This is a genomic window from Mesorhizobium sp. B2-3-6 (assembly GCF_006442305.1).
Taxonomy (GTDB): Bacteria; Pseudomonadota; Alphaproteobacteria; order Rhizobiales; family Rhizobiaceae; genus Mesorhizobium.
The window spans coordinates 54,944-110,096 of record NZ_VFVW01000003.1; the positions used below are offsets into that span (position 1 = coordinate 54,944).

The 55,153-nt window shown below is 63.9% G+C and carries 57 protein-coding genes and 1 pseudogene (1 of these 58 only partly in view); 28 read left to right on the plus strand and 30 right to left on the minus strand.

Going from position 1 to position 55,153, the window contains the following annotated elements; translation table 11 throughout:
* Positions 1-252 precede the first annotated feature (252 nt).
* The 7 genes from FJ953_RS09425 to FJ953_RS09455 all read right to left on the minus strand — a co-directional run bounded on the left by FJ953_RS09425 (position 253) and on the right by FJ953_RS09455 (position 6,381).
* Positions 253-804 (minus strand): DUF4142 domain-containing protein, encoded by a 552-nt coding sequence (locus FJ953_RS09425; protein WP_140495937.1) that lies wholly within the window; start codon positions 802-804, stop codon positions 253-255.
* Positions 805-883: 79 nt separating this feature from the next.
* A complete protein-coding gene (locus FJ953_RS09430) occupies positions 884-1,627 on the minus strand; it encodes a DUF899 family protein (protein WP_140524862.1) in 744 nt (247 codons plus the stop codon).
* Between the two features lie 93 nt (positions 1,628-1,720).
* Complete coding sequence (locus FJ953_RS09435) at positions 1,721-2,545, minus strand: carbohydrate ABC transporter permease (protein ID WP_140524863.1); 825 nt, start codon at positions 2,543-2,545, stop codon at positions 1,721-1,723.
* A gap of 1 nt (position 2,546) precedes the next feature.
* Positions 2,547-3,461 (minus strand): sugar ABC transporter permease, encoded by a 915-nt coding sequence (locus FJ953_RS09440; RefSeq protein ID WP_140524954.1) that lies wholly within the window; start codon positions 3,459-3,461, stop codon positions 2,547-2,549.
* Positions 3,462-3,559: 98 nt separating this feature from the next.
* Positions 3,560-4,828 (minus strand): ABC transporter substrate-binding protein, encoded by a 1,269-nt coding sequence (locus FJ953_RS09445; RefSeq protein WP_140624081.1) that lies wholly within the window; start codon positions 4,826-4,828, stop codon positions 3,560-3,562.
* A 147-nt stretch (positions 4,829-4,975) separates the two neighbouring features.
* Positions 4,976-5,464 (minus strand): GNAT family N-acetyltransferase, encoded by a 489-nt coding sequence (locus tag FJ953_RS09450; protein ID WP_140516793.1) that lies wholly within the window; start codon positions 5,462-5,464, stop codon positions 4,976-4,978.
* A 5-nt stretch (positions 5,465-5,469) separates the two neighbouring features.
* Positions 5,470-6,381 carry a lytic transglycosylase domain-containing protein gene (locus tag FJ953_RS09455; RefSeq protein ID WP_140624083.1) on the minus strand — a complete coding sequence of 304 codons (912 nt, stop codon included), beginning with the start codon at positions 6,379-6,381 and terminating at the stop codon, positions 5,470-5,472.
* Between the two features lie 180 nt (positions 6,382-6,561).
* Between FJ953_RS09455 and FJ953_RS09460 the strand changes: the two genes are divergently transcribed.
* Positions 6,562-7,131, plus strand: a complete 570-nt coding sequence (locus FJ953_RS09460) for a methylated-DNA--[protein]-cysteine S-methyltransferase (protein WP_140624085.1) — start codon at positions 6,562-6,564, stop codon at positions 7,129-7,131.
* A 28-nt stretch (positions 7,132-7,159) separates the two neighbouring features.
* Here FJ953_RS09460 and FJ953_RS09465 read toward each other — a convergent pair whose 3' ends face one another.
* A complete protein-coding gene (locus FJ953_RS09465; RefSeq protein WP_140566991.1) occupies positions 7,160-7,489 on the minus strand; it encodes a hypothetical protein in 330 nt (109 codons plus the stop codon).
* Positions 7,490-7,764: 275 nt separating this feature from the next.
* Between FJ953_RS09465 and FJ953_RS09470 the strand changes: the two genes are divergently transcribed.
* From FJ953_RS09470 to FJ953_RS30830, 3 genes and pseudogenes are all read left to right on the plus strand, one after another.
* Positions 7,765-7,977 (plus strand): cold-shock protein, encoded by a 213-nt coding sequence (locus tag FJ953_RS09470; RefSeq protein WP_010910991.1) that lies wholly within the window; start codon positions 7,765-7,767, stop codon positions 7,975-7,977.
* 267 nt (positions 7,978-8,244) lie between these two features.
* A complete protein-coding gene (locus FJ953_RS09475; RefSeq protein ID WP_140556015.1) occupies positions 8,245-8,445 on the plus strand; it encodes an iron-containing alcohol dehydrogenase in 201 nt (66 codons plus the stop codon).
* Positions 8,442-8,695, plus strand: a pseudogene (locus tag FJ953_RS30830) (hypothetical protein). The gene FJ953_RS09475 and the pseudogene FJ953_RS30830 overlap by 4 nt, the downstream one beginning before the upstream one ends.
* Before the next feature lie 101 nt (positions 8,696-8,796).
* Here the strand turns inward: FJ953_RS30830 and FJ953_RS09485 are convergent.
* From FJ953_RS09485 to FJ953_RS09495, 3 genes are all read right to left on the minus strand, one after another.
* Complete coding sequence (locus FJ953_RS09485) at positions 8,797-9,405, minus strand: glutathione S-transferase family protein (protein WP_140624087.1); 609 nt, start codon at positions 9,403-9,405, stop codon at positions 8,797-8,799.
* Between the two features lie 113 nt (positions 9,406-9,518).
* Positions 9,519-10,367, minus strand: coding sequence for an EAL domain-containing protein (locus FJ953_RS09490; protein ID WP_140624089.1), 849 nt, complete (start codon positions 10,365-10,367; stop codon positions 9,519-9,521).
* Positions 10,364-11,254: an EAL domain-containing protein gene (locus FJ953_RS09495; protein WP_140624090.1), complete on the minus strand. Its 891-nt coding sequence runs from the start codon at positions 11,252-11,254 to the stop codon at positions 10,364-10,366. Before FJ953_RS09495 ends, FJ953_RS09490 begins: the two co-directional genes overlap by 4 nt.
* 215 nt (positions 11,255-11,469) lie before the next feature.
* Between FJ953_RS09495 and FJ953_RS09500 the strand changes: the two genes are divergently transcribed.
* Positions 11,470-12,672 (plus strand): pyridoxal phosphate-dependent aminotransferase, encoded by a 1,203-nt coding sequence (locus tag FJ953_RS09500; RefSeq protein WP_140624092.1) that lies wholly within the window; start codon positions 11,470-11,472, stop codon positions 12,670-12,672.
* A gap of 56 nt (positions 12,673-12,728) precedes the next feature.
* Here the strand turns inward: FJ953_RS09500 and FJ953_RS09505 are convergent, their stop codons facing one another.
* On the minus strand, positions 12,729-13,124 hold the full coding sequence (locus tag FJ953_RS09505; RefSeq protein WP_140495951.1) for a cupin domain-containing protein: 396 nt from the start codon (positions 13,122-13,124) through the stop codon (positions 12,729-12,731).
* Between the two features lie 325 nt (positions 13,125-13,449).
* Between FJ953_RS09505 and FJ953_RS09510 the strand changes: the two genes are divergently transcribed.
* On the plus strand, positions 13,450-15,501 hold the full coding sequence (locus FJ953_RS09510; protein ID WP_140624094.1) for an elongation factor G: 2,052 nt from the start codon (positions 13,450-13,452) through the stop codon (positions 15,499-15,501).
* Between the two features lie 874 nt (positions 15,502-16,375).
* Positions 16,376-16,873, plus strand: a complete 498-nt coding sequence (locus tag FJ953_RS09515) for an isoprenylcysteine carboxylmethyltransferase family protein (RefSeq protein WP_140560643.1) — start codon at positions 16,376-16,378, stop codon at positions 16,871-16,873.
* A 19-nt stretch (positions 16,874-16,892) separates the two neighbouring features.
* On the opposite strand, the gene FJ953_RS09520 is transcribed toward FJ953_RS09515, so the two are convergent.
* Together FJ953_RS09520 and trxB are read right to left on the minus strand one after the other, a co-directional pair.
* Complete coding sequence (locus FJ953_RS09520; RefSeq protein WP_140495954.1) at positions 16,893-17,789, minus strand: LysR family transcriptional regulator; 897 nt, start codon at positions 17,787-17,789, stop codon at positions 16,893-16,895.
* An 89-nt stretch (positions 17,790-17,878) separates the two neighbouring features.
* Positions 17,879-18,853, minus strand: a complete 975-nt coding sequence (trxB, locus tag FJ953_RS09525) for a thioredoxin-disulfide reductase (protein WP_140516807.1) — start codon at positions 18,851-18,853, stop codon at positions 17,879-17,881.
* A gap of 248 nt (positions 18,854-19,101) precedes the next feature.
* Here trxB and FJ953_RS09530 point away from each other — a divergent pair, with 248 nt between their 5' ends.
* Together FJ953_RS09530 and FJ953_RS09535 are read left to right on the plus strand one after the other, a co-directional pair.
* Positions 19,102-19,581 carry an Lrp/AsnC family transcriptional regulator gene (locus FJ953_RS09530; RefSeq protein WP_140495956.1) on the plus strand — a complete coding sequence of 160 codons (480 nt, stop codon included), beginning with the start codon at positions 19,102-19,104 and terminating at the stop codon, positions 19,579-19,581.
* 173 nt (positions 19,582-19,754) lie between these two features.
* Positions 19,755-20,549 (plus strand): glycosyltransferase family 2 protein, encoded by a 795-nt coding sequence (locus FJ953_RS09535; RefSeq protein ID WP_140624096.1) that lies wholly within the window; start codon positions 19,755-19,757, stop codon positions 20,547-20,549.
* A 15-nt stretch (positions 20,550-20,564) separates the two neighbouring features.
* Here the strand turns inward: FJ953_RS09535 and gmhB are convergent, their stop codons facing one another.
* From gmhB to FJ953_RS09555, 4 genes are all read right to left on the minus strand, one after another.
* Complete coding sequence (gene gmhB / locus FJ953_RS09540) at positions 20,565-21,215, minus strand: D-glycero-beta-D-manno-heptose 1,7-bisphosphate 7-phosphatase (protein WP_140624098.1); 651 nt, start codon at positions 21,213-21,215, stop codon at positions 20,565-20,567.
* Positions 21,208-21,780 (minus strand): SIS domain-containing protein, encoded by a 573-nt coding sequence (locus FJ953_RS09545; protein ID WP_140556028.1) that lies wholly within the window; start codon positions 21,778-21,780, stop codon positions 21,208-21,210. Before FJ953_RS09545 ends, gmhB begins: the two co-directional genes overlap by 8 nt.
* 7 nt (positions 21,781-21,787) lie before the next feature.
* Positions 21,788-23,281, minus strand: a complete 1,494-nt coding sequence (gene rfaE1 / locus FJ953_RS09550) for a D-glycero-beta-D-manno-heptose-7-phosphate kinase (protein WP_140624099.1) — start codon at positions 23,279-23,281, stop codon at positions 21,788-21,790.
* A 122-nt stretch (positions 23,282-23,403) separates the two neighbouring features.
* Positions 23,404-24,036: a LysE family translocator gene (locus tag FJ953_RS09555; protein ID WP_140524876.1), complete on the minus strand. Its 633-nt coding sequence runs from the start codon at positions 24,034-24,036 to the stop codon at positions 23,404-23,406.
* Positions 24,037-24,252: 216 nt separating this feature from the next.
* Between FJ953_RS09555 and rfaD the strand changes: the two genes are divergently transcribed.
* The 3 genes from rfaD to waaC are packed head-to-tail and all read left to right on the plus strand — an operon-like array spanning position 24,253 to position 27,169.
* Positions 24,253-25,203 (plus strand): ADP-glyceromanno-heptose 6-epimerase, encoded by a 951-nt coding sequence (gene rfaD / locus FJ953_RS09560; protein WP_140624101.1) that lies wholly within the window; start codon positions 24,253-24,255, stop codon positions 25,201-25,203.
* Entirely contained in the window at positions 25,176-26,183 is a 1,008-nt protein-coding gene (gene waaF / locus FJ953_RS09565; protein WP_140624103.1) for a lipopolysaccharide heptosyltransferase II, read from the plus strand. The genes rfaD and waaF overlap by 28 nt, the downstream gene beginning before the upstream one ends.
* On the plus strand, positions 26,180-27,169 hold the full coding sequence (gene waaC / locus FJ953_RS09570; RefSeq protein WP_140624105.1) for a lipopolysaccharide heptosyltransferase I: 990 nt from the start codon (positions 26,180-26,182) through the stop codon (positions 27,167-27,169). The genes waaF and waaC overlap by 4 nt, the downstream gene beginning before the upstream one ends.
* Positions 27,170-27,390: 221 nt before the next feature.
* Here the strand turns inward: waaC and greA are convergent, their stop codons facing one another.
* Positions 27,391-27,864 (minus strand): transcription elongation factor GreA, encoded by a 474-nt coding sequence (greA, locus tag FJ953_RS09575; protein ID WP_008877613.1) that lies wholly within the window; start codon positions 27,862-27,864, stop codon positions 27,391-27,393.
* A gap of 268 nt (positions 27,865-28,132) precedes the next feature.
* Complete coding sequence (locus FJ953_RS09580; RefSeq protein WP_140495965.1) at positions 28,133-28,666, minus strand: tetratricopeptide repeat protein; 534 nt, start codon at positions 28,664-28,666, stop codon at positions 28,133-28,135.
* 150 nt (positions 28,667-28,816) lie between these two features.
* Here FJ953_RS09580 and FJ953_RS09585 point away from each other — a divergent pair, with 150 nt between their 5' ends.
* From FJ953_RS09585 to FJ953_RS09600, 4 genes are all read left to right on the plus strand, one after another.
* Positions 28,817-29,242, plus strand: coding sequence for a DUF3775 domain-containing protein (locus FJ953_RS09585; RefSeq protein WP_140524880.1), 426 nt, complete (start codon positions 28,817-28,819; stop codon positions 29,240-29,242).
* Positions 29,243-29,441: 199 nt separating this feature from the next.
* Positions 29,442-30,422, plus strand: a complete 981-nt coding sequence (locus FJ953_RS09590) for an extensin family protein (RefSeq protein ID WP_224646967.1) — start codon at positions 29,442-29,444, stop codon at positions 30,420-30,422.
* A 109-nt stretch (positions 30,423-30,531) separates the two neighbouring features.
* Positions 30,532-31,347 carry an extensin family protein gene (locus FJ953_RS09595; RefSeq protein ID WP_140524881.1) on the plus strand — a complete coding sequence of 272 codons (816 nt, stop codon included), beginning with the start codon at positions 30,532-30,534 and terminating at the stop codon, positions 31,345-31,347.
* Positions 31,348-31,408: 61 nt separating this feature from the next.
* Positions 31,409-32,116 carry an LssY C-terminal domain-containing protein gene (locus FJ953_RS09600; protein ID WP_140524882.1) on the plus strand — a complete coding sequence of 236 codons (708 nt, stop codon included), beginning with the start codon at positions 31,409-31,411 and terminating at the stop codon, positions 32,114-32,116.
* 9 nt (positions 32,117-32,125) lie between these two features.
* On the opposite strand, the gene FJ953_RS09605 is transcribed toward FJ953_RS09600, so the two are convergent.
* On the minus strand, positions 32,126-33,148 hold the full coding sequence (locus FJ953_RS09605; RefSeq protein WP_140524883.1) for an NAD(P)-dependent alcohol dehydrogenase: 1,023 nt from the start codon (positions 33,146-33,148) through the stop codon (positions 32,126-32,128).
* Between the two features lie 124 nt (positions 33,149-33,272).
* On the opposite strand from FJ953_RS09605, the gene FJ953_RS09610 reads away from it, so the two are divergent.
* Complete coding sequence (locus FJ953_RS09610; protein ID WP_140524884.1) at positions 33,273-34,187, plus strand: LysR family transcriptional regulator; 915 nt, start codon at positions 33,273-33,275, stop codon at positions 34,185-34,187.
* An 81-nt stretch (positions 34,188-34,268) separates the two neighbouring features.
* Positions 34,269-35,579: a hemolysin family protein gene (locus tag FJ953_RS09615; RefSeq protein ID WP_140495971.1), complete on the plus strand. Its 1,311-nt coding sequence runs from the start codon at positions 34,269-34,271 to the stop codon at positions 35,577-35,579.
* A 50-nt stretch (positions 35,580-35,629) separates the two neighbouring features.
* Here the strand turns inward: FJ953_RS09615 and FJ953_RS09620 are convergent, their stop codons facing one another.
* From FJ953_RS09620 to FJ953_RS09635, 4 genes are all read right to left on the minus strand, one after another.
* Positions 35,630-36,946, minus strand: a complete 1,317-nt coding sequence (locus tag FJ953_RS09620; protein WP_140624107.1) for an HlyD family type I secretion periplasmic adaptor subunit — start codon at positions 36,944-36,946, stop codon at positions 35,630-35,632.
* Positions 36,947-36,949: 3 nt separating this feature from the next.
* Positions 36,950-38,692 carry a type I secretion system permease/ATPase gene (locus FJ953_RS09625; RefSeq protein ID WP_140624109.1) on the minus strand — a complete coding sequence of 581 codons (1,743 nt, stop codon included), beginning with the start codon at positions 38,690-38,692 and terminating at the stop codon, positions 36,950-36,952.
* 45 nt (positions 38,693-38,737) lie between these two features.
* Complete coding sequence (locus FJ953_RS09630) at positions 38,738-40,162, minus strand: family 16 glycosylhydrolase (RefSeq protein ID WP_140624111.1); 1,425 nt, start codon at positions 40,160-40,162, stop codon at positions 38,738-38,740.
* Between the two features lie 407 nt (positions 40,163-40,569).
* Positions 40,570-41,448, minus strand: a complete 879-nt coding sequence (locus tag FJ953_RS09635) for a DMT family transporter (protein WP_140516990.1) — start codon at positions 41,446-41,448, stop codon at positions 40,570-40,572.
* 294 nt (positions 41,449-41,742) lie between these two features.
* Here FJ953_RS09635 and FJ953_RS09640 point away from each other — a divergent pair, with 294 nt between their 5' ends.
* Positions 41,743-42,135 (plus strand): gamma-glutamylcyclotransferase family protein, encoded by a 393-nt coding sequence (locus FJ953_RS09640; RefSeq protein WP_246674770.1) that lies wholly within the window; start codon positions 41,743-41,745, stop codon positions 42,133-42,135.
* A 155-nt stretch (positions 42,136-42,290) separates the two neighbouring features.
* Positions 42,291-42,812 (plus strand): hypothetical protein, encoded by a 522-nt coding sequence (locus FJ953_RS09645; protein WP_181167700.1) that lies wholly within the window; start codon positions 42,291-42,293, stop codon positions 42,810-42,812.
* Between the two features lie 61 nt (positions 42,813-42,873).
* Here FJ953_RS09645 and FJ953_RS09650 read toward each other — a convergent pair whose 3' ends face one another.
* Positions 42,874-43,851 carry a zinc-binding dehydrogenase gene (locus tag FJ953_RS09650; protein WP_140624113.1) on the minus strand — a complete coding sequence of 326 codons (978 nt, stop codon included), beginning with the start codon at positions 43,849-43,851 and terminating at the stop codon, positions 42,874-42,876.
* Between the two features lie 97 nt (positions 43,852-43,948).
* Between FJ953_RS09650 and FJ953_RS09655 the strand changes: the two genes are divergently transcribed.
* Positions 43,949-44,350 (plus strand): helix-turn-helix domain-containing protein, encoded by a 402-nt coding sequence (locus tag FJ953_RS09655; protein ID WP_140624115.1) that lies wholly within the window; start codon positions 43,949-43,951, stop codon positions 44,348-44,350.
* Positions 44,351-44,403: 53 nt separating this feature from the next.
* On the opposite strand, the gene FJ953_RS09660 is transcribed toward FJ953_RS09655, so the two are convergent.
* The gene (locus FJ953_RS09660; protein ID WP_140495977.1) at positions 44,404-45,009 is read right to left on the minus strand and encodes an NADPH-dependent FMN reductase; all 606 of its coding nucleotides are present in this window, start codon (positions 45,007-45,009) and stop codon (positions 44,404-44,406) included.
* A gap of 104 nt (positions 45,010-45,113) precedes the next feature.
* On the opposite strand from FJ953_RS09660, the gene FJ953_RS09665 reads away from it, so the two are divergent.
* Complete coding sequence (locus FJ953_RS09665) at positions 45,114-45,482, plus strand: helix-turn-helix domain-containing protein (RefSeq protein WP_181165214.1); 369 nt, start codon at positions 45,114-45,116, stop codon at positions 45,480-45,482.
* A 94-nt stretch (positions 45,483-45,576) separates the two neighbouring features.
* Here FJ953_RS09665 and FJ953_RS09670 read toward each other — a convergent pair whose 3' ends face one another.
* Both FJ953_RS09670 and FJ953_RS09675 read right to left on the minus strand, forming a co-directional pair.
* On the minus strand, positions 45,577-45,972 hold the full coding sequence (locus FJ953_RS09670) for an acyl-CoA thioesterase (protein WP_091579483.1): 396 nt from the start codon (positions 45,970-45,972) through the stop codon (positions 45,577-45,579).
* Between the two features lie 127 nt (positions 45,973-46,099).
* Positions 46,100-47,041: a phosphoribosylaminoimidazolesuccinocarboxamide synthase gene (locus FJ953_RS09675; RefSeq protein WP_140624117.1), complete on the minus strand. Its 942-nt coding sequence runs from the start codon at positions 47,039-47,041 to the stop codon at positions 46,100-46,102.
* Positions 47,042-47,247: 206 nt separating this feature from the next.
* Between FJ953_RS09675 and FJ953_RS09680 the strand changes: the two genes are divergently transcribed.
* The 3 genes from FJ953_RS09680 to FJ953_RS09690 are packed head-to-tail and all read left to right on the plus strand — an operon-like array spanning position 47,248 to position 50,989.
* Complete coding sequence (locus FJ953_RS09680) at positions 47,248-48,864, plus strand: GMC family oxidoreductase N-terminal domain-containing protein (protein WP_140624119.1); 1,617 nt, start codon at positions 47,248-47,250, stop codon at positions 48,862-48,864.
* Positions 48,861-50,075, plus strand: a complete 1,215-nt coding sequence (locus FJ953_RS09685) for a mandelate racemase/muconate lactonizing enzyme family protein (RefSeq protein WP_140495981.1) — start codon at positions 48,861-48,863, stop codon at positions 50,073-50,075. Before FJ953_RS09680 ends, FJ953_RS09685 begins: the two co-directional genes overlap by 4 nt.
* Complete coding sequence (locus FJ953_RS09690) at positions 50,072-50,989, plus strand: NAD(P)-dependent oxidoreductase (RefSeq protein WP_140624121.1); 918 nt, start codon at positions 50,072-50,074, stop codon at positions 50,987-50,989. Before FJ953_RS09685 ends, FJ953_RS09690 begins: the two co-directional genes overlap by 4 nt.
* A 90-nt stretch (positions 50,990-51,079) precedes the next feature.
* Here the strand turns inward: FJ953_RS09690 and FJ953_RS09695 are convergent, their stop codons facing one another.
* The gene (locus FJ953_RS09695; protein ID WP_140560627.1) at positions 51,080-52,018 is read right to left on the minus strand and encodes a diacylglycerol kinase family protein; all 939 of its coding nucleotides are present in this window, start codon (positions 52,016-52,018) and stop codon (positions 51,080-51,082) included.
* A gap of 796 nt (positions 52,019-52,814) precedes the next feature.
* On the opposite strand from FJ953_RS09695, the gene FJ953_RS09700 reads away from it, so the two are divergent.
* From FJ953_RS09700 to FJ953_RS09710, 3 genes are all read left to right on the plus strand, one after another.
* Positions 52,815-53,945: a hypothetical protein gene (locus tag FJ953_RS09700; RefSeq protein WP_140582113.1), complete on the plus strand. Its 1,131-nt coding sequence runs from the start codon at positions 52,815-52,817 to the stop codon at positions 53,943-53,945.
* Positions 53,946-54,153: 208 nt separating this feature from the next.
* The gene (locus FJ953_RS09705; protein ID WP_140624123.1) at positions 54,154-54,669 is read left to right on the plus strand and encodes a hypothetical protein; all 516 of its coding nucleotides are present in this window, start codon (positions 54,154-54,156) and stop codon (positions 54,667-54,669) included.
* A gap of 152 nt (positions 54,670-54,821) precedes the next feature.
* Positions 54,822-55,153 carry the 5' portion of a DUF2314 domain-containing protein gene (locus FJ953_RS09710; RefSeq protein WP_140624125.1) on the plus strand. 163 nt of this gene lie beyond the right edge of the window, so 332 of the gene's 495 nt are visible here — the first part of the coding sequence; it begins with the start codon at positions 54,822-54,824; its stop codon lies off the right edge, out of view.

Genomic DNA, 55,153 nt, shown 5'->3' on the forward strand with positions numbered 1-55,153 from the left:
CCCACGCAGGCCTGGGAAGAACCCTGGCCGTCGCGCCGCCCTACGGCGCCCCCCCTCTGTCCTGCCGGACATCTCCCCCTCAAGGGGGGAGATTGGCTGTCGCGAATGCTTTCGGCAAATTTTCGGCGTGGGCAGAAAGAGCCCCGACGCCCAAGCTGCCGATCTCCCCACCTGTGGGGGAGATGTCCGGCAGGACAGAGGGGGGCGCCGTAGAGTGCTGTCGTCTGCGGTTCAGCTCCCTCTCGACCGCCCTCACCCCTGATGCGCCGCGCCCAGTTCCTTCACGTGCTTCTCGTGCATCTTCAGCGTCGGCAGCGTCTTCTTGGCGAATTCCTTCATCGCCGGGTCGTCGCCCGATTGGGCGTAGGTGCTGAAGAGCGCGACGGCGTCCTTGTGGGCGGCTGTCTGCATCATGATGTATTTGGTGTCGAAGTCCTTGCCGCTGGCGGCCTTGAGCTCGTCGAGCTGGCCCTGTTCTTTCGGCTGCAGCGCGGGGCCGGCCGGCTTGGTCGAGGCGGTGGTCTGGCCCTGCGCGAGCGCCGCCTTGAAGTCCTCGCCGGCCTTCGTGTGGTCCTTGATCATCTGTTTGGCGAAGGCCTTGACGTCGGCCGACGCCGATTTCTGCTCGGCGAGCTTGCTCGACTGGATCTCGAACTCGTTGGCGCCGGGCACCGTCTTGATGAAGGTCTGCGTGTCGACCTTGCTGTCGGCCGCCAGCGGCGTCGTTTGGGCGGTGGATTGGGCAAGCGCGGCGGGCGCGGCGGCGAGCAAGGCCGCGGCGGTCATGGTCAGAAGCGTTTTCATCTGCAATCTCCGGTCGGAATGGTTCCCTCGGGATTCCAACGCCGCAGATGAGCGGAAGTTGCGCCGGGGCACCTTGCCGTCAATGGCAGCATGCCTCGCCATATTGCAGCTGCTCGTGCCAGTTCGGCCGGCCCTCCGGGGTGAAATCCATCAGGTTCCACAGGATCTCGCAGGTGCCGATGGCGCGCGGGTCCTGGCCGGGCTCGGGCGGGGCGAAGCCCAGCTCTGACGACCAGAAATGCCTGATGCCGTCAGCGTCGCGGTTGAACACCGACAAAAGCGGGATCTGCGCGCGGTCTGCATCCTCGGCATTGTAGTCGCGCTTGAAGCTGTTGTTGGCCGACGACACCAGCCGCATGTTCTTCCAGCCACGGTCGCGGCCGAGCGTGACGAGGTTTTCGAGCGCGGTTTTCGCCACCACGGCGAAGTTGAACCCGGCCGCCTGGAGATGGCCGACGGCGCCGTCGAACTGGTCGAGCAGCGCCGTGCAGGACGGGCATGGCTGGTCCGGCCGTGCCAGCTTCGCCGTGCCGCCCGTCATTGCCACGTCGCGCGTCTCCTGCGGATGGCGCGGAAACATCATCTGGTAGAGGATCAGCGTGTCCTTGCCGGGTGCGAACAGTTCCGACAGCTTTATCTCAGCCGCCCTGCCCTCGGCATCCAGCCCATCGAACACGTAATCCTGTGGCACCAGCCCGCCCGGCGGCAACGCGCGGCGCGCCACGGCCACATCCTCCATGGCGCGGCGCAGCGCGATTTCCTTCTTCAGCAGCTTTTCGCGGGCGGCGCGGTATCTGGCGGATTCGTTGGGGAAGGTGATCATGATCGGCTCCTTGGGTCACAGCGCCGGCGTCCCGGCGCGGTTGCTCTAAGACCTAAGGACGCGCCGCTGCGGCCGGTTCCGACAATTTTCCCCTCACCCCTTCACGCCGCCGGCGGTGAGGCCCGAAACGATCTTGCGCTGGAAGATCAGCACCAGCACCACCAGCGGCACGGTGACGATCACCGATGCGGCCATGATGTTGCCCCATGGAATCTCGAACTGCGAATTGCCCGACAGCAGCGCGATCGCCACCGGCACGGTCCGCTGCGCGTTGTTGGAGGTGAATGTCAGCGCAAACAGGAACTCGTTCCACGCGCTGATGAACGCCAAAAGCCCGGTGGTCGCCAGCGCCGGCCACATCAACGGCAGGAAGATGCGCGTGATGATGATCCACGGCGTCGCGCCGTCAAGGATCGCCGCCTCCTCGACCTCGACCGGCAGGTCGCGCACGAAGGCGGTCAGCACCCAGACGGTGAACGGCAAGGTGAAGATCATGTAGGAGAAGATCAGCGCGACAAGCGAATTGTAGAGGCCGAACATCCGCACCAGTTCGAACAGCCCGGCCAGCACCGCCACCTGCGGAAACATCGACACCGACAGGATGGTAAGCATCAGCGCCGAGCGGCCGCGGAAGCGCACGCGCGCCAGCGCGTAAGCCGCAGTGACACCGAGCAACAGCGAGAGCGCAACGACCGCGCCGGAGACCACCAGCGAGTTGATGAGATTGCGCACGAAAGCGCCTTCTGTCAGCACATTCCTGTAATTTCCGAGGCTGAACGTCTTCGGCCAGAGGTCGGCCTGGAACAGTTCGGTCCCCGATTTCAGGCTGGTGACGATGGCGTAATAGAAGGGGAATACCGCGACCAGCACGATGACCGCGACCAGCAGGTAGAAAGCCGTCCGCTTCAGGATCCACATCTCAGCGGCCCCCCTCGAGGCTGATCCGGCCGATCCGGATATAGGCCATGGTGAGAAGGGCAAGAATGAGGAACAGCAGCGTCGAGGCGGCCGAGCCGTAGGCGAATTTGTCGAACTCGAACAGGTTCTCGCGGGTGAACACCGACATCGACTTGGTGTGCACATTGTTGGGCGTCAGCACATAGATGAGGTCGAAGATGCGCAGCGCGTCGAGCGCGCGGAAGATCACCGCCACCATCACCGCAGGCCGGATCAGCGGCAAGGTCACCCGCCAGAATATCTGCCACGGATTGGCGCCGTCGAGCCTGGCGACCTCGATGATCTCGCGCGGCAGCATCTGCAGCGCGGCAAGGATGAGCAGCGCCATGAACGGCGTCGTCTTCCAGATGTCGACGACCAGCACGGCCGCCATCGCCGTGTCGGCGTTGGCCGTCCAGGCGATCTTGGTGTCGATCAGGCCGAGATTGAGCAGAACCACATTGATGATGCCGAACTGGTCGTTGAGCATCCACTGCCACATCTTGGCCGAGACGATGGTCGGGATCGCCCAGGGGATGAGGATCGCCGCCCTGACGATGCCGCGGCCCGGGAATTCGGCATTGAGCACCAGCGCGACGACGATGCCGAGGATCGTCTCGCAAGTCACCGAAATCACCGCGAAGCGCACCGTGTTCCAGACGGCGCTCCACCAGATCGGATCGGCCAGCACACCATCATAGAGCACCCGGCCGCTCGGCATGCGCAGCACCGAGAAGTAATTGGCGAAACCTGCCCACTGGCGGGCGTCGAGATCGGCCAGCGAAGCGTCGGTGAAACTGAAATAGACCGTGCGGGCGAGCGGCCAGCCGGCAGCGGCGGCGAGCACCAGGAGCATCGGCGCCAGGAACAGCCAGGCCGAACGCACGCGCTGGCGCATCAGCCGCGAGCGCGGGCGGTGGGTCGCCACGGCTTCAGGCCGCGGCTCCGCTTCTGTCATCCCTCGCGCCGGGCGGGACATGGAGGCGCGTTGTGGCGTCACCAGCCACGCCCCTTCAGCCTGGTCAGCATGGCTTCGAGGTCGGCCAGATTGTCGCCCGCGGTGCCATCGCCCGACAGCGTCTTGTGGACGGCGTTCCAGAATTGGCTCGACGCCTCGTTGTACTTGATCCTGGCCGCGGCCGAGGGACGCGGCACCGCATTGAGGAAGATCTGCTTCCAGCGCGGAACGATCGGCTGTTGTCTGGCGATGTCGGTATCGTCATAGAGCGCCTGGATGGTCGGCAGGCTGGAGTTCCTCAGCGCGCGGTATTTCTGCATCGCGGGCGAGGCGATGAATTTGACGAGCCCGATCGCAGCGTCCGGGTGCTTGGAATATTTGGACACGGCAAGATTCCAGCCACCCAGCACCGCCGCCGGACGCGCGCCTTCGCCGGTGCCGGCCGGCAGCGGCGCTACGTCGAACTTGCCCTTGATCGGCGAGCCTTCGGAATTGCCTAGTGCATAGGCGTAGGGCCAGTTGCGCATGAAGACCGCATTGCCGGTCTGCCACACGCCGCGCGATTCCTCTTCCTGATAGGCCAGCACGCCGGGTGGCGCGATGGTTCCGACCCAGCCTTTGGCCGTGTCGAGCGCTGCCGCCGCTTTTGGATTGTTGATCGAGATGGTGCCGTCCGGCTCGATGATCTGGCCGCCGCCGTTCGACATCACCCATTCCAGCGCGTCGCAGGTCAGCCCCTCATAGGCATTGCCCTGGAAGACGAAGCCCCAGATGTCCTTGTTGCCGGAAGCCCGTTCCTTGTCCATGACCAGCCTGGCGGTGTCGGCCAGCTCCTTCCAGGTGGCAGGCACCTTGGCGCCGTATTTGTCGAGCAGGTCCTTGCGGTAGTAGAGCGCCGGCGCATCGGTGAAGATCGGCAGCGCCACCAGCCTTCCGTTGACGGTCTGCGACTGGATGATCGAGGGGAAATGGGCGCCGACGACATCCTTGGTCGCCGCGGTCAGGTCGACGAGCTGGCTGGCGAGCTGCGGCGCCCAGATCACATCGGTCTGGTAGACGTCGATATCGCTATTGCCGGCGGCAAGCCACAGCCTGTACTGGCCGAACTGGTCGGTCCCGGATGCCGGCATGACGACGATGCTGACCTTGTTGCCGCTGTCCTTCTCATAGCGGTCGAGGATTTCACGCAGCACCTTGATGCCGATTCCTGTGTCGCCCGATACGATCGACAATTCGGCGGCTCGCGCAGGCACAGCCGCAATCATCGCGGCAGCGACCAACGTGGCAAATGCGTGAAAGAGCCTCATGGCGGCGGAGGATCTCCTTTCGGAACGGCGACGCAAGCCTTCGAGGCTCCGGAAGCTCGTCGGACCCCTCCACCATTCTTTGAATGCGGAGCGGCGCTCTGGGTTCCCGAGCGATGCCCGCGAGCGGCGGTGGGCCGGGCCGCGGCTTCAGCCTTCCCAGGCGACAGGGCTCATCCCAAGCCGCTGATAGAGCCTGACAGCGGCGGCGTTTTCCACCGTGTTGGTCTTGAGGTCGACATGGTCTGCGCCGCGTTCGCGAAAGACGGCGAAGGCGTGCCACATCAGCGCCTCGCCGATGCCCCTGCCGCGCGCCTGCGGATGCACGGCGAGATCCCTGACGAAGGCGCTCGTCCAGCACAGCGCCGCCGCCACCAGCAGGCCCTTGGCGTCGATGACGAGGAAACAGAGCGCAGAATCGAATTCGGGGTCGCCTGAGATGCGTGGCCACCATTCGTCGAACGGGCCGTCGGCGCCATCGTCGAACACTTCGGTCAGCAGCGCATGCAAGGCCGGCGCATCGCCGGGCTCGAGGGTGCGCATGACAAAGCCATCCGACCAGTGCGCGGGAACCAGCGTCTCGTCGAGGATCTTGCGCAGCCGGATGTCGTTCGGAGCCGGCGGGCGCGGTTCGGGCATTTCGCTCAGGCGTCGGGCAGCAGGCGGCGCCGCTTGCGGTCGACGCCGAGGCCGGTCGCCTCGAGCAGGCCTTTGCGCTTGGCGTCGAAATAGTAGCCGGTCTGATAGAGCCAGTCGGCGCGCTTGGCGTTGCCGTCCGACACCAGCCAGGCGCCACGCAGGTATTTGACGGCGTATTTCAGGTTGGTTTCGGCATCGAACAGGCCCCTGGCCGGTCCGTCATAGCCCATGCCGCGCGCCGTCGCGTGCTTGATCTGCATCAGCCCCCAATGGCCGTTGTTGTAGGCCTTGGGATTGAAGGTGCTTTCGCGGTTGACGACATGGCGCACAAGGTCGACCGGCACCTGATAAAACGCGGCGTATTTTACGATCAGCCGGTCGATATCGCCGCGCACGCCGGTCGCATGCTCTTCCTGCACCGGAGCGGCAGGAAACTGGACGAGGGCAGCCGGATTCTGCGGCACAACATAGGCCGCCTGCTGCACGCCGGGCATGGCTTTCTGATCGTTCCTGGCGATCGCCGGCACGATGAGCCCGGCGGTGGCGTAGGTGGCTGCCGCCTTGATTGGTGCGCCGGCGCCAGCCGGCGGCGGCGCCTGCCAGGCATTGGCGGTCATCACCGCCGGCACGGCCGGTGCGGTTGGGGTCGCTCCGGCAAAGGCCGCGGTTGCCGCGGCCGCCTGTGTGGTCGGGCCGGCGGACAACTCAGCGGTTTGAACGGGCGTAATCCCCGACGATTCCGGCAGCACCGAAGCCGTCTCCGGCAACGGTATGGTGAAGCCGGCATCGGTGCCGGCGACGGTCGCTGTTTCGGTCAGGGAAGACGCGGATTTCATCTGCGATGTCGACGTGCAACCGCTGACGCAGGCCATGGCCGCGATCACGCCGAGCGCGATAAGGGTTTGTTTTGCTGGCAAGCCGCGTTCGGGTCCGGTTCGTCGGATGTTAAGAAATCCCTTACACCAGCGATTCCTAGCGAGCAATCGGGGCGCTCAGGTGGTTTTCGGGTGGCGAGACTCGGGCCGAAATGCCATATTGTTCCTGATATGTACCGGCATGAATGCCGGTTTCTGGCCATTTTGCGAAAGGAGCACGCCATGCAAACGCCGTCGCAGATCACAGCCGGCCACGCAGTGTTAGAAACAGTGATCGGCTTCATGGGGATTGCCTGGAGCGAAAAGGGCCTGATCCGGCTCTGCCTGCCCGAACGCAGCCGCGAGGCAGTGGAACGGCGGCTGCTGCGCCATGCCGGCGTTTCGGCCGCTACCGTGCAGCCGCCGTGGGTGGTCGAACTGATCGCCTCGATCAAGGCCTATGCGGCAGGCGAGGACGTCGATTTCTCCTCCGTGCCGGTCGATCTCGACGGCATCGACGATTTCCGCCTCGCCATCTATGGCGCGGCGCGAAAGCTAGCCTATGGCGAAACCACCACCTATGGAGAACTGGCCAAGCGCGCCGGCCATGCCGGCCTGCCGCGCGAAACCGGTGCCGCGCTTGGCGCCAATCCGGTGCCGCTGGTCATTCCCTGCCACCGTATCCTCGCGGCCGGCGGCAAGATCGGCGGCTTTTCGGCGCCCGGCGGTTCGACCACCAAGGAAAAGATGCTGGCCATGGAAGGCGTGCGCGTCGGCCCGCCGCCGCCCGCGCAGGTCTCATTCGGATTTTGAAGCGATAGCGGCCGCGCCGAGCGACTACCTAGTCGCTGTGAAAGAAACGCCGGCGGAAACGCCGGTCGTTGTCCGGTCGCTTGCAATTGTAGACCGGGCAGGATTTCGTATCGGCGCTCGGCACATAGGCGCGTGTCCTCACCTCGCCCATGGTGCAGAATTGCTGGCTCTGCACATAGCGGTCGTAGAGTGGCAGTCCCGGTACCCGCCTCGACTGGTAACGCAGGATGACGGCGCCCTGCCGCGCGATCGTCGCCTGCACGCGGCCACACCCCATCCGCGTCGGATCGTAGCGCGAGATCGCCTGCGCCTCGGCGGCAATCAGCGTCAGGCATGCTGCCAGCAGAATGGTCTTCATGGTCCTCTCCCCTGATGCGCGGCCCACGGACAGCGCCATCTGACGCAACGGTTTCACCGGATTGGGGCGGCCGTTGGGCGGTCCCTCGATCACGGCTTTCTCACGCAGTCTTGTATTTCGTGCGAAAGCAGCCTATATCAGCCCCATTGATATTTCGGCCGATCGATCCGGGCCTCGCGATCTTCGCGTTTGCTGACGTCTATCTCCAAAATCTCGATGCACACCGGCTGGACCTCGGTTCGGTCAAACCAAAGCAAATGTGAAGGACTATTTTTATGGCAACTGGAACGGTCAAGTGGTTCAACGCCACCAAGGGCTTCGGCTTCATCCAGCCTGACGCGGGCGGCGCGGACGTTTTCGTCCACATCTCCGCTGTCGAGCGCGCTGGGCTGTCGACCCTGGTCGAAGGCCAGAAGATCAACTTCGAGATCGAGCAGGACCGCCGCACTGGCAAGTCGTCCGCTGGATCTCTGAGCAAGGCAGCCTGATTTTGAAAATGGCGCGCGCCGGGCGACAGCCCGGGGCGCGCGGCAAGTCACGGATGTACTGACGGTCGCGCGAGAAGCGCGCCGGAGCGGAAAGACCCGACAAGCCGGATCAGCAGATAGCTGCCAGCCCGGACCGGACGCTCCCGATCAGGCTACCGAAATGGGAAGGCGGGCATTGTCCCGCCTTTTTATTTGCCTGGATTCCAGGCATGTAAAGCCGAACCTGGAGTCCCACCTGTGGTACCACTAGAGTGGTATTATCCGGCCATGACCAAGCTTGAGCAAATCGAAAAGTCCATCACCGAACTGAGCCCCGAGGAGCTGAAGGCGTTTGCCGCATGGTTCGAGGCGCTCCAGGCGGACCTGTGGGATCGGCAGATCGAGACCGACGTGAGGGCGGGGCGATTGGACAAGCTTGCCGAACAGGCATTGGCTGACCATCGCGCCGGCCGGACTCGCCCTCTGTGAATCACGGCGCCTCTCCATCATTCTGGAAGGCTTATGAAAAACTGTCGTCGTCGAACAAAGCAAAGGCGGACAGGCGTTTTGTCATACTGCGCTCCGATCCTTTTCATCCCTCCTTACATTTCAAGCAGGTAGGTTGCTATTGGTCGGCGCGGGTCGACGAAACTACCGGGCTGTTGCCATACGCAACAATGAAGATGTGATCTGGTTCTGGATCGGCACCCATGCCTACTACGACCATTTGTTGAAATAGCTCCCGCGCAGCTTCTCGGACGATGGGTGGCCGGGCCTCGCGCCTGTTTGGCGCGCCTCGCCCAAAAGAGCCGCGGGGCGGTGGCGAGGTTGAGGATAAAATTACCCTACCCACTCCATAGAGACGTGCCCCGGATCCGCCACCATGCGGTCAAGCCACGCAGCCACCGCCGGATAGGCGTCGAGCTGGAAGCCGCCCTGCTCCGCCGTATGCGTATAAGCGTAGAGCGCGATATCGGCGACGCTGTAGGCGTTTCCGGCGAAGAACGCGTTGTTCTCCAGGTATTTATTCATGACACCGAGCGCCTTGTTGCCGCGCTCCAGTGTCACCGCCAGCCGCTCCGGCGTCGCGTCCTTGGCCCTTTCGGGAAAGGTCAGCAGCGCCTTGCGCACGGCGATATAGGGCTCGTGGCTGTACTGTTCGAAGAACAGCCATTGATAGGCGAGCCCGCGCTCATACTTGTCCGCGGGCAGGAAGCGCGTGCCCTCCGCGAGGTAGAGCAGGATGGCGTTGGATTCAGCGATCCGCCTTCCGTCGTCGAGCTCCAGCAGCGGCACCATGGCGTTCGGATTCTTGGCGACGAAATCCGCTTTTCGCGTATCGCCCGTGTGCGAACTCACCTCGACAGTGGTGAAAGGGAGGCCGAGCTTGGCCATCAGCAGGCGCGGCTTGTAGCAGTTGCCGCTGTCGATCATGCTGTAAAGTATCATCGCTGGTCCCCCGAGCGCTGCCATGTGCAGACGCGATTATCGTAGCCGCGCCGTCCTCACCAATGATTAGTTTTGGCGCGACGATCAGCGCCGCTGATGTGTAGCACACGGCGCTACCCGAACAGCGGCACCACCTTGCTGTCCCTGCCCAGCAGCGCGTCGATGGCGAGCGGTCGCTCGTCGAAGATCACCCCGGCCAGCGCCGGCCGGGCGAGTAGAAAACCTTGCAGCAGGTCGACGCCGCCATCGAGCGCGACGCGCAGATGGGTGGGCTGTTCGATGCCCTCGACCAGGACCTTGGCGCCGCGGTCGTGCAGGCTGGAGACCAGCGGGCGGAAGAACCGTTCGGCGGCGGCGTGGCGGCAGAATTGCGCGAACCAGCCACCGTCGATCTTGACGATATCGGGCTTGAGCAGGCTGACCCGCTCCTCGGTCGAGTGGCCGGTGCCGAAATCGTCGATGGCGATGCGGATGCCGTCGCGGCGCATCTCGCGCACCAGCCTGGCCAGCAGCGTGTCGTCGGCCGCCTGTTCGGTGATTTCGCAGACCAGCATGCCGGGGGCCAGGCCGAGCTCGCCGAGATGCCTGCTCATCAGCCGGATTTCGGCCAAGGCCCGGCCCCGATGGGCGTTGACCAATGGATTGTAGTTGAAGAACAGATCGAGCCCATCGACGCCGATGTTGCGGAAATTCCTGAGATGCAGCACCCGGCACATGGTTTCGACGAACAGCCGGTCCTGGGCCGCGACGCCTTCGAAGAACGCCCGTGCGGCGCCCGGCCGGCCGGCGCGATGCGGCTCGATCAAGCCCTCGACGGCGATTGCGTGCAGGAAGCGGCCGCGCGGCGCGAAGATCGGCTGGTAGGCGCTGCGCAGGCGAAAGTCGCCATAAACGCCATATTCGATACCGACCTCGTCCATGAAGATCGCATCGCCGACATCTCGCCGCCGTTCGGGCCTCATCGTGTGCTCCTGCGCCCAAAGACTTTCACCGCCCGCGCGGTATGCGGCGCGGCGGCCGGGACGGAAGAGGCATTGTCGGCGGCAGGCGACGGCCCGTCCTTGCCGAAGACGCGGAAGCTGGTCGGCGCCAGCTCCGGCCGCGCCAGCACGAAACCCTGGACCATCGAAGCCCCGGATTTCTCGGCCAGCTCCAACTGCCAGCCTTCCTCGATGCCCTCGAACACGGTGCGGATGCCTTGCGCCTCAAAGCTTTTCACCATGGACGTCAGCAGCGCAAAGCCGGCGCCGGACTCCATCAACTGCGTGATCCAGTGGGCATCGAACTTGACGATGTCGGGTTTCAACTCCTTGATGCGGTTGATGTCGGAATCGTCGGCGCCATAGTCATCGACGGCAATGCGAAAGCCGTTGCCCTTCAACGCCGCGACGAAACCGTGCAGGGTCTCCTGCGAGGCTGGACGCTGCTCGGTCACCTCGCACACGACACGGCCCGGATCGATGCCGGCCTCGTGCAGCACCAGGCGCATTTCGCGCAAGGCATTGTCGGCAACGGCGCGCTCGGTGAACACCGATGGATCGAAATTGACGAAGATCGACGCTTCCTGCGGCAGGCAGGCGCCGGCATTCAGCAGATGCAGCGTCCTGGTCAGCGCCTCGACATGGAGCCGGTCGGCGGCCGGGCAGGTGCTGAAGAAGCTCATTGGCGATTGCGGCTCGCCGTCGCGGAACGGCCGGATCAAGCCCTCGAAGGCGGCAACCGACAGCTTGCCTTCCCTGAAGGCGAAGATCGGCTGGAAGGCGCTTTGCAGCGTATAAATGCCCCAGACACCTGACGAGGTGCCGTCATCATGACGGATGATATGGGCAAGCCCGATGCTGCGCGACAAGGTTCCTCGCTCCGCGAACTGGCGCAATTGGGTTGCGATCCTGCCACGCAAGCCTCTACCGCCCGTTAATGAACTTTCTGTTGTCGATCACGGCTCATTGACCTCCTTGCGGCACTGGCCCAGCCGACAATGCTTGCACTCACGGGAATGATGCGACATGAGAAGCGCCGCGGCCGCTCCTGGCCGCGCTGATCCTTTCTGGAGAGAAAAAGGTCATGGCCTTCCTTGCCGACACCCTTTCACGCGTGAAGCCTTCCGCCACCATCGCGGTGACGCAGAAAGCCCGCGAGCTGAAAAATGCCGGCCGCGACGTCATCGGCCTGGGTGCAGGCGAACCGGATTTCGATACGCCCGACAACATCAAGAATGCGGCGATCGAGGCCATCCGCCGTGGTGAGACCAAATATCCGCCGGTGTCTGGCATCGCACCGCTGCGCGAAGCGATCGCGAAGAAATTCAAGCGCGAGAACAATCTCGACTACAAGCCCGAACAGACAATCGTCGGTACTGGCGGCAAGCAGATCCTGTTCAACGCCTTCATGGCGACGCTGAATCCCGGCGACGAGGTCATCATCCCACGCCCCTATTGGGTCAGCTATCCCGAGATGGTGGCGATCTGCGGCGGCACCTCGGTGTTCGCCGACACTTCGATCGACAATGGCTTCAAGCTCACTGCCGCTGTGCTGGAAAAGGCCATCACGCCGCGCACAAAGTGGCTGCTGATGAACTCGCCGTCGAACCCGTCGGGCGCCGCCTACACCGAGGCCGAGCTTCGGTCGCTCGCCGACGTGCTGCTCAGGCATCCGCATGTTTGGACGCTGACCGACGACATGTACGAGCATCTGACCTACGGCGACTTCGTCTTCAAGACCATCGCCGAGGTCGAGCCGAAGCTCTATGAGCGCACGCTGACCATGAACGGCGTGTCAAAAGCCTATGCCATGACCGGCTGGCGCATTGGCTACGCCGCGGGTCCCATCCAGCTGATCAAGGCGATGGACATGATCCAGGGCCAGCAGACGTCGGGCGCCTGCACCATCGCGCAATGGGCCTCGGTCGAAGCGCTGAACGGCCCGCAGGACTTCATCGCCAAGAACAAGGCGATCTTCCAGGGGCGCCGCGATCTCGTCGTCTCGATGCTCAACCAGGCGCGCGGCATCTCTTGTCCGTCGCCGGAAGGCGCCTTCTACGTCTATCCGTCCTGCGCCCAGCTGATCGGCAAGAAGACCAAGGCCGGCAAGGTGATCGACACTGACGAGGCCTTCTGCTCGGAGCTGCTCGAGGCCGAGGGCGTGGCGGTGGTATTCGGTTCGGCCTTCGGCCTCGGTCCGAACTTCCGCATCTCCTACGCCACGTCGGAGACGCTGCTGGAGGAGGCGTGCACGCGCATCCAGCGCTTTACGGCATCACTGACCTGATCGTGAAAACAAAACCCGGCCAAACGCCGGGTTTTTAGATCGGCTCGACACGGTACTCAGCCGCCATATTGGGCCGGCGTCACCGCTTCCAGCCAGTCGGCATGCACGCCCTCGAGCGCTTCCTGCATGGCTATATGCGTCATGGCCGTTTTCGGCCCGGCGCCATGCCAGTGCTTTTCGCCTGGCGCGAACGAGATGACGTCCCCTGCCCTGATCTCCTGGATGAGACCGCCCCAGGTCTGGGCGAGGCCGGCGCCCGACGTGACGTACAGCGTCTGGCCAAGCGGATGCGTGTGCCAGTGAGTCCGCGCGCCCGGCTCGAAGCTGACCAATGTCGCCCGCAGCCGTGCCGGAGCCTCCTTCTCGATGATCGGCGTCTGCAGCACCCGCCCGGTGAAGTACTTTTCCGGCGCGATGACGGTCGGCGTGCTGCCGCAAGCAATGATCTTCATCGTTCGATCCCTGGAACTGGTGGCGATGCGGGCGGCGGCGACGCCGCTCTTCTTTCGAGACCCTAGTTTCGGCCGATATGGCCGTCGACGCAACCGGTCTGTTCGGCTTGCAAATCAGCGGCAACCGCACCGCGCGCTCGGCCCTTGAGGCTACCTATTTTCCTTGCCCTGCCGGCAAACAAGTGGGACGATACCTTTGGGCCGGTTGAAGACAAGCCCGCCCGCGACGGTCGAACAGGCCGGCCGCCGCTCAGGACCGACTGACCTTGGCCTGAACCATGAATGCCAGTCGGTCTCCAGGGAAACGCCTGAGTGGAGGTCAGTCATGGGTAATCGCGCCGGAGGACGACGCACGGGACCGAAATGCATTGCCATAGTCGGTCCCTTCGCAAGCGGTAAGACGACACTTCTCGAAGCCATATTGGCCCGCACGGGCACCATTCCCCGCCAGAACCCGGTTTCCTCGGGAAACACCGTTTCAGATCATTCGCCCGAGGCGCGCGCGCACGCCATGAGCGTCGAGGCGACCTTCGCCACCACGGAATTCATGGGCGAGCAGTTCACTTTCGTCGACTGTCCCGGATCGATCGAATTCTCCTTCGAGGCCGAACCGGTGCTGGCCGCCTGCGACCTCGCGGTGGTCGTCGCCGAGGCCGACGAGAAGAAGATCCCCGCCCTCCAGCTCATCATGCGCAAGCTCGACGATCTCGGCGTGCCGCGCATCCTGTTTCTCAACAAGGTCGACAAGGCGATTGCCGGCGTGCGCGACACGTTGAAGATGCTGCAGCCGGCAAGTGCGGTGCCGTTGCTTCTGCGCCAGATACCGCTGCGCAAGGACGGCGTCGTCATTGGCTCGATCGACCTGGCGCTGGAACGCGCCTACATCTACCGCGAATATGCCGAGAGCGAGGTGGCCCAGATACCCGGCGACGAAAAGGCGCGTGAGCTGGAAGCCCGTTTTTCGATGCTGGAACGGCTGGCCGACCATGACGACCAGTTGATGGAACAGCTGCTCGAGGAGATCGAGCCGCCCAAGGACGCGGTCTTCGACGATCTTGCCGCGGATCTGCGCGACGGCGCCGTCACGCCGGTGCTGATCGGCACCGCAGAGAAAGGCAATGGCGTGCTGCGTCTCCTGAAGGCGATCCGCCATGATGCGCCCGACATCGACGCGACCCGCAAACGGCTCGGCGCCCCCGAAGGCAACGCGACCGTGGTTCAGGTGATGAAGACCATCCATACACCGCATGGAGGCAAATTGTCGGTGTCGCGCATCCTTTCGGGACAGGTCGCCGATGGCTCCGAGCTCTGGCTGCCCGGCGGCGACATGGCAAAGGTGTCCGGCATCTACAGGATGCTTGGCAAGGACCAGTCGAAGCTCACCGCGGCGAAGACCGGCGACACGGTCGCGCTCGGCAAGCTGGACGCGGTCAAGACCGGCCAGACGCTGACCTCGGCCAAGGGCGGCATGAAGCCGCTGCTCCAGTTCGAGCCGCCGCAGCCTGTCTTCGCTTTCGCCTTGCGGCCGAAGGAGCGCAAGGACGAGGTGAAGATGTCGGCCGCCATCCAACGGCTGGCCGAAGAAGATCCCTCGCTCAGCCTGCATCATAACCAGGACTCGGCCGAGACCGTGCTGTCGGGCCATGGAGAAATGCACCTGCGCGTCGTACGCGAACGGCTCGAGGGCAAGAACCAGATTCCGGTCGAAGGCCATCCGCCGGCGGTGCCCTACCGCGAGACTATCCGCAAATCGGCGCAGCAACGCGGCCGCCACAAGAAGCAGTCCGGCGGCCACGGCCAGTTCGGCGATGTGGTGATCGAGATAAAGCCGCTGCCGCGCGGCGCAGGTTTCCAGTTCACCGATACCATCACCGGCGGCGTGGTGCCCAAGACCTACATCCAGTCGGTCGAAAGCGGTATACGCGATTACCTGAAGTCGGGCCCGCTCGGCTTTCCCGTCGTCGACGTCGCCGTCAACCTGTCGGACGGCTCCTACCACGCGGTCGATTCCTCCGACATGGCCTTCCAGATGGCGGCCAAGCTTGCCATGAAGGAAGGCATGGCGGGCTGTTCGCCCGTGCTCCTGGAGCCAGTGATGAAGGTCGAGATCGTGACGCCCTCCGATGCGACCTCGAAGATCATCGCGCTGATCCCGCAGCGGCGCGGCCAGATCCTCGGCTACGACGCGCGGCCCGGCTGGCCAGGATGGGATGTCGTCGAGGCGACCATGCCGCAATCCGAGATCGGCGATCTGATCATCGAGCTGCGCTCGGCCACCTCGGGCGTCGCCAGCTACCGCGCCGTCTTCGACCACATGGCCGAACTCACCGGCCGGCTCGCCGACGAAGCGATGAATGCCAACGGCAAGGCAGCCTGATACTGATGCATGTCGTCTAAAGTGATCTCGGCTTTGGGACATCGACATCCACAAAGATTTGGGTGAGTGCCCTCTCGACCTTGTTCGAGAGGGCGCAAACAAAAAACGACGCCCGGGGGGGGCCGGACGCCGTTTTGTTTGCGGACCGTTTTCTTGGGAGGAGAAACGGCAGGTCCGCCGCATCTTGAAGTCGCCGCTTCGGCGGAAGAAGGTTCGGACGCGGTAGCCGCCTGAGCCCGGATCGTCCGAGTGATGCCCCCATCTCCCGTCCGACCACACCGCGTCCTATGATCTGCTTAGCAGGAGCCGAGCGCCTTTGACATGTTACCAGAGGTTACATGTCACTGTTACGTGGCTATTTCGGTGGATTTTCCCGCCCTTCCGGCAGCGTCCGGGCAACAAAAAAGCCGGATCAATGAAGATCCGGCTGAGTTTGATTGGAAGTGCCTGTTAAGGCTAACCTCCAGAGGGGAACACTCGAGGGCGCTAATGGGAGGAGAACGCGCCCAGGAGATGAATTATATATGTGCTCATCATGCCCAAGAAACAAGCATCTATTTTGCAACACACGCATGCAAAAAGACGCAGGCTGTGGTCTAAGCCATTTCTGGACCCAATAGGACCAGCAGAATCACCGAAGCGGAACCCGCAATGAGACAATTGTCACGGCGGAATCGCGAATCACGCTCGGTTTTCATCCCGAAATGTCAAAAATGCGCAATGGCGTGGAATGAGGCAGCAGGCGTTTATTTCCGAGGCAACTAATGCATGTCGCGCAAAGTGTCCTCGGTTCGGCAGCGACGTGAACAACAAAGACTTGAGCGCGTCGCGGGAATCGGTTTGGGCGTGACATGCTTCAGGCGGGAGACAAGCAATGCGGACCTTTTCGGCGATCGCCGGCAGTGCTGCGTTCTTCATCGCGGCACCCTGTATCGTCGCCGGCCTCGTGCCGTGGCTGCTGACGGATCGCTGGGACCGGCCATGGTCGAGCCTGCCGGGTCTTGCCCCGCTCGGCTGGATCCTCATCGCCGTCGCCGTGGCGGCGCTGCTGCATGCATTCGCCTGCTTTGCGCTTGAAGGCCTCGGCACGCCTGCTCCGGTCGCTCCGACCGAGAGACTGGTGGTCGGCGGGCTCTACCGCCATGTCCGCAATCCGATGTATGTGGCGGTGCTGTCGATCATCATCGGCCAGGCACTGCTGTTTTCAAGCTGGACGCTTGTCGCCTACGCCGCCATGGCAGCCGCGGCCATGGCCACCTTCGTCAAGCTGTACGAGGAGCCGACGCTCGCACGCCGCTATGGCGATGAATACGAAACCTACCGCCGCAACGTGCCCGCCTGGCTGCCCCGCCTGACGCGCTGGCGGGGGTGAGGGTCTGCACGATCTCCGGTCAATACGACCAGCTCCGCGCCTTGGCGATGATGAAGTCGCGAAATACGTGCAGCTTCGCCTGGTTCTTCATCGCGTCCGGGTAGGCGAAATAGGTGTCGAAAGAAGGCACCTCCGTTTCCGGCAGGAGCTGCACCAGGCCGGAATCCTTGGAGATGACATAGTCGGGCAGCATGGCGATGCCGGCGCCGCCCTGCACCGCGCGCTTGATCGACAATATGTCGTTGATCTGCAGCGTCGGCACGCGCTGGCCGCCCTCGAAATCGCCGACCGTTTCCAGCCAGTTCAGCTCCGACAGATGCGCGGGCACCGGCACGCCGAAAGTGACGATGCGATGCGCCTTGAGCTCGGCCACCGAAGCCGGCCTGCCATGCTTGGCGATATAGCCTGGCGAAGCATAGAGGTGGAAATGCACCGTGAACAGGCGGCGCTGGATAAGGTCCGGCTGCTGCGGCTGGCGCAGCCGGATGGCGCAATCGGCCTGGCGCATGGTCAGGTCGAGCTCCTCGTTGGCGAGGATCAGCTGCAGGCTGATTTCAGGATAGAGCTCGATGAACTCCTGCACGCGTTCGGTCAGCCAGCCGGCGCCGAGCCCGACCGTGGTCGTGACCCGGAGCACGCCGGAGGGGCGGTCCTTGGTCTCGGTCAGCCGCGACTTGATGGTCTCGAGCTTCATCAGCACGTCATGCGCCGTGCGGAACAGCATCTCGCCCTGTTCGGTCAGCACCAGGCCGCGGGCGTGGCGGTTGAACAGCGGCACGCCGACATCATGCTCGAGCGCGCTGACCTGGCGCGAAATCGCCGATTGCGACAGGTGCAGTGTCTCGGCCGCATGTGTAAACGACCCTGCTTCCGCCGCAGCGTGAAACACGCGTAGCTTGTCCCAGTCCAACGCCATGATTCCCCTCGTTCCTGTTTGGCGTCTGAATGAAAAATCAGGCTTTTACACGGCGTTTCTAAGCCGTTCTTTCAACAGTTTGCGAACCGCTATTCGGCCGCCTCGCGATGCACCTCGATACCGGCCAGGTATTTCTCGGCCTCGAGCGCCGCCATGCAGCCCAGCCCCGCCGCAGTCACCGCCTGGCGGTAGATATCGTCGGTCACGTCGCCGGCGGCGAACACGCCGGGCACGTCGGTGCGGGTCGAATCCGGCGCCGTCCACAGATAGCCGTTCGGCTTCTGCTTCAGCTTGCCGACGAACAACTCGACCGCCGGCGCATGGCCGATCGCGACGAACACGCCGTCGACCTCGAGCTGCGTCTCGACACCCGTCACCACGTTGCGCAGCTTCAACCCTTCGACCGAAGGCGGCAGTGGCGTCTTGCCCGGACGGCCGGTGATCTCGTCGACAACCGTGTCCCAGATGACGCGGACATTGTCCTTCTTCAAGAGCCGCTCGCGCAGGATGCGTTCGGCGCGGAAGTCCGAGCGCCTGTGGATGACCGTCACGCTCTTGGCGAGGTTCGACAGATAGAGTGCTTCTTCCACCGCCGAATTGCCGCCGCCGACCACCGCGACATCCTTGCCGCGGTAGAAGAAGCCGTCGCATGTGGCGCAAGCCGATACGCCGAAGCCCATGAACGCCTGTTCGGTCGGAATGCCAAGCCATTTGGCCTGCGCGCCGGTGGCGATGATCAGGGCATCGGCCGTGTAGACGGTGCCGGAATCGCCCGTTGCGCGGAACGGCCGCACGTTGAGATCGACCTCGGTGATGATGTCGGCGATGATGTCGGTGCCGACATGTTCTGCCTGCCTGAGCATCTCGCTCATCAACCACGGACCCTGGATGGGTTCGCCGAAACCGGGATAGTTCTCGACGTCGGTGGTGATCATCAGCTGGCCCCCCTGCTGCAGGCCGGCGACCAGCATCGGCTTCAGCATGGCGCGGGCGGCATAGATCGCCGCGGTATAACCGGCCGGGCCGGAACCGATGATGAGGACAGGCGCGTGCTTGGTGGTCATGAAAAGCCTCTGCGGAGGGCTGCCGGCGTTTGCGGCATGGAAACTCGTCGATGTCGCGCGTAATGTAAGTGTTGCCCACGATGCCAGCAAGGCAGGTTGGCGTTCGTCCCCGGAAAGCTTTGTCGCACCGGGCGAACCGCTCTGGTGCGGCGCGGATTTCCCCGTGGGGGATGGCGTGGACAGCAAAGTCGTTTAATTACAAATCCCGCAAGATTCTTTCGCCATCCGCAATCATCGAAAGCCCCGAAATGCCGCTCAAGGCCGACCTCGACGCAATCGACTGGAAGATCCTGCGCGAATTGCAGGCAGATGGACGCATGACCAATGTCGAACTGTCGAACCGCGTCGGCATTTCGGCACCACCTTGCCTGCGCCGCGTCAAGCGACTGGAGGAAGCCGGCATCATTCGCGGCTATCGGGCGCTGCTCAACGCGCCGGCGCTCGGTCTCGACGTGGTCGCCTTCTGCCTGGTCGGCCTGCACCATCAGGCCGATGCCGAGCTTCGCATCTTCGCCGAGCGCACGCGCGGCTGGCCGGTCGTACGCGATGCCTGGATGGTGTCGGGCGAATCCGATTTCCTCCTGCACTGCGTGGCAAGCGACCTCGGCGCCTTCCAGACCTTTGTCATCGAGGAACTGACCTCCACGCCGAACGTCGACACGGTGCGCACAGCCCTCACCATCCGCCGGGTCAAGGATGAAGGGTTGGTCTCGTTCGAGCGGCCGTGACGCCGATCGATTGCGGCGCCCGGCCAAAGCGAATTCCGGAATTTCGCCACATCGCCGCCGCGTTGATAACGGACAGGCGCAGGCAGCCGGATCGTCCTGTGCGATTTGGCGCCTGATTGGTTTCCTTGCCCAAGCAGCGTAAGTTCCAAGGACGATCCGCCGTGGAAGGGACCATGACCAGGTTTGCAAGCCCGATTTCGGCGCTCATCATCTGCATGAACGAGGCCGATATGATCGGCCCGTGCCTCGAAAGCATCGATTTTTGCGCCGAGATCGTCATCGTCGATTCAGGCTCCACCGACGCCACGTTGGACATCGTTCGGCAGTTTGTCGCTGAGGGCTATCCGATAAAGCTGCTGCACAATGGCTGGCCGGGTTTTCCGCATCAGCGGCAATTCGCGCTCGACCACGCCACGCAGCCCTGGTGTCTTTCGATCGACCCGGACGAACGCGTCGACGACCGGCTGCGGCAGTCGATCGTGGCGGCAGTCGAGACGGCGAATGCCGGCATCAGCGGATGGTACATCCGCCGCCGCGACTGGCTGAAGGGCTACGGCTATGCCCATCGCTGGGTGCTGCACAACAGGCTGTTGCGGCTTTTCCGCCGGGAAGGTGCGACCATGGACGTGACCGCGCGGGTCCATGAATCCTTCGGCGTTCCCGGCGAGACCAGCACGATCGAAAGCGGCGTGCTGCTGCATCGCCGCGAAATATCGGTCGAGGAGGATCTGGCCCGGGCAAATGCCTATTCCAGCCTCAAGGCGGCCACCCTGGTCGAGAAAGGCAAGAAGCCGGGCCTGGTGCGGCTGGTGCTTTCGCCGCTCGGCAACTTCCTGAAATTCTATCTGGCCAAGCGCTACTTCCTGTGCGGCCGGCACGGCTTCGTCTATTCGATGTCGGTGATGATCTATTCCTTCGCCACCGAGGCCAAACTGTATGAGGCCTCGCAAGGCAGCGAACCGGCGTGAGCGGTCAGGTCCGGATCAAGACCGCTTATCCCGGCCATCGAGCCGCCCTATGGCGGCGAGCAGGCCGTCGAGGTCGCTGCTGTCCCGCAAGGGCCTGATGACGAAGCCGGAGCGAAGCTGCGCCTCGCCGTCGACGAGCCAGCCCTGCGGCAGGCCGGCGCCCAGGCCTGCCTCCATGTCGGCCAGCTTGTCGCCGACGATCACGGACCGCCGGAGATCGAGATCGAGGCGTCTCGCCGCCTCGAAGAGCATGCCGGGATTGGGTTTGCGCATCGGGTGATCCGATATGCCCAGCGGCCCCACGCCAGCCTCGTGGTAGGCGCAGGCCAGCACCATGTCCACGACAACGCCCTGATCGCGCAACAGGTCGAGCACGCGGCGGTTCACATCGGCGAAGGCACTCCAACCGAAATAGCCGCGCGCGATGCCGGACTGGTTGGTCACCACCACGACCGGGATGCCGGCATTGTTGGCGGCGGCGATCGCCGGCAACATCTGCGGCCGGAGCTCGATCTCGGCCGGATCGCTGGGATAGTCGGTATCGACATTGATGGTGCCGTCGCGATCGAGGAACAGCGCCGGCTGGCCGGCGGGAAAAACCCTGCCGCCGATCCGCTCCACCCACAGGCCCGGCTCGGCCAACGGGTGCGGCGCCTTGTCAGCCATTGCTGAGGCGCGCTTCCACCACCTCGCACAGGTGATGGTAGAGGCACAGATGCCCCTGCTGGATGATCGGCGTCGAGGTCGAGGGCACGTTGAGCAGGATGTCGGTCAGCGGCGCGAGCTTGCCGCCTGTGTCGCCTGTCAGGCTGATCACCGTCATGCCCATGGTCCGCGCCTGTTCGGCGGCCGCCAGGATGCTCGGCGAATTGCCGCTGGTCGAGATCGCCAGAAGCACGCCGCCGGCCGCGCCATGCGCCTCGACCTGGCGCGAAAAAACGGTGTCGAAGCCGTAATCATTGCCCCAGGCGGTCAGCACCGCGGCATTGGCCGGCAGCGCGATGACATTGTAGCCCTTGCGCTCCTTGAGAAAGCGGCCGACCAGTTCGCCGGCGATGTGAATGGCGTCGCTGGCCGAACCGCCATTGCCGCAGATCAGCAGCGCCTTGCCCGACGAAAGGGCGGCGACGATCGCGCTCGCCGCACGTTCCATCGCGCCTGTTAGATCGCGCTCGACCAGCGCCGTGATCGCGGCCGCCGAGCGGACCAGGTAATCGTTCAGTTCGGACATGAAACCCTCAATTCTTATTACCGGCCGAGCGCAACCTGCCGATGGTGCCGGTCGTGCTCTTGCCGGCGACGAGATCGACCAGGACCACGCGCCCGCCGGCTTTCTGCACCACGTCCGCGCCGACCACGGTGTCGACAGTGTAGTCGGCGCCCTTGACCAGTATGTCGGGCAGAAGCGCCTCGATCAGCGCCAGCGGCGTGTCCTCGTCGAAGACCACCACCGCGTCGACAGACGCGAGTGCCGCCAACACGCAGGCGCGGTCGTGCTGGTCGTTGACAGGCCGTTCCGGCCCCTTCAGCCGGCGCACCGAAGCGTCGCTGTTGAGGCCGAGCACCAGCCGGTCGCACTGGCTGCGCGCCGCGTGCAGCAGGCTGACATGGCCGGCATGCAGGATGTCGAAACAGCCATTGGTGAAGCCGACGCTGAGGCCCTCCTCCTTCCACGCCGACACCAGCCGTGCGGCCGATTTGGCGTCGAGGATGGCATCCCTGGGGACGCTCAGACCGTGCGATCGAAACAGCGCGCCGTTGAGTTCCTCGACCGTCAGCCGCGCCGTGCCTCGCTTGCCCACCACAACGCCGCCGGCTGCATTGGCGATCGAGGCGGCCGCGGCCGGATCGGCGCCGGCGGCAAGCGCCAGCGCGAAGGTCGCGATCACCGTATCGCCGGCGCCCGACACATCGAACACTTCGCGCGCCTGCGTGGCGATGTGGCGCGCCTCCGTCGGACCGACGACGCTCATGCCCTTTTCGCTGCGCGTGGCGACGACGAAGTCGAAGCCATGCGCCGCAAGCAGCTCGCGCGCCGCGGCCACGATCTCGTCATCGCTGAACACCGGCCGTTCGACCGCTTCGCCGAGTTCCTTGCGGTTGGGCGTGATGGCGGTCGCGCCGGCATAGCGTGCATAATCCCGGCCCTTCGGATCGACCAGCACCGGCTTTCCCGCCTCGCGGCAGATCGCGATCAATTCGCCGGCGACGCCGTCGAGCAGGATGCCCTTGCCGTAATCCGACAGGATGACGATGTCGGCGTGCGCCAGCGCGGCGCGGAAATGCCGGACCAGCGCCGCGCGCTCCGCCGCGCCGAGCGGCTTGATCTCTTCCTCGTCGAAGCGCAGCACCTGCTGGTTGAGCGCGCTGAAGCGGCTCTTGGACGACGTCATGCGGCCGCGCTCCCGCGCCAGGCCTGTCGTGTCGGCGCCAAGCTCGCCGAGCATGCGCACCAGGCTGTCGCCTGCCGTATCAGAGCCGATCACCGAGACCGGAATGGCGGCGGCGCCGAGCGAGATGATGTTGGCCACGACATTGCCGGCGCCGCCCATCGCCAGGCTCTCGCCGCGCCCATGGAGCACCGGGATCGGCGCTTCAGGCGAAATCCGCTCGATGATGCCGTTGACGAACCGGTCAAGGATGAGATCGCCGACCACCAGCACGGTGGCCTGGCCGAAGTGCGCGATGGCGCGGTGCAAGGGCTCGGGGGAAAGTGGGTCGTGCTTGGTCATGTCACTGGCAACGCGCAAAAACCGGTTTTGAAGATGCATGGAGGACAAATTGGCCGGGATCGGTCGTTCATGGCGATGCCGATATACCGCAATTCGAGCCAGCGCAACGCCGGCTGGCCTCGTCAACTCTTCTGCAAGGCGACATGGACGCCAAGCCCGACCAGCACCGCGCCGCCGGCTCGCTGCATCATGCGCTGGGCGCTGCTGGAGCGGCGCAGCCTGCCGATCACGGCACCAGCCAGGAACACGCAGACGATATCGGCCGAGGAGAACATCAGGTTGACTGTCGTGCCCAGCACGACGAATTGCAGCCAGACCGGGAATGCGGCAGAGGCATCGATGAACTGGGGCAGGAAGGCCATGAAGAAGATCGCGGTCTTCGGATTGAGCACCTCGACGGCGATGCTCTCGAAAAAGGCGCGGCAAGCCGATTTCCGCTCGATCGCCGGCAGTGCCATGTCGCCTTCCGCGCGCTTGCGGAACAGCGCCACACCGAGCCAGATCAGGTAGAGCGCGCCGACGAGCTTGACCGCCATGTAGAGCGGCGGCACGGCGTGGAAAAGCACGGACAGGCCGGCGGCAGCGGCAAAGACGTGAACATAGCCGCCCAGATGAATGCCGAGCGCCGCAGTCAGGCCGGACCAGCGGCCGCGCGCCATCGTCTGCGCGGCGGCATAGAGCATGGCCGGGCCTGGAATATAGGCGAAGATCGCCGTGGTGGCGAAAAACGCGACGAGCAGCTCTGTCGACGGCATTCCTGGTCCCTCATGATCGCGCCCGGCGGCGCGAGCCGACTGAAGCGGCAGCTTTGCGGCGCCACTGTGGCGCGCTGCCCCGCGCAGGGCAATCGCGGACGGGTCCACCCCTCGATTGTTCTTGCGGATCCCAGTGCCGCCCGGCAACGCTGCTTTGTCGACAGCTTCGCAAGCCTCCCTTATAAGGACCGGAATCGCAAGCAACCAGAGGCGTTCATGATCATCGTCACGGGCGGCGCCGGCATGATCGGCTCCAACATCGTCGCCGCGCTCAATTCGGAGGGCCACGACGACATTTTGGTCGTCGACGACCTGAGCGATGGCCACAAGATCGCCAACCTTGCTGACTTGCGGATCGCCGACTATCTCGACAGGGACGATTTCCTGGCCCGCCTCGAGGACGGCGGGCTCGGCCGCATCGAGGCCGTCTTCCATCAGGGCGCCTGCTCGACCACCACCGAATGGAACGGCAAGTTCATGATGGAGGTGAACTACGCCTATTCGAAGCGGCTGCTGCATGCCTGCCTGGCGCTGCGCGTGCCCTTCCTCTACGCCTCCTCGGCATCGGTCTATGGCGGCGGCTCCGAGTTCCGCGAGGACGCGGAGCTTGAGCGGCCGCTCAACGTCTACGCCTATTCAAAAAAGCTGTTCGATGACTATGTCAGGCGCAATGTCTTCGATACCGATCATTCGCAGGTCGCGGGCCTGCGCTACTTCAACGTCTATGGGCCGCGCGAGGCGCACAAGGACGCCATGGCCTCGGTCGCCTTTCATCTGTTCAACCAGGTCGGGCGTGGCGAGAATCCAAAGCTGTTCGGCGCCCATGACGGCTTTGGTCCGGGCGAGCAAAGCCGCGACTTCATCCATGTCGGCGATGTCGCCGATGTCAATCTGTGGCTGTGGAAGCGCGGCGCGAGCGGCATTTTCAACTGCGGCACCGGCCGGGCGCAACCCTTCCGCACCATTGCCGAAACCGTCATCGACGCGCTGGGCAAGGGCGAGATCGAGTACATCCCCTTTCCCGACCACCTCAAGGGCAGCTACCAGAGCTTCACGCAAGCTGATATGTCGCGTCTGCGCGCCGCCGGTTATAACGGGCAATTCCGCAGCGTCGAAACCGGCGTCAGAGACTATGTCGAATGGCTGAAAGCCCAGCGATCCTCGTGATCGGCCCACGCTGGGTGGGCGATATGGTGATGGCGCAGTGCCTGTTCTCGGCGCTGAAGGAGCTTCATCCAAATGCAGCCATCGACGTGCTGGCGCCGGCCTGGGCGGCTCCTTTGGTCAAGCGCATGCCTGAGGTCCGCCAGCAGATCGATTTCCCGCTGAAACCCGGCGCGCTCGAATTCGCACATCGGCGCCGCTTCGGCCGTCTGCTGCGCGGCCGTTACGACAGGGCCTATATCCTGCCCGGCAGTTGGAAGTCGGCGCTGATCCCGTTCTTTGCCCGCATTCCACGCCGTTTCGGCCATCTCAGGGAAATGCGCTACGGCCTGTTGACCGATATCGTTCCGCTGCCGGAGGCCGTAAAACGGCGCACGGCGCAGGCCTATTTCGGCCTTGCACAGGGTGGCGGTTTCCGGGCGCCTCATCTGACGGTGGACGCCAATAACCAGGCTACGCTGCTCGACCGTTTCGGCCTGGAGTCGCAGAAATTCGTGGCGTTGATGCCAGGTGCCGAGTTCGGCCCGGCCAAGCGCTGGCCGAGCGAACGCTATGCCGGCCTTGCCCGGGAGTTCATGGCCAGAAGGTTCAAGGTCGCGCTGTTCGGGTCGAAGAACGACCGCGACGTGACCGCGGAGATCGCAGCCCTCGCTCCTGGCGTGGTCGACCTGGCCGGCCAGACGCGGCTGGAGGACGCCATCGACCTGATCGCGGCCGCCGGGCTGGCGGTCTCCAACGACAGCGGGCTGATGCATGTTGCGGCGGCGGTCGGCACGCCGGTTGTCGCCGTCTATGGTTCGACCTCGCCACAGAATACGCCGCCGCTGGCCGAACGGCGCGAACTGGTCTGGCTCGGCCTCTCCTGCTCGCCTTGCCACCGCAAGATCTGTCCGCTCGGCCACCTCAATTGCCTGAAGACGCTCGAGGTCGCACGGGTCATGGCGGCGGCGGACCGCCTGCTGGACATCCCGGCCGCCGCATGAAGGTGCTGATCGTCAAGACCTCGTCGATGGGCGATGTCATCCACACTTTTCCGGCGCTCCAGGATGCGCGCCGCGCACGGCCCGATATTGCCTTCGACTGGTGCGTCGAGGAGGCTTTCGCCGGCATCGTCGCGCTGCACCCCGCAGTCGGAACCATCCACACGGTCGCCATCCGGCGTTGGCGAAAACATCTCTTCGACAAGGCCACCTGGCGCGAGGCGACCGCCTTGCGACGCGCCTTGCGTGCGTGCCGCTATGATCTGGTCATCGATGCGCAAGGCCTGTTGAAATCGGCGCTGGTGGCCAGGCAGGCGAAGGCGCCGATCGCCGGCTTCGACCGCTCAAGCGCGCGCGAGCCTTCGGCAACGCTGCTTTACGACGTCGGCCACGCCGTCCCCCGCAACCTGCACGCCATCGAGCGGACGCGACGGCTTTTCGGGCAGGCGTTGGGTTACCGGCCCGATCTTTCGATACTGGATTCGGGCATTGTGCCGCCGCCCGGCAATCTGACCGGCATAGCCGGCAACACGGCCTTCCTGCTGCACGGCACCAGCCGCGAGGACAAGAAGTGGCCTGTTGAAGACTGGATCGAAACCGGCCGCCTGCTGGTTGAGCGCGGCATGACGCCGGTCACGACCTGGTCGGACGAGCGCGAACAGGCGGTGGCCGAAGCGATCGCCCGGGCAGTTCCATCGACGAGCATCGTGCCAAAATCACCATTGGCCGACATCGCGGCGATCCTGGGCAACTCGAGGCTGGTAATCGGCGCCGACACGGGGCTCACGCATCTCGCCAGCGCCTTCGGCCTGCCGACGGTCGCGGTGTTTTTGGCCACGGAGCCGGGTTTGACCGGTCCGCGCGGCCCCTATGCATTGACGCTGCAGGCCGCGCCCGGTGAGCGAGTGTCGCCCGCGAGGGTGGTGGCTGAGGCTGAGAGGCTGCTGGAGCACCAGACGCATGGCCAGGCCGGCGCTGGCAAGAACTGATCTATTCAATCGGAAAGCTGGCGCTGCCCCTCATCGCCCTGCCGGGGAGAAGGACACCTTCACCGATGACTGCGCCAATTTTAAGCGTTTGCAGAATAGACGCCGACTTCGCGTTCAGCCGTCTTCTCCCCGTCACTATACGGGGAGAAGGTGCCGGCAGGCGGATGAGGGGCGGCGCCAACCTTGGCTAAAAACGCGCAGATCAGCGCCCCTCGAACTCCTTAGATAAACTGCACCTGGACGATCTCGTAGCCCCTTGCACCACCCGGCGCGTTGACCTCGATGGCGTCGCCGACTTCCTTGCCGATGAGCGCCCGCGCGATCGGCGAGGAGATCGAGATGCGGCCGGACTTCACGTCCGCCTCCTGATCGCCGACGATCTGGTAGGTCTTCTTCTCCTCGGTGTCCTCGTCGACCAGCACCACGGTGGCGCCGAACTTGACCTTGTCGCCGCTGAGCTTGGTGACATCGATGACTTCGGCCCGGGCGATGAGATCCTCGAGCTCGTTGACACGGCCCTCATTGAGGCTCTGCGCCTCTTTGGCGGCATGGTATTCGGCATTTTCGGATAGGTCGCCGTGCGAGCGCGCTTCGGAGATCGCCTCGATGATGCGCGGCCGCTCCTCCTGCTGGCGCCAGCGCAGTTCTTCCTTCAATGACGCGAACCCCTCGCCTGTCATCGGGACCTTGTTCATGATACCTGACCTTTCCTGCCGCCACCCCCGCATTTCGGGGAAAGCCTTATCGATGGTGCAAAAAGAAAACGGTCCGGCAGCCTCGGGCTAACGGAACCGTTCACCGCAATTTCCCTGAATATAGCAATCTTTGCGGGCTTTTCACGCCCAAAAATCGGTTTCTGAAGAAATCATCACCGTTTTCGCCCGCGCCGTCGCAGGAGCCGGCATGGCAACAAAAAACCGGCCGTGATTGCTCGCGGCCGGTTCGAAAAGGCATCGAGGGGGGTCAGCTCCTCATGAAATGGTCGATCTGTTCGGCCAGCATGCCGTATTCGCGTGAACCCTTGCCGGTTCGCTTTTCGATCTCCATCAGCTGTTGCTGGGCGCCGGCCAGGTCGCCGATCTGGAGATGGGCTTCGCCGAGATATTCGCGCACCAGCGTGTAGTTGGGATCGATGCGCAGCGCTTCCTCGTAATAGCCGAGGCCAACGGCGACGCGGCCGGAATGGCGGTGCGAATAGCCGAGATAGTTGAGGATGCGCGGGTCCTGCTTGTTGGCGGCGAGGCTGAGCACGGCGATCGCCTCGTCATAGCGGCCGGCCATCGCCAGGTCATGCCCGGCATCATAGATGCTGTCGTCGTCCAGCATGCCTTCCTGGGGTGCGACGCACTTGTTCTTCTTCTTGTCCCAGACCATGCCTTTCTTGCATTTGGTGGTCGTACTGGTGTCGTCACCGCTGCCTGCGGCAAACACCGGAACGGCAAGGAACTGCAGAGCGAGAAGCGCGCTCGCCGCCTGGATCAGCACTCTTTTATGCATCGGAGCCTCCTGGAGGGGTGAGAATGCAACACTAACGCAGCGTGTCGGCGGTTTCATCCCGGAAAAAAGCAAGGGGCTAACATGAGGTGACGGATGCTCGAAATCCGCTATCATCGGCGGCGATGAAAGCTGAGCCAGCGGAGACCGCCAGTGCAGCGACGGCTTGAAAAGAACTGGGATTTGACGATCGGGCCCGACACCGTGCGGCTGTTCATCCTCAAATGCAAGGCGTTGAGCGCCGCCATCAATGAAGACTATGCCGACGGCGCCGAACACGAAATCGAGTTCGATGGAAACACCCGTGACAATCATCATCATGACGGACTCGCCGAGGAAAGCTCGGAAAACCTGACCGAAGAGGAACTGCGCGAGCTGATCAACGACCTCAATGTCGACGAGGCGGCCGAGCTCGTCGCGCTCGCTTGGGTCGGCCGTGGCGACTACGATGCCTCGGAATGGGCCGACGCCGTCGCCGCCGCGCGCGAGCGCGCCAACAAGCACACGGCCAAATACCTGCTCGGCTTGCCGTTGCTCGCCGATTGGCTGGAGGAAGGGCTGGAAGCGATCGGTGCGTAACGCGCCGGTAATCGATTGTGATCGGGCCTAAGCGCCTTCCAGGCAACTTCGAGCATCCCGGCACCGTTTCGAGGCGATGGCAACACTGAGCTTTTCCCGAAAATACAGGATTGCATTGGTCATGGTCGTGACAGCACTGCTGGTGACGCCGGCCGATGCCAGGCATCGTCACAGGCATCACGAGCCGCTTTTACCACGGGTGGAACAGCCGCTGACGCCGCGGGTTGACCGGCCGCTGAAACCGCGCGGCGAAAGGCATCGCAAGCCGAAGCCGGCACGGCAGAGGACGCAAAATCCGAAGCCGGTACGTGCGGATGTCCCAGTGCCTGAACCGCGCCCCGCTGACGCGCCAGAGGCGACAGAACCGAACACGCAAAATCCAGCCGCAACATCCGACCGGTTTCAGGAGGAAGGATCCCCTCGGAAGCAACAAGCCCGGCCCGAGCCGCCAGCCGATGCGAAAGGCGAACCGGAGCCGCCAGCCGTGGCGCCGACGCCGACACAAAGGCCTGAGACTGCGGAACCGGAGGTTGAGCCGCCGGCCCTCGCCCCGCCACCGCCGCCAAAGCCGGCGGACGCGGACAAAAAGGAGATGCTTCCCGATCCGCGTTCGGCTGACCTGCCAGACGCGAAAATGCCTGCCGAGGAAGTCGCCTGCCGCGAGCGGCTGAGGGGTCTCGGTGTCGAATTCGAGGAGCACAAGGCTGAAAGCGATCGCGATATCGGCTGTTCGATCCCCTATCCCCTGGTGCTGAAGAGCCTTGGCAAGTCGATCGCCATTGCCCCGGGCGCCGAGCTCAATTGCGCAATGGCCGAGGCGGCGGCACGCTTTGCCGGCAACGTCATCCAGCCGGCGGCGAAAGCCGAATTCGGCACCGACCTGAAATCGATCGGCCAGGCATCGGCCTTTGTGTGCCGGCCACGCAACGGCACGCGCAAACTGTCCGAACATGCCTTCGGCAATGCGCTCGATATTGCCAGCTTCACACTTGCGGACGGCAGGACGATCGAGGTCGGCCCGGCGCCACCGGACAAGGACGCCAAATTCCTCGACGCGGTGCGCAAGGCCGCCTGCGGGCCGTTCAAGACCGTGCTGGGCCCGGGCAGCGATGCCGATCATTCGCTGCATTTGCACCTCGACCTCGAGCCGCGCCGCCACGGCGGTACCTTCTGCCAGTAGGGCCGGCTCAGAAGCGATGCCGCAATTCGGCCGCAGGCATGAACGCCGGCGCTGATTTTTCCTTTACCGTTGATCGTTAAAATCCCGCCTATCGGGAAAGGGACTGCCGATGGACGGGATATTTCGTGCCGCGCTGGCGCTTGCGCGGCAATCGAAACGCGCGCGCGCCGCTGCCGGCGGGGTGGCCGCCCTGCTTGCGCTGGCCGCGGTGTCGGCCTGCAACACCGGCAACGTGCTGGCACTGGAGCCGGCCGTCGATGTCGGCGCGCAGACCGCGGCCGTGCCGCAATATTCAGGCATGCAGCGGCTGGTTCCTTCCAATCCCTACATGACGCAGGCCGCCTATCCACGCATGGACGAGCCGATGTCGCCGGTCGAGCAGATGCCGGCCAGCGAGACCGACTGCCGTCAGCAGCTGAGGCGCCTCGGCGTCACCTTCACCGACCTGGCGCCGATCCATGAAGGCCAGTGCGGCATCGACTATCCGGTGAAGGTTTCGGCCATCGGCAGCGTCGAGATGAAGCCCGCCGCGACGCTGACCTGCGACATGGCCGCCAGCTTCGCCGCGTGGACGAAGAACGAGCTCGTTCCTTCCGCCCGCTGGCGCTACTTCTCCGGCGTCAGGACCATCCACCAGGGTTCCAGCTATTCCTGCCGCAACATCGCCGGCGAAGGCGTGCTGTCGGAACACGGCAAGGGCAACGCGCTCGACGTGATGAGCATCGAACTCAACAATGGCGACGACATCGACGTGCGCAAGCCCGGCCTGTTCGCCTTCCGCACCCGCGGCTTCCTCAACAATGTGCGCGCCGACGGCTGCCAGTATTTCACCACCGTGCTCGGCCCCGGCTACAATTACGACCACCGCAACCATTTCCACTTCGACATCAAGAACCGCAAGAGCGGCTATCGCGCCTGCCGCTGATCCCTTTGCCTGGCGGCTGCTTCGCCGCGTACAGTGACGTCGTAGAACTCGAGCGGCATCGATGAGCCAACGAAGCTTCCGACGACGCGCTGCGACCTGGCTGGTGTTGCTTCTGGCGACCTATCTGGTGCTGGCCTATGTCGCCGCGCCGGAATTCTGGACGTTTCGCGATCGCGGCTTTCGCAGCCAAAGCTTCGAGATGGTGACGCACACCCCGCAAGGCATTCCGGGCGACCCGATCAATGTCGGCCTGATCGGCACGCAAAAGGAGGTTGTCCATGCCTTCGCCGTCGCTGGCTGGGACACGGCCGACGCCGTGACGCTGAGAACCGCGATCGATATTGGCGAAAGCGTCTTGTTTTCGCGCCCCTATCCGGACGCGCCCGTCAGCCGGCTGCTGTTCGAAGGCCGCGCCCAGGATCTTGCTTTCGAGAAGCCGGTCGGCGGCAGCGCCGACCGCCGTCACCATGTGCGCTTCTGGCAGACTGATGCCACGGGCGACGATGGCCGTCCGCTGTGGCTGGGCTCGGCCAGTTTCGACCGTGGCGTGGGCCTGAGCCACGACACCGGCGCCATCACCCATCATATCGGCCCCGACATCGACGCCGAACGCGACTTTCTTATGCAGGATTTGACCGCCGCCGGAATGCTGATCTCAACCAGCGACCTGGAAGGCATCGGCGCCACCACGCACGGGCGCAATGGCGGCGGCGACCCCTATTTCACCGACGGCAAGGCCGTGCTCGGCGTGCTGAAGCAACTGCCGTGATGCCTGAAGTCAGCTCGTGGCGACCACGACCTTGCCGAACGGTCCCTTCTCCAGATGCTGGAAGGCCTGCTCCACCTCCTCGAAGCCGAAGACCTTGTCGACCACCGGCCGGATGCCGAGCACCTCGATCGCCTGGTTCATCCGCTCGAAGGCGCGGCGATGGCCGATCGATATGCCCTGCACGACGATGCGATTGCGCAGGAACGGCACGATCGGAAAGCTGAGTTCCATCGAGCCCAGCAGGCCGATGACCGACAGGCGGCCGTCGGCGGCCAGGGCATCGAGCGATCGCCGCGCATTGTCGCCGCCGACCATCTCCAGGATATGGTTGACGCCGGTTCCACCCGTCAGGTCACGCGCGGCTTCGTCCCATGCCGGCTGGGTGCGGTAGTTGATCACTTGCCAGGCGCCGAGTTTCCTGGCCCGCTCGAGCTTGTCGTCGCTGCTCGAGGTGACGATGGCACGCAGGCCGAAAGCGGCCGCGAATTGCAGTGCAAACAGCGACACGCCGCCGGTACCCTGGATAAGAATGGTCTGGCCGGGCACCGGCTTCGTCGCCTCCGCCAAGGCAAACCACGCCGTCAGCGCCGCGATCGGCAGCGTCGATGCCTCGGCGTCGCTGAGCGAAGGCGGCGCCAGCACGACGGCATCCTCGTGAAGCAGCACGTAGTCGGACAAGGTGCCGGGCAGTGACAATCCCAGCGTGTGCTGGTGAAGCACCGGCGGCGCATCGCCGTCAGGCCAGTCGGCGATCACTTGGCCCAGCACGCGTTGCCCGGCCTGGAAGCGGCTGACGCCACCGCCGACCGCCACGACCTCGCCCACCGCATCCGATGTCGGCACGAAGGGGAAGACGAGGTCCGGGATCAGCACCCCGTCTAGGATCATTCGATCCTTGTAATTCAGCGATATAGTCTTGATCCGCACCAGCAGCTCACGAGGCCCGGGTGCGGGTACCTTTCCCCGCGCCGGTTGCAGCTTGGACAGGCCAAAACCGGTCATTTGCCAGGATCTGTTGATGTCTCTGTTCATCTCGTCTGCTCCGGATTGAGTTGCTGGCGAGATCTTTACGTCATTCCACTATGGAAAAAAGTGCTTCTATGCGGCATAATTGGAAACGAATTGAAGATCATTATTCTACAATAGGGGCACAGCCATGGAATCCGCCGATCTGCAGGGCATTGTCGCCTTCGTTCAAACGATCGAAGCCGGCAGCTTCACCAGTGCGGGAGAACGGCTGCGCGTGACGAAATCGGCGGTCGGCAAATCGATCGCACAGCTGGAGCATCGGCTTGGCGTGCGTCTGCTCAATCGCACCACCCGCAGCCTGAGCCCGACAAGCGAAGGCCTCAGCTATTACGAAGCCTGCGTCAGGGCGCTGTCCGAAATCGAAGCCGCCCAGTCGCTGCTTGCCTCGCACCGGCAAGTGCCCTCGGGCCGGCTTCGGGTCGATTTGCCGTCGGCCTTCGGCCAGCGCTGCGTTGCCCCAGTTTTGTTCGACATTTCCAAGCGCTTCCCCGATCTGGCGATGGAGATCTCCTTCAACGACCGTCGCGTCGATCTCATCGAAGAAAGCATCGACCTGGCAGTTCGCATGGGCGAGCTCGACGACAGCCTGTCGCTCGCGGCGCGGCGGCTCTATGTCCAACGCTCGTGCGTATTGGCCGCCCCCGCCTACCTCGAGGAGCACGGCAGGCCGCGAACGATCGAGGAGCTCGCCGCTCATAAGCTGATCGGCTACACCCGTAACGGCGTCGCCCATCCCTGGACCATAAGGCACGCCGACGGCCAAATCGGAAAGTTCACACCGCGGGCAAGGCTGGTCCTCGACAATGGCGAGCCGATGCTCGACGCCGCCCTTGCCGGCTGCGGCATCACCTTCCTGCCGACATGGTTGGCGGCGGACAGCCTCAGGAGCGGTGCGCTCGAAATGGTGCTGTCGGACCGCCTCGTCGAAAACATTGCCGTCCACGCCGTTTGGCCGGTGACGCGAGCAGTGACGCCGAAGGTCCGCGTCGTAGTCGATGCGCTGGTCGAGCATTTTTCGGCGCCGCCCTGGGATGCCGCCTGACGGGGCCGCATGCGCTGTCATCTTCCTGAAAACGGCTGCTGACTATTTTCCAATCCAGCATGGCAATGCTATTGACCCCTGATGCTATATGTTGAAATCGCCACCGTGGTCGTCCTCATCTGCGTGAACGGCCTTCTGGCAATGTCCGAGCTTGCCATCGTCTCGTCGCGGCCGGCCCGCCTCAAGGCAATGATCGATCGCGAGGTTAAGGGCGCCGGCCGGGCGCTTGCGCTTGGCTCCAACCCCGGCAAGTTCCTGTCCTCGGTACAGATCGGCATCACCCTGGTCGGCGTGCTGTCCGGCGCCTTTTCCGGCGCCACGCTCGGCGAAAGGCTGGCGCAGTTCCTGGCCTCGAACGGCATCCGCGAAAACATCGCCGATCCGCTCGGCGTCGGCATCGTCGTGGCCATCATCACCTATGCCTCGCTGATCATCGGTGAGCTCGTGCCCAAGCAGATCGCGCTGCGCGACCCCGAGCGGGTCGCCGTGCGCGCCGCCCCGGCCATGACCGTCCTCGCCACCGTCTCGGCGCCGCTGGTCTTCCTGCTCGATATCTCGGGCCGCGCCGTGCTTTGGCTGCTCGGCCAGCGCGGCGAGAGCGAGGAGAAGGTTACCGACGAGGAGATCAAGATGCTGGTCGCCGAGGCCGAGCATCACGGCACCATCGAGTCCGACGAGCGCCGCATGATCGCCGGCGTCATGCGGCTTGGCGACCGCGCCGTGCGCGCCGTCATGACGCCGCGCACCGAGGTCGACTGGATCAACCTCCAGTCCGACGATGCGACCACCCGCAAGCTCCTGATGGATACGCAGCATTCGCGCTTGCCCGCCGGCGACGGCGGCGTCGACGCCATGATCGGTGTCGTCCAGACACGTGATGTGCTGGCGGCATTGCTGGGCGGCCGCGCGCTCGACCCGCGTCGGCACGTGCGCACCGCGCCCATCGTGCACGATCAGGCCGACGCGCTCGACGTGCTGCAGACGCTGAAGGAATCCGACGTGCCGATGGCGCTGGTGCACGACGAATACGGCCATTTCGAAGGCATCGTCACCCCCGCCGACATCCTGGAGGCCATCACCGGTGTCTTCCGTTCCGACCTCGAAGCCGGCGAGGAGGAGAATGCCGTCAAGCGCGACGACGGCTCATGGCTGCTTGCCGGCTATATGCAGGCCGACGAGATGGCCGAGGTGCTGGGCATCGACCTGCCGGAAAACCGCGACTACGAGACCGTCGCCGGCTATGTGCTGTCACACATGCACCATCTGCCGGCGACCGGCGAATGCGTCGACGCGCAAGGCTGGCGTTTCGAGGTGGTCGATCTCGACGGCCGCCGCATCGACAAGCTGATCGCCACGCGCCTGCCCAGCGGCCACCGCGAAGTGGTGCGCTGACTGTTCGAACGTTGCCTCGAGTCAAGCGGTCATTGGCCGTCCGTCCGCGCCTACTGCTCCGTGAAGGCGCGGGCGAACGAATCGAGCATCGGCCGCGCGAGATATTCCAGGAAAGTCCGGTCGCCGGTGCTGATGAACGCCTCGACCGGCGTCCCGGGATAGAGCTGCTCGGGCTTCACGCGGGATGGCAGGGCGTCGATCTTCAGCTTCGCCCGGAAATAGGGTTCACGCGTAGCCTCGTCGATCAGCCGATCCGCGGAAACCTGTGTCACGGTGGCTGGAACCTCGGGCGTGAGCCGCGCGTTCAAGGCGGACAATCGCAGTTTCGCCGGCTGGCCGACGCGTACCTGATCGATGTCCTTCGGCCGCAGCTTCGTGTCCACGACCAACCCCGATGCCGTCGGCAGGATTTCCATGATCTTTTCGCCCGGGGCAATTACGCTGCCCTTGAAATTGTAGGTCGACGACACCACGATGCCCGCTGCCGGCGCCTTGATTGTCGTGCGCCGCAGCACCGCCGCGGCCGCCCTGATCTGTTCCTCGACGTCGGCCAGGTTGGAGCGAACCTCGTCCAGCTTCGTCAGCGCCTCCTCCACCCGTTGCGTGGTCAAGCGCTCGGTCTGCTCCTGCGCCTCGACGATCTGGGTGCTGGCCGATGCAAGACTGGCCTCCAGCGCTCCCGCCTGGCCGACGAGGTCGGCTTCGCTGCGCAGAAGCTGGGAGTATTCGGTGCGGTTGGTCAGGCCTTTGTCCAAAAGGCTGGTCTTGATGCCGAGCTCCTTCTTCACCACCTCGACCTGCTGCTGGATGGCTTGTTTCTGGGCGTCCAATCCCACGACGGACTGCCGATGCATGACGACCCGCTGCTGGAGGATCGATCGTTCCGACCGGAACCGGGCGAGCCTGGCGTCGAACTCCTTCTGCTGTTCCCGAACCAGCATTTCGAAATCGTGCTGAAGCGGCGCCGGCGCCGCTGTTGTGATCGGCGCCAGCCTGTCCAGCCCGTCCCGCTCCGCCTCCAGCCGCGCCGCGCTTGCCCTGAGCGCGATCGACTGCCTCGTCAGCCGGTTGAGCTCGGCCTGCGCGGCGGTTGGATCCAGCACTATCAGATCCTGCGCCTGCTGCACGCGATCGCCTTCGTGGACCAGCAACTCTTGGACGATGCCGCCCTCGGGGTGCTGGATGAGGATGTTCCCGCCCATCGCCGAGATCGTGCCTTGCGTGATCACCGCGCCGGACAAGGGGGCATAGGCCGCCCAATAGCCGAAGCAACCTGCAAATATCGCTATCGCCGCATAGCCGCCGAATGCCACGCGCCCTGTGTCGGTGCGTGGATTGCGTTCCCCGGCGAGGCTGTGCACTGCCATCATCTACGATCCAAAGCGGGTTTTTTGCGGGGCGCTGCGGAGGGTCGTGGCGAACGACCCCGTCACCACTGTATTCTGCCGGGAAGAATTGCCGGCGAGCGGCTGCCGCAGCAAATCGCTGCTCGGGCCGAAGGCTTCGATCGCGCCGTCGCGCAGCAGCATCACGCGGTCGCAGGCCGCTGCGATCGAAGGGCGGTGCGTGATCACGATCAAGGTAATCCCCGCCGACCGCGCATCCGAGAGCACCGCTTCGAGCGCCGCTTCGCCGGCGCCGTCGAGATGAGCGTTGGGCTCGTCCAGGACGAGAATTCTGGGGTTGCCGTACAGGGCGCGCGCCAGCCCGATCCTTTGGCGCTCGCCGCCCGACAGCGCCCTGTCAGAGAGACCGATCATCGTCTGGTAGCCGTCGCGCTGCGTCAAAATCAGTTCATGGGCCTGGGCACGCTTTGCCGCCTCGACGATCGAGGCGTCATCCGCGTCGGGGTCGAAGCGGCCGACGTTCTCCGCGATCGATCCCGGGAACAGTTCCACCTCCTGCGCGAGATAGCCGATATGCCTTCCAAGCTGCTTTTCGTCCCAGGTCCTGAGATCGGCACCGTCGATCCTGACCGAGCCGCTGACCGGTTGGAGCGCACCGACAAGCAATCTGGCGAGCGTCGATTTGCCGGCTCCGCTCGGGCCGACGATCGCCACCGCCTCGCCGGCCCCGATGTGGAAATTCAGCCTCTTGACGATGGGCGGACCGCCGGGCCTATTCGGCGCGACGTAGATCAGATCCTGCGCCGAAATCGCGCCTGACGGATCAGGCAAGGCCAGTTTTTGCACCGCGGACGGACGTGCCGAAAGGGTTGCCTCCAGCCGTTTCCACGATCGCCTGGCGTCGACGATCTGCCGCCACGAGCCGATCAGTTGGTCGAGCGGCTGCAGCGCGCGCGACGATACCAGGGAAGACGCGAATATCATCCCGGCCGTCATCTTGCCTTGCAGGACCAGCCACGCACCCACGCCCAGTATCGCCAGCTGCAGCATCATGCGCACGGCCCGCGACGTTCCGCTGAAGATCGCATTAGCCGTCGACGCGCGGTCGTGAACGATCAGCGCTTCGGCGACGTGCTTTCCCCAAGCCCGCGCGGCGTTCTGGACCATGCCCATGGCGCGCAGCGTCTCGGCGTCGCGGGCAAAGGCCTGCTCCGACTGGCTGGCGACCGCCGAACGTCGTGAAAACAAAGCGTCGTTCCTGCCGATGGCAAGCTGGGTTGCCAGGACCAGTGCAAGCAGCATCGCCACGCCAGCCAGGGTGAGCCAGAACAGGACGGGATGGATCAGGTAGAGCAGTCCGAGGAAGAACGGAGCAAACGGCAGGTCGAACAGGACCGCCACGCCGCGCGACCTGATGAAGGCGCATACCGAGGCGAGATCACGCAATGGCGACAGGCCTGCGGAGGCGTGGTCGGCGCCAAGCGAAGCGGCGAACGTCTCCGCCCCGAGCTTGCTGTCGATGCTGGCCGCGACGCGCTGCGTGTAAATGGAGCGCACCGCGTCCAGAAAGCCCAGAAAGACCAGCGCGAGAACCGCGATGACCGACAGGTAGACAAGCGTCTCGACATTGGAGGAAGGCAGGACCCGATCATACACCTGCAACAGATAGAGCGGGATCACCAGCAGCAGGACGTTGATCAGCAACGAGAAAACGCCGACATCGGCGATGGCGCGCCACAAGACCGCCCGCAGACCTGACTGTCCCATCGTTCCCGCGCTCCCTTGGCGGCTCATGTCCCGAGACATCGGCGCTCAGACCGAGTGGTCGCCCGCAACGTCCAGGGGGTGGTGCTGCAGGTCATCCAGCGTATAGGCGCGGATATAGTCGATCTTCATCTCCGCCGGCGTGGCGAGATGGTCGGGAGGCGCGCCGGCAAAACCGCCGACGGCTAGATCGGCCAGCATGTACATGGGCGTGTGCATGTCGGACGGCGTCGCGGCTTCGGCGACCTTTACGCCGTCATAGGTCCAGACGAGCGTATCCGGTGTCCACAGCAGGCCATAGGTATGGAAGCCGTCGGTGTCCGAAACATTCACCGAGGAAGAGACCTTGGTGTGCTGTCCCGTCTCGTTCGTGTGCGCCGTCATGATGAGCGTGTTCGGATCCTGCCCGCGCGCTTCCAGTACGTCCAGTTCCGGCGGCCACGAGCCGTCTTCCGGCAGCAGCCAGAAGGCCGGCCAGGCTCCGGCCGTTTCGGGCAGGTCCGCCCGCATTTCGAAATAGCCGTAGGTTTGCGAGAAGCTTTCGTGGGTCGTCAGGATGCCCGAGGTGTATTCGTAATTGTTGATCAGTGGCTTGATGTCTTCGGGCGCTTGCGCCGCGGTGATGGTGAGCACCCCGTTTTCCACGCTGAACGGGTGGACTGAGCTGGTCGGGCCGTAATTGGCGTCGATGTACCATTGCAGCTCCCCATTGCTGCTCAACGTGCTTCCGTTCGGCGCTCCCCACCAGAAGTTGGAATTCCAGGTGCCATCATGGCCGTTCCAAAGGCTGAGCGTGTTGAAGTCGTCGGAAAAGGACAGCGTCATTCCGGACTTGTCGATCGGCAGTTCGAACTGGCTGGGCGCCAGCTTGTCCACCGTCGTGTTGTTGAAGACCAGCACCTCGTCGGATCCGAGGTTCAGCAGAAGGTTCGCTCCTGCCTGGGTCATATGTGCCTTGACGTCGTCGAAAGACATGAAGTCGTAGCCATTGAGGCGGACCGTGTCGTCCGCGCCGAAATCGGTGATCAGGTCGCTTCCATTGCCCTTGGTGATGATGAAAGTGTCGGCGCCGCTGCCGCCGATCAGCACGTCGTTGCCCTGACCGCCATCCAGCGTCTGATGGCCCGAGCCACCCTTGATGATGTTGTCCAACGCATTTCCGAACGCATAGCGATTGTTGCCGGTGACGACGAGATTCTCGAAATTGTCGGGGAGCTTGTAGCTCATCCATGTGTCGATCGTGTCGATGCCAGCCCCGGGATCCTCCACCACCTTGTTGTTGGTGGAATAGAGGTGATAGTAGTCGTCGCCCGCGCCGCCATAGATGGTGACGTTGACGCTGGCGTCCCCCCAGAAGGAGTCGTTGCCGGAGGTGCCGTGCAATTCCGGCCCGGATCCGGTCGCCGAGAACCAATGGGTGGACGTGCCCGTGTAGGGGAGAGGGATGCCTTTGGCGTTCACGACGGTGCTCATCAGGAAATCCTTTCCTCGCGCCTGTTCAGGTCATTCGAAACGGCAACCGCTTACGGAGCAACGTTGCCATGCACGATGTCGTTCCAGGAGCTTGCCACACAGTTCAGCATTACATCGACTGTTGGGTGACATTTTTCGAAACGAAAGCACTAGAGGCCAAGAAATGGTCTATAAATCGTAATGAAGTCAGTAAAACTTTTAATAAAATTTTCGCTTATACCGAGAAAACGGCGATATACTTGCTGCCACGCCTGGCGTAGGTCACAAAAAAGCGATTCCGGCTTTCTGGCGGGCCGTAACATTGCCGCTCTGGAGCGATGGGCGAATTCGAGGGCTGGCGCATCGAGCGAGGGAACAGGCCTCGGGCCGGCGGCGCAGTGCCTGCTATTTGTCGCAGGGGAACACCGTCAAACCGCGGCTTCGATCGGTTCGGAAAGCTTCGGGTTCGAGCGCGAGGCGATCAGGCAGCTGGCCACGATGAGGCCCGCTCCCGCCAGCGTGGTCCAGGTCACCGCCTCGTCGAAGAAGAACCACCCAAGCGCGATCGCCCAGATAAAGGCGGAGTATTCGGTCGGGATCAGATATTGCGCTTCGGCGCGCGCGTAGGCCCAGCTCATCAGGAATTGGCCGGCGAGCGAAAGCGCCGTCACCCCGGCGAGAGGAAGCCAGAGCTCGCTTGGCAGCGCAATGGCAAGCCAGGGTGCCGCGAGACCGAGGATGACGGCAACGCAAAGGTTTTGGAACAGCATGATTTCGATCGGCTTGGCCAGCAGCGCCTGTTGCCGCGCAAGGATCAGGTTGTAGGCGTAGAACACCGTCGATACCAGCACGGCGGCCGTGCCGAGCAGGGCATCCTCGGCATAGGTCGCATGCCCGAACTGCCCGGCTATTATGATTGCGACACCGGCAATGCCGGCCAGCGATGCCCAGATCGCCTGCCGTTGTATCCGTTCGCCCAACAACAGCGCGGCCAGCAGGAGCGCAAACAGCGGCGCCACGAAACTGAGGCCGATCGCCTCCGCCAGCGGCAGCCTGGCAAGCCCCCAGAAGAACGACAGCAAGACAATGCCGACAACAACGGCACGCAGCGCATGCAGCCTCAACACGGAAAGGGCGGGAAATGAACGCGACCCTGCCGACCAGCCGGCGCCCGCGACCACGGTCGCCAGCATGCTGCGCCATAGCACCGTGTTGTAGACGCCCACGGCAATGACTAGAACCTTCATCGCCGCATCCATCCCCGACAGAAGGAAGATGCCGAGCGCGCACACCAGCACCGGGATCATGGGGGAAACGACGCCTGCCAGGCTGGATGACTTCACGGGGCTTTGCTCATGTGATGGATCGCGCCGGATATATCAGGGCAGAACGGCCGAGCCAGATGGCAGCTCCGCACACATGGAGGGCCAACCCGTATCGGTCCGGCATCGCGCGAAAGCAACCTTCACAGCTCCAAGCCTCAGCCCAGATACGATGCTGAATCCGCTGTCTTGCTCACTTCCGCTGCCCCGAACGCCGATGAAAACAGATGAACTTCCAAGCTTGGCCGGCGTTCCCCGCGCATGATGCGGAAACTCTTCGTGTTTGGTACCTTGAAGAAAGGCTTTCCCCTTCACGGCGAGGGTTTGTCCGAAGCCGCATTTCTGGGCGCCTACAGGACGCGAGAGCGCTTCCCGATGCTGATCGCTGGACCTCGCTTCGCTCCGATGATGTTCAATGAACCAGGCGTCGGCTTCCAGGTCGGCGGCGAACTCTACGTCGTGGACGATCGCGCCTTGGCAAACCTCGACAGGATCGAATCCGTTAGCAAGCCCGGAAATTTGCGCGTGCTGATCGAAGCAGAGCCTGTCGATGGCGGGCCGCCTGTCTCGGCATATGTCTACATGAAATCCCGGCATCTCGCCGCGCCGATCCACTCCCGATATCTCAAAGACTACAATGATCGGCGCTTCGCGCTTTCATGGGGTGGCTAGAACAACTCCAGGAAACGTGCATGGCGTTTCCCGCCTGGTTCGGCTTTTCTGCGACGCCAAGTGGTTTCACCTCGCCACTGATGCTCCGGCACGTTTTAGCGCCAAGGGATTTTGAGCTAAGGTGACGCATCACCGATGCGGCATAGAGCATTCTCATGACTGAACGTACCGGCGCCGGAGGCAGCAACACGGCAGTCGCAAGCGATCCTGCCGACGACGATCCTCGCCTGGCATTTATCTATCAGGAGGCGGTGCGAGGCCTCAATCATCAGCAGAATCTCGTCGAGAACATGAACACGCGCGCGGGCAGCCTCATCTTCGCCACCGCGTTTGTAAACTCGTTGCTTGGCGCAAGGGCGCTTTCCGACGGGCTCGGGCTCTGGGATTGGATCGCAGTGGCCCTGCTGTTCGGCATCGGCGGACTGATCGTCTTCCTGCTTTGGCCCTATCACAAATACACGTTCCGCTTCGATCCGGAAGAGCTGCTCCATCAATATGTCGATGGCGACAGGCCGCTGAAGATATCGGCCATGCAGCGCGCGCTTGCCCTTCGCATCAAGGCCGACATGGCCAGCAACTGGCGCATCATCCAGCGGCTTCGGGTAGCATTGCAGATCGCGCTGGTTCTTTTGTTGTTCGATATCCTCGCCTGGCTGTTCGCGATCGCGGGCGTTTGACACGCACGATTTTGGGCCGAAGGCTATTTCCATCCCCAGCGGATTGCCCGGCAGCCCGACACTAAGGCATCAGCACGACCTTGCCGATCGAGCGGTGCTCTTCGAGCAGGCGATGCGCCTCGCCGGCTTGGTCGAGCGGAAAGCGCCCGCCAGTCGTGACGACAATGTCGCCGCTGGCAGCCAGATCGAAAAGCTCCGAAAGGCTCGCTCTCAGCACTCCAGGGGACAGCAGCGGGAGCAGCGCGAAGCCCTTCAACGACTGATTCCTGCCGATCATCGCCTCAAGCCGGGCAACGCCAAGCGCATAGCGGCCAAGTGCTGCAAACACGAGCTCGCCACCGGGCGCCAGGATATCGAGGAAGTCCCCGGTCATCGCTCCGCCGACGGTGTCATAGATCGTATCGAGACCACCCTGCGCCGCGTCTCTGGTTTCGGCCACCCAGTCTCCGGAATGACGATCGATGGCGATGTCGGCACCATGCGACATGGCGACGTCGAGCTTGGCCTTGCCGCCGGCGAGCCCAATGACCCGGCGCGCGCCTTGGCGCTTCGCCAACTGGACGAGCAGCGAACCGACCCCGCCCGCGGCGGCGGGAACCAAAACCGTCCTGTTCGCCGGCGGACTTTGCCGCAACAGATGAAAGGCGGTCAGCCCCTGCACCATCAACGCCGTCGCCTCCTCGGACGAAAGCGGAGCCGGTAGGGGAAGGCCCAAGCCTGCGTCGATCGTCACATACTCGGCATAGCCGCCAAAGGGGCGTGTCGAGGCAAACAAGGGCGCGGCGATCCGGGTCCCGATCAGCGCACCGTCCACCCCTTGCCCGACGGCCTCGACGACGCCCGCCGCCTCGACGCCGGGAACCATCGGCAATTGCGGCGTCACCGCATAGCCATCCGCGCGCATCAGCACCTCGAAAAAGTTGATGCCGGCGGCATGAACGCGGATCAGCACCTCGCCGGCCTGCGGCTCCGGCGTCGGCAGGTCGACAATCTCCAGCACCTGGGGGCCGCCGAAACGGCTGAATTGTACGGCTTTCATGGCAAACTCCGATCGCTATGGCATCGGCCGCGGTTTGCCACTATCTGCGGGGCCTCGACTACACACTCATTTGTCCCCTGCTGACCAGGTGGTGACCATGGCCGGAATAACCAAGAGACTGCCGTTGCTGCCGGCGGAGCGTGCCCTGAAAGTGATCGCAGGGCGCTGGAAGGCGGTCATCCTCTACCATCTCTTCGACGGCCCAAGGCGGCTGACCGCACTCAAGGCGCTGATGCCGGGCATCACCCAGAAAGTGCTGATCCAGCAGCTCCGCGAAATGGAGGAGCACGGTCTCGTCAGCCGCGACATCTTCGCCGAAGTGCCCGTGCGGGTAGAATATTCGGCCACCCCGCTCGGCCTCAGCCTCGAGCCCATCCTGCTGGCGCTGTGCCAATGGGGCCAGCACCACGCCGACGAACTGAACGAAAAGCATCGTCTTGCCGACTGCGTCATCCGGCCACGACCAGGGCGGGACGAGCAAGCAGCCTTTCGCAATTGAAAAGGGCGGCGCAAGCGCCGCCCCACATCCTTGGGAGGATGATTTCGAGGCGGTCAGGCCGCCTTGATTTCCTCGTCTATGGCGTCGGCCTGGCGCGCGGTCTTGAGCGCCTTGGCCCACCAGGCGACGTCGTTGACGAGCGCGGTCGCGGCCTGGTTCAGGTGCTCGATCTCCTCGAGCTTCTTCTCGCCCTGGCGCACCGCGAGGAAATCGCCCCAGGCGATATGGACGGCCGACTTGACCGGCGCCATCTGCAATTCGACCGCGTGGAGGCGCAGCTGCTCGACAGCGCGGGCACCGCCGACGCTGCCATAGCCGACGAAGCCGGCCGGCTTCTTGTTCCATTCATTGGCGGCGTAGTCGATGGCGTTCTTCAGCACGGCCGTCGGGCCGTGATTGTACTCGGCGGCGGTGAAGATGAAGCCGTCATATTCGGCGACCTTCTTCTGCCAGCGCTGCGCCACCTCGTTGGTCGATGGCACCCAGGCGGAGGATGCGACCTCGTCGAAGAAGGGCATCGGGAAATCGCGCAGGTCAACGACATCGACCTCGATATCGGCATGCGATTTGGCGATCTTGGCGATCCATTGGGTGGGCACGTCGGCGAAGCGCGCGGCGCGTGTCGAACCGACGATGATGGCGATCTTGGGTTTGGACATAGGGGCTCTCCTGGTAAGCAATTCCTGGGCAGGTAAGACTGGTATCATTTGGATACCGGGGCTATATGAGTTCCTGTCAACTTCATGCGCAAGGAGGCACCTTTTTGTTACTGAGGAACCCGCACAACACCGAAGACTGCCGTGCCGTTTCGGAAATCCTGCAGCGCGTCGGCGACAAGTGGACCGTGCTCGTCGTCGGCAAGCTCGGCGACGGACCGCTGCGCTTCAATGAGCTGCGCGCGGCTGTCGGCGGCATCTCGCAGAAGATGCTGACCACCACCTTGCGAGGGCTGGAACGCGACGGTTTCGTCACCCGCACCGTGTTCCCGACCATTCCGCCGCGCGTCGACTACGAGCTGACCGAACTCGGCCATGAACTGCTGGTCCCCGTCAGCGCGCTCGGCGAATGGGCGCGCAGGAACACCACGCGCGTACGGGCCGCGCGTGCGAAATTCGATGGCCTGCATGGCTGAAATTCTACAGTCGTTCAGCAATCATTGACTGATTGTCTTCGTGTCCGCACCGCCGCCGCAGGGCTGAAAGACAGTTTCACAGCGGTCCCAGGCTTTAGCTTTCGGCCGGAACGGCCTTCGGCTTGCCCTCGCCGTCCAGCGCCACCATGACGAAATCGGCGTGCGTGACCTTTTCCATCAGGTCGGAGAGATAGCGCTGCGCCCAGGCCTCGACCTTGAGCGTCATCGAGGTGCGGCCGACGCGCTCGACATGGGTGTAGATGCACAGCGTATCGCCGATCTTCATCGGCTTGGCGAAGGACATCTCCTTGACCGCCGCCGTCACCACGCGGCCCTTGGCGCGCTCGGCGGCGCGTATGCCGCAGGCCAGGTCCATCTGCGCCATCACCCAGCCGCCGAAAATGTCGCCGGCGGCATTGGCGTCCGAAGGCATGGCCAGCGTGCGCAGCGTCAGATCGCCGATCGGCCGCCCGTCCGCGTAATGCACCATGCGAGTTATCCCCAGAGATTGACTGCCCTGATCCCGTACCGTCAAGGCGCCAACGCGTCAACGCGAGACGATCGCGATCCACGGCTCGGACCTTCATTTCGAGTCCCCCGCAAGGGCTCGCGGCCTTCTAGAAATAGCGCTCGAGGTTCGCTCGAATGCGATCGAGAACAGTATGCCCGGAAACGTCGGGGACGAACGTCTTGCCGGTGATGGCCTCGTAAGCCTGCGCATAGACTTTGGAGGCCTGTTCGACGATCTCATCCGGGATTTCCGGAATAGGCTCCCTGTAGGGATCGCAGCGCGCCGTCACCCACGATCGGATGAAATCCTTGTCGAAACTTTCCGGCCGAGTGCCGTTCGCCAGGGCCTGTTCGTAACTCCCGGCGATCCAGTACCGGCTGCTGTCGGGCGTGTGGATTTCGTCGGCCAGGATGATCGTCCTGTTTTGGTCGATGCCGAATTCGTATTTCGTGTCGGCGAGGATCAGGCCGCGTTCGGCGGCACGCGCCTGGCCGCGGGCGAACAGGTTCAAGGCGTAATCCGAGACGGTGTCCCACTGCGCCTGGGTGAGCAGGCCCTGTTCGATGATCTCGGTCCTGGACAGCGGCTCGTCATGGCCGCCATGCGCGGCCTTGCTGGTCGGCGTGATGATCGGTTCGGCCAGCTTCTCATTGTCGCGCAGGCCGTCCGGCAGCCGCATGCCATACATGTCCCGTTCGCCGCGACGATAGCGGGTCAGGATCGAGGTGCTGGTGGTGCCCGCCAGATAGCCGCGCACGACGACCTCGACCGGCAGGATGTCGAGCCTGGTGCCGACGACGACATTCGGGTCGGGATATTCGAGAACATGGTTCGGGCAGATATCGGCGGTTTCCTCGAACCAGTACCGCGCCGTCTGCGTCAGGACCTCGCCCTTGAACGGGATCGAGGTCAGGATGGTGTCGAAGGCGCTGAGGCGGTCTGTGGCGATGATGATGCGCCTCCCGTCCGGGAGGTCGTAATTCTCGCGGACCTTGCCCTTGTAGTGACCCGGCAGTTCGGGAATGAAAGCATCCGACAGGACACGCATGGGATCTCCTGCCTTGCGCAGATTGGCCGATGTCCTCGCATAAGCTGTCGACCCCATGCGTATCAAGCGGGATTGTTAAGGGTTCCCCGCAACTGGATCCGGCATCGCGGTCGCTTTTTTCACAACGCATGCCGGAAGGCCCAGCGACGCGGCAAGCCCGCCCCGTCTAGGCTGCGGCCAGATTTCCGGAGCCGGCCATACCCATCATGCAGACCTACGACTTCATCATCGTCGGCTCCGGCTCGGCCGGTTCGGTGCTCGCCGATAAATTGTCGGCCTCGGGCCGCTTTTCGGTGCTTGTGCTCGAAGCCGGCGGCAGCGACCGCCGCTTCTACGTGCAGATGCCGCTCGGCTACGGCAAGACCTTCTTCGATCCCACGGTCAACTGGAACTACAAGACCGAGCCGGATCCCGGTCTTGGCGGCAATGTCGACCACTGGCCGCGCGGCAAGTTGCTTGGCGGGTCCAGCTCGATCAACGCCATGGTGTGGATCCGCGGCGCGCGCGAGGATTTCGACGACTGGCGCGACGCGGGCAATCCCGGCTGGGGCTATGACGACCTGCTGCCGGCCTTCAAGGCGCTGGAGGACAATGAAGCCGGGGCCGATAGATGGCGTGGCAGAGGTGGCCCGCTGCACATCAGCGATACGTCTGATGCCGTCCACCCGCTGACGAAGCGCTACCTCGCCGCCGGCCAGCAGGCCGGACTGCCGTTCAACTCCGATTTCAATGGCGCTGCCCAGGAAGGCGTCGGCGTCTACCAGATCTCGACCCGCAACGGCCGCCGCATGTCGGCCGCGCGCGCCTTCCTGCGCCCGGCGATGAAGCGCGCAAACGTCCGTGTCGAGACCAACGCGCTGGCAAGCCGCATCCTTTTCGAAGGCAAGCGTGCGGTCGGCATCGAATATCTGCAGAAGGGCCAGACGAAGACGGCCCGCGCCGGCCGCGAAATCATCCTGTCCGCCGGCTCGATCAACTCGCCGCAGCTTCTGCAACTCTCCGGCGTCGGTCCGGCGGCGCTGCTCCACGGGCTGGGCATCCCGGTCATTCACGCCAACGAGAATGTCGGCGCCAATCTGCAGGACCATGTCGGCATCAACTACACCTTCAAGGGCAGGTTGCCGACGCTGAACCAGATCCTGCGTCCCTGGTGGGGCAAGCTCATGGTCGGCATGCAGTACATCCTGACGCGTTCCGGCCCGCTGTCGCTGTCGATGAACCACGGCGGTGGCTTCTTCCGCACCGACCCGGCCTTTTCGCGCCCCAACATGCAGCTCTATTTCCAGGCGTTTTCGACCGTCATCCCGAAGAGTGGCGAGCGCCCGATCCTGACGCCGGACCCTTGGCCTGGCTTCTCCATCGGCTTGTCCAACTGCCGCCCGTCGAGCCGCGGCGAGATCATGATCCGCTCCAGCAATCCGTTGGACCATCCCAAGATCGTCGCCAACGCCTATTCGACCAATGCCGATGTCGAGGAGATGCTGGCGGCGGTGAAATTCGTGCGCAAGATCGCCTCGATGCCGGCTATGGCCGAGATCATCGCGGAGGAGGTTTTGCCAGGCCCATCAATCACTTCGGACGCCGACCTGATCACGGATTTCAGGAAACGCTCCGGCACCGTCTATCATCCGGTTTCGACCTGCCGCATGGGACCCGATCCCGCGCGCGCCGTGGTCGATCCGCGGCTCAAGGTACATGGGCTAGAAGGCTTGCGCGTGATCGACGCCTCGATCTTTCCCGACAACATAACCGGCAACACCAACGCCGCCTCGATCCTGACCGGATGGAAAGGCGCCGAACTGGTTCTGGAGGACCAAGAATGAAGATCACCGACGTCAAGACCTGGGTTGTCGGCAATCCGCCGCCCGGCATCGGCGGCAAGTATTTCATCTTCGTCAAGCTTACCACCGATGGCGGTGTGGTGGGTTACGGCGAGGCCTACAACGCCACCTTCTCCGCCCATGTCACGGCCAGGATGGTCGAGGACATGGCCGAGCGCTATCTCGTCGGCCGCGATCCGCACGACATCGAGAATTTCTTTCGCCGCGCCTATTCCTCCGGCTTCACGCAGCGGCCAGACGTGTCCGGCATGGGCTGCTTCTCGGCGCTGGAAATGGCCTGCTGGGACATTATTGGCAAGGAAGCGGACAAACCCGTCTACAAGCTGCTCGGCGGCCAGGTGCACGAGACGCTGCGCTCCTACACTTACCTCTATCCGCATACCGGCAGCGTCCATTCCGAGGACGCCCCGGACGGCAGGAATGTCTACAACGACCCCGAAATGGCGGCGGCCTGCGCGCTCGAATATGTCGAGCAGGGTTTCAATGCCGTCAAGCTCGACCCGGCCGGTCCCTACACCGCCTTTGACGGCCACCAGCCGCGCCTGCTCGACATTGATGTCTCGACCCGCATGATCAAGGCGATCCGCGAGGCGGTCGGCACGCGTGCCGACATATTGTTCGGCACGCACGGCCAGTTCACCGCCTCCGGCGCCCTGCGCCTGGCGCGCGCCATCGAGCCCTATGACCCCTTGTGGTTCGAGGAGCCGGTGCCGCCCGACATGCCCGAAGTGATGGCACAAGTTGCCCGCGCGACCTCGATCCCGATCGCCACCGGCGAGCGCCTGACGACCAAGTTCGAATTCGCCCGCGTCATCGAGAACCGTGCCGCGACCATATTGCAGCCGGACCTCGGCCGCTCCGGCGGGATTCTGGAAACCAAGAAGATCGCCGCCATGGCCGAGGCCTACCACATCCAGATCGCGCCGCATTGCTATTGCGGACCGATCGTCGGCGCCGCCAACATCCAGCTGGCGGTGACGCTGCCCAACTTCCTGATCCTGGAATCGCTGAAGCAGTGGGACGGTTTCCACGCCACGTTGCTCAAGAAGAAGATCGAGTGGCAGGACGGCAACGTCATCCCGTCGAAGGAACCTGGCCTCGGCGTCGAACTCAACGAAGACGTCTGCGACGCTCACCCCTACACCGGCAAGGACCTGCATTTGCAGATGATGCAAACGCCGCTGATGCCGTGAGCGAACGCTACGCCTTCATCGGCCTTGGCCATCTCGGCGGCAAGCTTGCCGCCAGCCTGGTGCGCAACGGTTTTGCCGTCACCGTGTTCGACCGGGAGCCCACCGCCGTCCAGCGCCTCGTGGCGCTCGGCGCTATTGCTGCCGGCAGCCCCGCCGAGGCGGCTGAGCGGGCGGGCAATGCCATAACTTGCCTGCCATCGCCGAAGGCCAGCGAGGCGGTTCTCGCCGGGCCTGTTGGACTGCTCAACGGCCTCCCCGCCGGCGGCACCTGGATTGAGATGTCGACCAATGGCCGCGACGAGATCGTGCGCCTCGCGGGCCTTGCCTCGGCCAGGGGAATCGAGACCTTGGAATGCCCGGTCACCGGTGGCGTGCATCTGGCGGCGGCCGGGAAAATCACCGCGCTGGTCGGTGGCGATGCCGCCCTCTACGAGCGTCATCGCCCTGCCATCGATGCGTTGTGCGCGAAGTCGTTCCTGATGGGCCCGATCGGCTCGGCGGCGGTGATCAAGGTCATCACCAACATGCTGGCCTTCATCCATCTCGTCGCCGCCGGTGAGGCGCTGATGCTGGCCAGGCAAGGCGGGCTCGACCTCGCCCAAGCCTATCACGCCATCGTTGCCTCCTCCGGCAACAGCTTCGTCCACGAAACCGAAAGCCAACTCATCCTGAACGGCTCCTACGACATCGGCTTCACCATGGACCTGGCGCTGAAGGATCTCGGCTTCGCGCTGGGCATGGGTCGGGATTTCGGTGTGCCGGTGGAACTGGCATCGCGCGTCAATGCGATTTTCGAGCAGGGCAAGGCGGCTTACGGCGGCGGCGCCTGGTCGACCCAGATCGTCAAATTGCTCGAGGACGCTGTCGGCGCCGACCTGCGCGCGCCCGGTTTTCCGTCCAAACTGGAAATCTGAATCCGGGAAACTTGAAGCGGTTTCAAAAGGTTGAGCGTTCATCTGGAATCAGGACCGGAGCGACCTGAATCAAAGCCGCAACGTCTTGATTCAATATCTGAGCGTCAGAGCGCCGGGCAGGATCTCGAAGGTCGCTGGTATGCGCCCGGGCGACTCGCCGTCGATGTCGACCAGCGCGCCGTTCCTTTCCACGTCGCCGAGCGGTTCGACAACCACTTTCTTGCCGCGCAGGATGGTGATGGCCGGATGGTTGCGATGCCTGCCGCCATAGAGCAGGCGGATATCCCAGATCAGCTTCAGCTTGCTGGCCGCGCGCAGGATGACGATGTCGAATTGGCCGTCGGTCAGTTCGGCGTCCGGCGCGATCATCATGCCGCCGCCGAAGAATTTGCCATTGGCTACCGCGACCAGCGCCATGCGCGCCTCGACCGGCGCGCCGTCATCGACTGAAATCGTTACATCCTGGAACCGGTAGCGGGCGAATTCGACCACGGTGCGACACAGGAACAACGTCTTGGCCGCAACCTTGCCTTTACGCTTGTCGGCGTTGACGGCGCGATCGGTAGCGCCCGAGAGGCCCAGGCTCGCAATGTTGACGAAGTGCCGGCTGGCCAGCGCGCCATGGTCGTCGATATAGCAGATGCGCCCTGCATCGACCGCCCTGCCCTTGGCCCCGGCGATCCGCTTCAGCGTCGCGTCCACCTCCTTCGGCAGGCCGAGCCCGCGCGCGAAATCGATACCCGTGCCGCACGGCAGCAGACCGAGTTCGGACGCGCGGCCGTTTTCCTTGGACGCCTGCAACAGGCCGTCGGCCACCTCGCTGGCCGTGCCGTCGCCACCGGCCGCGATCACCAGGTCGAACCCGTTTGCCGCGAGGTCGAGCGCCAGCCTTTCGGCATCGCCTTCGGCCTGCGTTTCGCGCAGTTCGAAATCGCCGAAGTGATTGTTCAACGAGGCGGCGACCTCGGACCAGTGCCGTTTCAGCCAGCCGCCGCCGGCAATCGGATTGAGCACCACCCCGACCTTCAATGCGCATCCCTCCCCGCAAGGCGCCGGGCACGCACTGCCCGATCCTTTGCCGGCATTGAAGCCCGCGCCCGTTGGCGGAGCAATAGGCGCTCTCGGTTCGCGTGCCGAAAAAGCAGGGCAGGCTGTCTAAGGCCTTGGTGCCTGAAATTCCGAGGCTTCTGGCAATGGTCCCCGATAATCCCGCTATCCACAGGCCCGCGGGCATTCCCCAACATCCTTGGCCGGCGTAAGTTTAACCCATCTCAGGCGGCTACCGATCGCCCAGCCGAAAGGCGAAGCTGAAAGGCGGATTTCCTGAGGCCCGTACGGCCCGAAGCGAGAGCAGGCTCGCCTGCTTCGAGGGACGGAAGCCGAGACCTACGGGGCCGCGGAAAGCGTGCCAACGCCGACGGCGGACCGATGCTGCCATGAAGGACGGCAAAAACCTTCGATGGCCGCAGGGCAAAGCCCGCAAGGGTGGAGACCGGCGTGGTCTGGAACGGGCGCGGCCTTCGGGCGGCGACTGGCAGGACCGTCAAAATCAAGGCCGGCTTGGTGCGACGACTTTAGGGGAGTTGCTGCCGTGACCGTGTCCTGGTCTGACAGGGAGGCGCTGGGAGAAATCCCGGCGCCGACTGTCTTTTTGCTTCCCGCTCAAGCGCCTTCCCGGCGAAGTTGCGGGCGCCGCTTCACCGCGCGCCAAAATCGGTTAGTATCGCCCTGTCAGAGTCCGTTTGCGTTTGCTGGCGGGTTCGCTGAAGGGGGATACTTCATGACATTGATCCAGAAGCTTGCCGCCGCCATGGCCTGACCGGCCATGGTCCTGTTTCGCTTCATGAAGCGTATCATCAGGACGATCCTCTGGCTGATCGTCATCATTGTCTTGATCCCGATCGCCGGGCTGGCCTACGGTTTCCTGACGACGCCGTCGCTGGACAAGACACCGTTGCCGGGTATCGCCGAAGGTGCACCGCAGCCGGCGCTCGCCGCCAGGGTGCGCGCCGAAATCCCCGGCTACCAGCGACCTGAGGAATCGACCTTCCTCACCTACCCGGAATGGGCCATCGTCTATGCCGCGCGCGAATATGCCGGCTTCGTCGCCAAGGACCAGCCGAGCGGCTTTCCCTATTTCGCCTATGTCGGCCGCTTCTGGCAGGACTACGCCATGGTGATCCGCGCCAGCTCCGCCTACAAGTTCAACTACGCCAACCACCAGATGCCGGTCGTCATCGGCACCAGCCACACGATCGAGCATGCCGTGCAATGGGCTTATGAAAACACGGTCGGCCGCATCACCGAGGCGATTGCGGGCAGGCGCACGGCGACTGACATCTACCAGGGCAAGGTGGCGGCCGAATACGCCGCCTTCCTCGACCAGGGGCCGTGGTACCAGTTTCCCTATGCCGAGAAGCGCGCCGGGCTTTTCGCGGTCCAGCCGGCGCCGGGCGACAGCGCCGTGCGCTCCAGCGAACGAAAGCTTGCCTTCGGCCTCGCCGACACGATCAAGCAGTTCTATGCCAGCCTGATCAGGCAGGCACTCGCGGCAACGTCCGATCCGGCCTTGCTCGACATCCACGTCTGGGCCAAGGGACCGGTCGGCGAAGCGACGCGCAACGAAGCCGACACCTTGCTCGAACGCGACTACGGCCCCGACGGCACCGTTTTCGTCACCAAGCGCTACCAGATGTTCACCGACATGATTCCGCGCCTGATCGACAAGGGCGTCTCATTCGTCGAGATCGGCGGCAACGACGAGATCATGATCACCGTGCTCTCCACGGATTCGATCGCCGTCCCCGAAGGCATGCGCATCCTGTTCAGCTATCCGCTGCCGGCCGATCCATCGACACGCCGCACCGGCATGGTCGTAGCCGTACCCAGGCTGCATCTGGTATTGCCGGCGCTGATCAAGTCAGGCGCCAGGCTGGAGCACGTCTACGACTACTGAGGCCTTTCCGCCTCGCTCCGCCGAGAACCGCAGTCTGGAGCGCCACGCCACGCTCATTTCACAATCGCGGCCAAATCCCGCCTTGTTCGCGGGCGATGGACTGTCGCATGTCGCCCAAAGCGTGCCCGCGGGCTCCGCTCAGGGACCGGTTTGGACAGCGACATGCACCTGAATGGGCTGCCGAGGGGCACATCGAGGGGACGAGACCGTGATCAAGACCGCCCTTGTCGCCATGACCATCGTCGGCTGCGACTGCGACGCCAAGCTTTGCGAATATATCGGCGAGACGCCGGCCAAGTGGTCGACCATCGCCGAGTGCGAAGCGGCGATGAAGAGCCAGATGCTGCACGAGCGCAATTTTAACTATCCGCTCGTCTCTGGCATCTGCCGCGCGAAAGGTTCCGCGCCCTCCTCGCAACTGGCCGCGACGGCTTCGCGCCCGGAGCTGAGGCCCGCCAGCCGCGCCGTTGAACCGACGCTGCCGCCCGAGCTGAGCCACAGGCCGACGGTCCCGGTCGGCTCGCCGACGACGGCGATGGAAGCGGCCGCCGCGCGGCCGGTCGCCTATGAACAGGTGGTCGATGGCGGCACCGGCGTGCTCTATCGTACGAAAAACGGCTATGCCGTCGTCAAGACCGATCTTGGCCGCGCTGTATCGGCGACCGCCGACATGGCCAAGCGGTCGGCCAACTGGCTGGCTGGCCTGGTGCCGAGTAAGCTGTAGGGACGAAGCCTTCTTCACCGACGTCACCATGCCGGTCTTGTCATCGACGGCCGCCGCCACCTTTGGACCTGAAGAGGCAAACTCGCGCCAAGGTTGCAAATCGGATAGCGATGCAGCATTGTGTCGACCGCAATGATGAAGGGGGGCCTTCCATGAAACCAGCGGTCCGAACTGCGGCAGCCTTGATGCTGGCGCTTGCTCCGGGATCGGTCGGCGCGCAAGGCGTGGATCCGGGTGACGACAAGGGGATCATCTTCGCTCCGGGCGATCCCGACATGGCTGCGGCGACCAAGCAGGCGCTCGCTGGCCTGGATGAATTCCTGGCATTGTCCGAAATGCCTCCCTCCGGCACAGGCAGGTTCAAATTGAAGGTCAAGGTGCGGGAGGGGCAAGTCACCGAGCACTTCTGGGTCATACCGTTCCGCCGTGCCGGGACAGGGTTTGTCGGCATATTAGCCAATGAGCCGGAGGCAGTGCACAATGT

Bases quoted from the DNA above. Each gene is read 5' to 3' on its own strand.
- FJ953_RS09425 (WP_140495937.1), bottom strand. From the start codon at position 804: ATGAAAACGCTTCTGACCATGACCGCCGCGGCCTTGCTCGCCGCCGCG.
- FJ953_RS09430 (WP_140524862.1), bottom strand. From the start codon at position 1,627: ATGATCACCTTCCCCAACGAATCCGCCAGATACCGCGCCGCCCGCGAA.
- FJ953_RS09435 (WP_140524863.1), bottom strand. From the start codon at position 2,545: ATGTGGATCCTGAAGCGGACGGCTTTCTACCTGCTGGTCGCGGTCATC.
- FJ953_RS09440 (WP_140524954.1), bottom strand. From the start codon at position 3,461: ATGCGCCAGCGCGTGCGTTCGGCCTGGCTGTTCCTGGCGCCGATGCTC.
- FJ953_RS09445 (WP_140624081.1), bottom strand. From the start codon at position 4,828: ATGAGGCTCTTTCACGCATTTGCCACGTTGGTCGCTGCCGCGATGATT.
- FJ953_RS09450 (WP_140516793.1), bottom strand. From the start codon at position 5,464: ATGCCCGAACCGCGCCCGCCGGCTCCGAACGACATCCGGCTGCGCAAG.
- FJ953_RS09460 (WP_140624085.1), top strand. From the start codon at position 6,562: ATGCAAACGCCGTCGCAGATCACAGCCGGCCACGCAGTGTTAGAAACA.
- FJ953_RS09465 (WP_140566991.1), bottom strand. From the start codon at position 7,489: ATGAAGACCATTCTGCTGGCAGCATGCCTGACGCTGATTGCCGCCGAG.
- FJ953_RS09470 (WP_010910991.1), top strand. From the start codon at position 7,765: ATGGCAACTGGAACGGTCAAGTGGTTCAACGCCACCAAGGGCTTCGGC.
- FJ953_RS09475 (WP_140556015.1), top strand. From the start codon at position 8,245: ATGACCAAGCTTGAGCAAATCGAAAAGTCCATCACCGAACTGAGCCCC.
- FJ953_RS09485 (WP_140624087.1), bottom strand. From the start codon at position 9,405: ATGATACTTTACAGCATGATCGACAGCGGCAACTGCTACAAGCCGCGC.
- FJ953_RS09490 (WP_140624089.1), bottom strand. From the start codon at position 10,367: ATGAGGCCCGAACGGCGGCGAGATGTCGGCGATGCGATCTTCATGGAC.
- FJ953_RS09500 (WP_140624092.1), top strand. From the start codon at position 11,470: ATGGCCTTCCTTGCCGACACCCTTTCACGCGTGAAGCCTTCCGCCACC.
- FJ953_RS09505 (WP_140495951.1), bottom strand. From the start codon at position 13,124: ATGAAGATCATTGCTTGCGGCAGCACGCCGACCGTCATCGCGCCGGAA.
- FJ953_RS09510 (WP_140624094.1), top strand. From the start codon at position 13,450: ATGGGTAATCGCGCCGGAGGACGACGCACGGGACCGAAATGCATTGCC.
- FJ953_RS09515 (WP_140560643.1), top strand. From the start codon at position 16,376: ATGCGGACCTTTTCGGCGATCGCCGGCAGTGCTGCGTTCTTCATCGCG.
- FJ953_RS09520 (WP_140495954.1), bottom strand. From the start codon at position 17,789: ATGGCGTTGGACTGGGACAAGCTACGCGTGTTTCACGCTGCGGCGGAA.
- trxB (WP_140516807.1), bottom strand. From the start codon at position 18,853: ATGACCACCAAGCACGCGCCTGTCCTCATCATCGGTTCCGGCCCGGCC.
- FJ953_RS09530 (WP_140495956.1), top strand. From the start codon at position 19,102: ATGCCGCTCAAGGCCGACCTCGACGCAATCGACTGGAAGATCCTGCGC.
- FJ953_RS09535 (WP_140624096.1), top strand. From the start codon at position 19,755: ATGACCAGGTTTGCAAGCCCGATTTCGGCGCTCATCATCTGCATGAAC.
- gmhB (WP_140624098.1), bottom strand. From the start codon at position 21,215: ATGGCTGACAAGGCGCCGCACCCGTTGGCCGAGCCGGGCCTGTGGGTG.
- FJ953_RS09545 (WP_140556028.1), bottom strand. From the start codon at position 21,780: ATGTCCGAACTGAACGATTACCTGGTCCGCTCGGCGGCCGCGATCACG.
- rfaE1 (WP_140624099.1), bottom strand. From the start codon at position 23,281: ATGACCAAGCACGACCCACTTTCCCCCGAGCCCTTGCACCGCGCCATC.
- FJ953_RS09555 (WP_140524876.1), bottom strand. From the start codon at position 24,036: ATGCCGTCGACAGAGCTGCTCGTCGCGTTTTTCGCCACCACGGCGATC.
- rfaD (WP_140624101.1), top strand. From the start codon at position 24,253: ATGATCATCGTCACGGGCGGCGCCGGCATGATCGGCTCCAACATCGTC.
- waaF (WP_140624103.1), top strand. From the start codon at position 25,176: ATGGCTGAAAGCCCAGCGATCCTCGTGATCGGCCCACGCTGGGTGGGC.
- waaC (WP_140624105.1), top strand. From the start codon at position 26,180: ATGAAGGTGCTGATCGTCAAGACCTCGTCGATGGGCGATGTCATCCAC.
- greA (WP_008877613.1), bottom strand. From the start codon at position 27,864: ATGAACAAGGTCCCGATGACAGGCGAGGGGTTCGCGTCATTGAAGGAA.
- FJ953_RS09580 (WP_140495965.1), bottom strand. From the start codon at position 28,666: ATGCATAAAAGAGTGCTGATCCAGGCGGCGAGCGCGCTTCTCGCTCTG.
- FJ953_RS09595 (WP_140524881.1), top strand. From the start codon at position 30,532: ATGGACGGGATATTTCGTGCCGCGCTGGCGCTTGCGCGGCAATCGAAA.
- FJ953_RS09600 (WP_140524882.1), top strand. From the start codon at position 31,409: ATGAGCCAACGAAGCTTCCGACGACGCGCTGCGACCTGGCTGGTGTTG.
- FJ953_RS09605 (WP_140524883.1), bottom strand. From the start codon at position 33,148: ATGAACAGAGACATCAACAGATCCTGGCAAATGACCGGTTTTGGCCTG.
- FJ953_RS09610 (WP_140524884.1), top strand. From the start codon at position 33,273: ATGGAATCCGCCGATCTGCAGGGCATTGTCGCCTTCGTTCAAACGATC.
- FJ953_RS09615 (WP_140495971.1), top strand. From the start codon at position 34,269: ATGCTATATGTTGAAATCGCCACCGTGGTCGTCCTCATCTGCGTGAAC.
- FJ953_RS09620 (WP_140624107.1), bottom strand. From the start codon at position 36,946: ATGGCAGTGCACAGCCTCGCCGGGGAACGCAATCCACGCACCGACACA.
- FJ953_RS09625 (WP_140624109.1), bottom strand. From the start codon at position 38,692: ATGGGACAGTCAGGTCTGCGGGCGGTCTTGTGGCGCGCCATCGCCGAT.
- FJ953_RS09630 (WP_140624111.1), bottom strand. From the start codon at position 40,162: ATGAGCACCGTCGTGAACGCCAAAGGCATCCCTCTCCCCTACACGGGC.
- FJ953_RS09635 (WP_140516990.1), bottom strand. From the start codon at position 41,448: ATGATCCCGGTGCTGGTGTGCGCGCTCGGCATCTTCCTTCTGTCGGGG.
- FJ953_RS09645 (WP_181167700.1), top strand. From the start codon at position 42,291: ATGACTGAACGTACCGGCGCCGGAGGCAGCAACACGGCAGTCGCAAGC.
- FJ953_RS09650 (WP_140624113.1), bottom strand. From the start codon at position 43,851: ATGAAAGCCGTACAATTCAGCCGTTTCGGCGGCCCCCAGGTGCTGGAG.
- FJ953_RS09655 (WP_140624115.1), top strand. From the start codon at position 43,949: ATGGCCGGAATAACCAAGAGACTGCCGTTGCTGCCGGCGGAGCGTGCC.
- FJ953_RS09660 (WP_140495977.1), bottom strand. From the start codon at position 45,009: ATGTCCAAACCCAAGATCGCCATCATCGTCGGTTCGACACGCGCCGCG.
- FJ953_RS09670 (WP_091579483.1), bottom strand. From the start codon at position 45,972: ATGGTGCATTACGCGGACGGGCGGCCGATCGGCGATCTGACGCTGCGC.
- FJ953_RS09675 (WP_140624117.1), bottom strand. From the start codon at position 47,041: ATGCGTGTCCTGTCGGATGCTTTCATTCCCGAACTGCCGGGTCACTAC.
- FJ953_RS09680 (WP_140624119.1), top strand. From the start codon at position 47,248: ATGCAGACCTACGACTTCATCATCGTCGGCTCCGGCTCGGCCGGTTCG.
- FJ953_RS09685 (WP_140495981.1), top strand. From the start codon at position 48,861: ATGAAGATCACCGACGTCAAGACCTGGGTTGTCGGCAATCCGCCGCCC.
- FJ953_RS09700 (WP_140582113.1), top strand. From the start codon at position 52,815: ATGGTCCTGTTTCGCTTCATGAAGCGTATCATCAGGACGATCCTCTGG.